This is a genomic window from Arthrobacter silvisoli, assembly GCF_003369445.1.
GTDB lineage: Bacteria > Actinomycetota > Actinomycetes > Actinomycetales > Micrococcaceae > Arthrobacter > Arthrobacter silvisoli.
Genome location: NZ_QRCU01000073.1, coordinates 1 through 50,612, shown reverse-complemented (window position 1 = coordinate 50,612; position 50,612 = coordinate 1). Strand labels below are relative to the sequence as shown.

Annotated in this window: 43 protein-coding genes, 1 tRNA gene and 1 pseudogene; 24 read left to right on the top strand and 21 right to left on the bottom strand. The window is 66.2% G+C overall.

The features are described 5' to 3' along the window. Positions 1 to 344: 344 nt before the first annotated feature. Both DWV11_RS16495 and DWV11_RS16490 read left to right on the top strand, forming a co-directional pair. The gene (locus DWV11_RS16495) at positions 345 to 1,109 is read left to right on the top strand and encodes an NUDIX hydrolase (protein ID WP_115790006.1); all 765 of its coding nucleotides are present in this window, start codon (positions 345 to 347) and stop codon (positions 1,107 to 1,109) included. 46 nt (positions 1,110 to 1,155) lie between these two features. After that, positions 1,156 to 1,416 carry a DUF4235 domain-containing protein gene (locus DWV11_RS16490; protein ID WP_115790005.1) on the top strand — a complete coding sequence of 87 codons (261 nt, stop codon included), beginning with the start codon at positions 1,156 to 1,158 and terminating at the stop codon, positions 1,414 to 1,416. Between the two features lie 15 nt (positions 1,417 to 1,431). On the opposite strand, the pseudogene mnhG reads toward DWV11_RS16490, so the two are convergent. From mnhG to DWV11_RS16460, 6 genes and pseudogenes are all read right to left on the bottom strand, one after another. Next, positions 1,432 to 1,812, bottom strand: a pseudogene (mnhG, locus tag DWV11_RS16485) (monovalent cation/H(+) antiporter subunit G); the annotation flags it as partial. Beyond that, positions 1,802 to 2,080, bottom strand: coding sequence for an MrpF/PhaF family protein (locus tag DWV11_RS16480; RefSeq protein ID WP_115790003.1), 279 nt, complete (start codon positions 2,078 to 2,080; stop codon positions 1,802 to 1,804). The pseudogene mnhG and the gene DWV11_RS16480, both read right to left, overlap by 11 nt. Further along, on the bottom strand, positions 2,077 to 2,652 hold the full coding sequence (locus DWV11_RS16475; RefSeq protein WP_115790002.1) for a Na+/H+ antiporter subunit E: 576 nt from the start codon (positions 2,650 to 2,652) through the stop codon (positions 2,077 to 2,079). Before DWV11_RS16475 ends, DWV11_RS16480 begins: the two co-directional genes overlap by 4 nt. Beyond that, positions 2,649 to 4,244 (bottom strand): Na+/H+ antiporter subunit D, encoded by a 1,596-nt coding sequence (locus DWV11_RS16470; protein ID WP_115790001.1) that lies wholly within the window; start codon positions 4,242 to 4,244, stop codon positions 2,649 to 2,651. Before DWV11_RS16470 ends, DWV11_RS16475 begins: the two co-directional genes overlap by 4 nt. Next, positions 4,241 to 4,762 carry a Na(+)/H(+) antiporter subunit C gene (locus DWV11_RS16465; protein WP_115790000.1) on the bottom strand — a complete coding sequence of 174 codons (522 nt, stop codon included), beginning with the start codon at positions 4,760 to 4,762 and terminating at the stop codon, positions 4,241 to 4,243. The genes DWV11_RS16470 and DWV11_RS16465 overlap by 4 nt, the downstream gene beginning before the upstream one ends. After that, the gene (locus DWV11_RS16460; protein WP_115789999.1) at positions 4,759 to 7,815 is read right to left on the bottom strand and encodes a Na+/H+ antiporter subunit A; all 3,057 of its coding nucleotides are present in this window, start codon (positions 7,813 to 7,815) and stop codon (positions 4,759 to 4,761) included. The genes DWV11_RS16465 and DWV11_RS16460 overlap by 4 nt, the downstream gene beginning before the upstream one ends. Before the next feature lie 137 nt (positions 7,816 to 7,952). Between DWV11_RS16460 and DWV11_RS16455 the strand changes: the two genes are divergently transcribed. From DWV11_RS16455 to DWV11_RS16430, 6 genes are all read left to right on the top strand, one after another. Then, complete coding sequence (locus DWV11_RS16455) at positions 7,953 to 9,356, top strand: MFS transporter (RefSeq protein ID WP_115789998.1); 1,404 nt, start codon at positions 7,953 to 7,955, stop codon at positions 9,354 to 9,356. A gap of 396 nt (positions 9,357 to 9,752) precedes the next feature. After that, entirely contained in the window at positions 9,753 to 10,919 is a 1,167-nt protein-coding gene (locus DWV11_RS16450) for an ROK family transcriptional regulator (protein WP_115789997.1), read from the top strand. A 77-nt stretch (positions 10,920 to 10,996) separates the two neighbouring features. After that, positions 10,997 to 12,511: a glycoside hydrolase family 3 protein gene (locus DWV11_RS16445; RefSeq protein ID WP_115789996.1), complete on the top strand. Its 1,515-nt coding sequence runs from the start codon at positions 10,997 to 10,999 to the stop codon at positions 12,509 to 12,511. Between the two features lie 46 nt (positions 12,512 to 12,557). Beyond that, positions 12,558 to 13,346: a glucosamine-6-phosphate deaminase gene (locus DWV11_RS16440; protein ID WP_115789995.1), complete on the top strand. Its 789-nt coding sequence runs from the start codon at positions 12,558 to 12,560 to the stop codon at positions 13,344 to 13,346. Positions 13,347 to 13,432: 86 nt separating this feature from the next. Further along, positions 13,433 to 13,915 (top strand): cation:proton antiporter regulatory subunit, encoded by a 483-nt coding sequence (locus DWV11_RS16435; RefSeq protein WP_115789994.1) that lies wholly within the window; start codon positions 13,433 to 13,435, stop codon positions 13,913 to 13,915. Positions 13,916 to 13,920: 5 nt separating this feature from the next. Beyond that, positions 13,921 to 15,108, top strand: a complete 1,188-nt coding sequence (locus DWV11_RS16430; protein WP_115789993.1) for a cation:proton antiporter — start codon at positions 13,921 to 13,923, stop codon at positions 15,106 to 15,108. A 174-nt stretch (positions 15,109 to 15,282) separates the two neighbouring features. On the opposite strand, the gene DWV11_RS16425 is transcribed toward DWV11_RS16430, so the two are convergent. Together DWV11_RS16425 and dcd are read right to left on the bottom strand one after the other, a co-directional pair. Then, entirely contained in the window at positions 15,283 to 16,164 is an 882-nt protein-coding gene (locus DWV11_RS16425; RefSeq protein WP_210725773.1) for a homocysteine S-methyltransferase family protein, read from the bottom strand. Positions 16,165 to 16,175: 11 nt separating this feature from the next. After that, positions 16,176 to 16,751, bottom strand: coding sequence for a dCTP deaminase (dcd, locus tag DWV11_RS16420; RefSeq protein WP_115789992.1), 576 nt, complete (start codon positions 16,749 to 16,751; stop codon positions 16,176 to 16,178). Between the two features lie 118 nt (positions 16,752 to 16,869). Between dcd and DWV11_RS16415 the strand changes: the two genes are divergently transcribed. Beyond that, a complete protein-coding gene (locus tag DWV11_RS16415) occupies positions 16,870 to 18,660 on the top strand; it encodes a CAP domain-containing protein (RefSeq protein WP_245953738.1) in 1,791 nt (596 codons plus the stop codon). Between the two features lie 84 nt (positions 18,661 to 18,744). Here the strand turns inward: DWV11_RS16415 and DWV11_RS16410 are convergent, their stop codons facing one another. Further along, the gene (locus DWV11_RS16410) at positions 18,745 to 19,188 is read right to left on the bottom strand and encodes an SRPBCC family protein (protein WP_115789991.1); all 444 of its coding nucleotides are present in this window, start codon (positions 19,186 to 19,188) and stop codon (positions 18,745 to 18,747) included. A gap of 188 nt (positions 19,189 to 19,376) precedes the next feature. Between DWV11_RS16410 and DWV11_RS16405 the strand changes: the two genes are divergently transcribed. Further along, positions 19,377 to 20,879, top strand: coding sequence for a M15 family metallopeptidase (locus tag DWV11_RS16405; RefSeq protein ID WP_115789990.1), 1,503 nt, complete (start codon positions 19,377 to 19,379; stop codon positions 20,877 to 20,879). 136 nt (positions 20,880 to 21,015) lie between these two features. Next, positions 21,016 to 21,089 (top strand) — tRNA-Gly (locus tag DWV11_RS16400). A 216-nt stretch (positions 21,090 to 21,305) separates the two neighbouring features. Here the strand turns inward: DWV11_RS16400 and DWV11_RS16395 are convergent. Beyond that, complete coding sequence (locus tag DWV11_RS16395) at positions 21,306 to 22,700, bottom strand: MFS transporter (RefSeq protein WP_115789989.1); 1,395 nt, start codon at positions 22,698 to 22,700, stop codon at positions 21,306 to 21,308. 180 nt (positions 22,701 to 22,880) lie between these two features. On the opposite strand from DWV11_RS16395, the gene DWV11_RS16390 reads away from it, so the two are divergent. The 5 genes from DWV11_RS16390 to DWV11_RS16370 all read left to right on the top strand — a co-directional run bounded on the left by DWV11_RS16390 (position 22,881) and on the right by DWV11_RS16370 (position 26,280). Further along, complete coding sequence (locus DWV11_RS16390) at positions 22,881 to 23,735, top strand: LysR substrate-binding domain-containing protein (RefSeq protein WP_115790007.1); 855 nt, start codon at positions 22,881 to 22,883, stop codon at positions 23,733 to 23,735. Positions 23,736 to 23,992: 257 nt separating this feature from the next. Then, entirely contained in the window at positions 23,993 to 24,292 is a 300-nt protein-coding gene (locus tag DWV11_RS16385) for a putative antibiotic biosynthesis monooxygenase (RefSeq protein ID WP_115789988.1), read from the top strand. Between the two features lie 107 nt (positions 24,293 to 24,399). Further along, positions 24,400 to 24,711 carry a putative antibiotic biosynthesis monooxygenase gene (locus DWV11_RS16380; protein ID WP_115789987.1) on the top strand — a complete coding sequence of 104 codons (312 nt, stop codon included), beginning with the start codon at positions 24,400 to 24,402 and terminating at the stop codon, positions 24,709 to 24,711. Positions 24,712 to 24,759: 48 nt separating this feature from the next. Beyond that, positions 24,760 to 25,188, top strand: a complete 429-nt coding sequence (gene panD / locus DWV11_RS16375; protein WP_210725772.1) for an aspartate 1-decarboxylase — start codon at positions 24,760 to 24,762, stop codon at positions 25,186 to 25,188. Between the two features lie 156 nt (positions 25,189 to 25,344). Further along, on the top strand, positions 25,345 to 26,280 hold the full coding sequence (locus tag DWV11_RS16370) for an AEC family transporter (protein ID WP_115789985.1): 936 nt from the start codon (positions 25,345 to 25,347) through the stop codon (positions 26,278 to 26,280). A gap of 47 nt (positions 26,281 to 26,327) precedes the next feature. On the opposite strand, the gene DWV11_RS16365 is transcribed toward DWV11_RS16370, so the two are convergent. From DWV11_RS16365 to DWV11_RS16355, 3 genes are all read right to left on the bottom strand, one after another. Then, positions 26,328 to 28,967: a trehalase-like domain-containing protein gene (locus tag DWV11_RS16365; protein WP_115789984.1), complete on the bottom strand. Its 2,640-nt coding sequence runs from the start codon at positions 28,965 to 28,967 to the stop codon at positions 26,328 to 26,330. A 147-nt stretch (positions 28,968 to 29,114) separates the two neighbouring features. After that, positions 29,115 to 31,118, bottom strand: coding sequence for an MSCRAMM family protein (locus DWV11_RS16360; protein ID WP_115789983.1), 2,004 nt, complete (start codon positions 31,116 to 31,118; stop codon positions 29,115 to 29,117). 156 nt (positions 31,119 to 31,274) lie between these two features. Further along, entirely contained in the window at positions 31,275 to 32,264 is a 990-nt protein-coding gene (locus tag DWV11_RS16355) for an LLM class flavin-dependent oxidoreductase (protein WP_115789982.1), read from the bottom strand. A gap of 193 nt (positions 32,265 to 32,457) precedes the next feature. On the opposite strand from DWV11_RS16355, the gene DWV11_RS16350 reads away from it, so the two are divergent. Next, a complete protein-coding gene (locus DWV11_RS16350; RefSeq protein ID WP_115789981.1) occupies positions 32,458 to 32,895 on the top strand; it encodes a hypothetical protein in 438 nt (145 codons plus the stop codon). Between the two features lie 76 nt (positions 32,896 to 32,971). Here the strand turns inward: DWV11_RS16350 and DWV11_RS16345 are convergent, their stop codons facing one another. After that, complete coding sequence (locus DWV11_RS16345; RefSeq protein WP_115789980.1) at positions 32,972 to 34,162, bottom strand: GGDEF domain-containing protein; 1,191 nt, start codon at positions 34,160 to 34,162, stop codon at positions 32,972 to 32,974. A gap of 208 nt (positions 34,163 to 34,370) precedes the next feature. On the opposite strand from DWV11_RS16345, the gene DWV11_RS16340 reads away from it, so the two are divergent. Next, complete coding sequence (locus DWV11_RS16340) at positions 34,371 to 36,422, top strand: glycosyltransferase family 2 protein (RefSeq protein ID WP_168404736.1); 2,052 nt, start codon at positions 34,371 to 34,373, stop codon at positions 36,420 to 36,422. A gap of 46 nt (positions 36,423 to 36,468) precedes the next feature. Here DWV11_RS16340 and DWV11_RS16335 read toward each other — a convergent pair whose 3' ends face one another. Both DWV11_RS16335 and DWV11_RS16330 read right to left on the bottom strand, forming a co-directional pair. Continuing rightward, positions 36,469 to 36,771: a hypothetical protein gene (locus DWV11_RS16335; protein WP_115789978.1), complete on the bottom strand. Its 303-nt coding sequence runs from the start codon at positions 36,769 to 36,771 to the stop codon at positions 36,469 to 36,471. An 83-nt stretch (positions 36,772 to 36,854) separates the two neighbouring features. Next, positions 36,855 to 39,041 (bottom strand): PxKF domain-containing protein, encoded by a 2,187-nt coding sequence (locus tag DWV11_RS16330; RefSeq protein WP_115789977.1) that lies wholly within the window; start codon positions 39,039 to 39,041, stop codon positions 36,855 to 36,857. Positions 39,042 to 39,450: 409 nt separating this feature from the next. Here DWV11_RS16330 and DWV11_RS16325 point away from each other — a divergent pair, with 409 nt between their 5' ends. Further along, the gene (locus tag DWV11_RS16325; RefSeq protein WP_115789976.1) at positions 39,451 to 40,449 is read left to right on the top strand and encodes an ABC transporter substrate-binding protein; all 999 of its coding nucleotides are present in this window, start codon (positions 39,451 to 39,453) and stop codon (positions 40,447 to 40,449) included. Between the two features lie 589 nt (positions 40,450 to 41,038). Here the strand turns inward: DWV11_RS16325 and DWV11_RS20170 are convergent. After that, positions 41,039 to 41,263: a hypothetical protein gene (locus tag DWV11_RS20170; protein WP_168404734.1), complete on the bottom strand. Its 225-nt coding sequence runs from the start codon at positions 41,261 to 41,263 to the stop codon at positions 41,039 to 41,041. Positions 41,264 to 41,276: 13 nt separating this feature from the next. On the opposite strand from DWV11_RS20170, the gene DWV11_RS16320 reads away from it, so the two are divergent. The 5 genes from DWV11_RS16320 to DWV11_RS16300 all read left to right on the top strand — a co-directional run bounded on the left by DWV11_RS16320 (position 41,277) and on the right by DWV11_RS16300 (position 46,779). Further along, the gene (locus DWV11_RS16320) at positions 41,277 to 41,705 is read left to right on the top strand and encodes a hypothetical protein (RefSeq protein ID WP_245953736.1); all 429 of its coding nucleotides are present in this window, start codon (positions 41,277 to 41,279) and stop codon (positions 41,703 to 41,705) included. A gap of 494 nt (positions 41,706 to 42,199) precedes the next feature. After that, complete coding sequence (locus tag DWV11_RS16315) at positions 42,200 to 44,260, top strand: KAP family P-loop NTPase fold protein (RefSeq protein WP_115789975.1); 2,061 nt, start codon at positions 42,200 to 42,202, stop codon at positions 44,258 to 44,260. Continuing rightward, positions 44,257 to 44,463, top strand: coding sequence for a hypothetical protein (locus DWV11_RS16310; RefSeq protein ID WP_245953734.1), 207 nt, complete (start codon positions 44,257 to 44,259; stop codon positions 44,461 to 44,463). Before DWV11_RS16315 ends, DWV11_RS16310 begins: the two co-directional genes overlap by 4 nt. Before the next feature lie 646 nt (positions 44,464 to 45,109). Continuing rightward, a complete protein-coding gene (locus DWV11_RS16305; protein WP_115789974.1) occupies positions 45,110 to 46,225 on the top strand; it encodes a helix-turn-helix domain-containing protein in 1,116 nt (371 codons plus the stop codon). Further along, positions 46,222 to 46,779, top strand: a complete 558-nt coding sequence (locus DWV11_RS16300; protein WP_136017927.1) for a hypothetical protein — start codon at positions 46,222 to 46,224, stop codon at positions 46,777 to 46,779. Before DWV11_RS16305 ends, DWV11_RS16300 begins: the two co-directional genes overlap by 4 nt. A 753-nt stretch (positions 46,780 to 47,532) precedes the next feature. Here DWV11_RS16300 and DWV11_RS19950 read toward each other — a convergent pair. The 4 genes from DWV11_RS19950 to DWV11_RS16280 all read right to left on the bottom strand — a co-directional run bounded on the left by DWV11_RS19950 (position 47,533) and on the right by DWV11_RS16280 (position 50,486). Then, positions 47,533 to 47,790 carry a hypothetical protein gene (locus tag DWV11_RS19950; protein WP_136017926.1) on the bottom strand — a complete coding sequence of 86 codons (258 nt, stop codon included), beginning with the start codon at positions 47,788 to 47,790 and terminating at the stop codon, positions 47,533 to 47,535. Positions 47,791 to 47,862: 72 nt separating this feature from the next. Next, the gene (locus tag DWV11_RS16290) at positions 47,863 to 48,576 is read right to left on the bottom strand and encodes a hypothetical protein (RefSeq protein ID WP_136017925.1); all 714 of its coding nucleotides are present in this window, start codon (positions 48,574 to 48,576) and stop codon (positions 47,863 to 47,865) included. A 902-nt stretch (positions 48,577 to 49,478) separates the two neighbouring features. Then, complete coding sequence (locus tag DWV11_RS20675; RefSeq protein WP_115789970.1) at positions 49,479 to 49,700, bottom strand: DUF2188 domain-containing protein; 222 nt, start codon at positions 49,698 to 49,700, stop codon at positions 49,479 to 49,481. A 159-nt stretch (positions 49,701 to 49,859) separates the two neighbouring features. Beyond that, the gene (locus DWV11_RS16280; RefSeq protein WP_115789969.1) at positions 49,860 to 50,486 is read right to left on the bottom strand and encodes a hypothetical protein; all 627 of its coding nucleotides are present in this window, start codon (positions 50,484 to 50,486) and stop codon (positions 49,860 to 49,862) included. Positions 50,487 to 50,612 lie beyond the last annotated feature (126 nt).

Below are 50,612 nucleotides of genomic sequence, written 5' to 3'. Positions count from 1 at the left end.
GGGCGGGCAGGGGCGGGGCGGGGCGGGCCGGCGCGGGCTGGGGCCGGGGGCGGCGTCGGATTCCGCGGCATCATCCGCACGCCTCGGCCGCGCGGTCCCGAGAATTCGCAGCGACATCCACTGTGCCCCCGGAATGATCGCGCGGAATCCGGCACCGCAGCGCCCATACGTGGCGGCGAGAGTCGGACTGGACCATGCTGTGCACACTCTGCTGGACCACCCCGGGGTTGCTGCTGGATCACCCCGGGCTCCGCCGGAGCATGTCCCGCCTCGGCGCGGGTACGGTGGAGTGACTGCGGGTGTGATCCAGCAGAATCGTCGCGCGGAGGAGCAAAGGAGCGTTCATGGCGGAAAACGGCGGGACCGGAGAGCCCCCGGTCCCCGGCAACGGGCACGGCGCCGCTGCCGCCCCGGTCCCCGGCACTGTGCCCCAAGCTGTTCCGGCGGCGGGGCCCGAGGTCCGGCTGGCCGCCAGCGTGATCCTGCTGCGGGACGGCGCCGACGGCCCGGAAGTCTTCGTCCAGCACCGGGTGTCCACCATGGACTTCGCGGCCGGAATGGTGGTGTTCCCCGGCGGCCGGGTGGACGCCGTCGACGGCAGCGACTGGGATTTCGCGGACGACCTCGCCCAGCAGCATGCGCAGGCGTGGCGCCGGTGCAGCATCGCGGCCAATGACGCCGGCACAGCCCGGCACAACGCGGGCCGGGTCCTTGCTGCGGCCCTGCGCGAAGTCGAGGAAGAGGCGGGCCTGGTGCTCGACGCCGGGCTGCTGCGGCCGTGGGCCAACTGGGTCACCCCGGAGGATCAACCCAAGCGCTTCGACACCTATTTCTACCTGGCCGCGCCCGTACCGCAGGATGAGGCCCGGCATCAGACCACCGAGGCGTGGCAGTCACTGTGGATGCCGGTGCGCGGGATCCTCGAGGGAGAGGCCGCCGGCGCCCTCAAGCTCATGCCGCCCACCCTGGTCCTGCTGGAGGAACTGCACCGGCTCGGCAGCATGGAGGCCGGCCTCGCCGTCGAGCGGGACATCGTTCCGGTCCGCCCCGGACCGGGCGCCCTCAAGGCCTTCTTCAAGCGCCGCCGCCAATCTCCTGCGGCCGAATAGGGTTAGGCTGGGGCTGGTCCTGTTTCCTCCCGCAAGGAGCTCCGGAATGAACATCTTCTTCAAACTGCTTGGCGCCGGCATCGGCATGGGCGCAGGATTCGTAGCCACCAAGCTGGTCAACGGTGTCTGGGAAAAGACCACCGGAAACAAACCGCCCAAGGGTCATGACGACATGGAAACCAGCCTGCGCTCAGCCCTTGCTTTCGCCTTGGTCTCCTCGTCCGTCACCGCGATCATCCAGGTTCTGACCAGCCGTGCCACGCAGCGCGCCATCACCCGTTTCGCCAAGACCCAGGACATTGTCTAGCTCCACGGCGGAACCGGGTTCGCCCGGGTCATTTGCTGAGCGCCGCACCACGGCCTCGAGCTCGTCCACGCTGAGCAGTTCCGGATGCAGGTGCTTGGTGCGGTAACCGGCGCGGCCCACCATGTGCGCGGACACGGGCACGGTGAGCAGTTGGAAGATCCAGGCCACCACCAGCACCGGCCACACCCACCATTGGCGCATCTGCAGGCCGATCGCCACGAGCAGCAGGAACAGGCCCAGCACCTGGGGCTTGGTGGCGGCGTGCATGCGGCTCATCAGGTCAGGGAAGCGCAGAAGGCCGATCGTCGCGGTGAGCGACATCAGCGCCCCAAGCACCAGGAACACAGCCGTCAGGGCATCGATCACGGCGTCCACGCCGCCCGCATCAGGAGTCATTGGCCTGCCCCCTCCGGTCGGCCACGAAGCGGGCCACGGTCACCGAGCCGATGAAGCCGATCAGCGTCAGCGCCACCAGCAGGAACAGGTTGTTCAGGTGCCGGTTGACGGCCATGTCGATGGCGAGCGCGGCGCCCACGATCCCCAGCAGCACGTCCGAGGCCAGTACCCGGTCCAGCAGTGACGGTCCGACGGCGATCCGCACGATCGCCCCCGCGGCGGCCACGGTGAGGACCACCGCCGTCACGATCAACACAACATCCTTCACGGCGTCTCTCCCTTCGTGGCTGCGCGTGGCGGCGCGGTTTCGGCCTCAAGCGCCGCCAGCTCGGCCTTGGTGCCCATGATCCTGATCAGCCCGGCCTCGGTGTCCTGGACCTCCTTGCGGAGTCCGGCGGCGTCCGCCTCATCACGGATGTCCAGGCCGTGGATGTAGAGCGTGGATGTCGAACGGTCAACCTCCACCACCAGGGAGCCCGGGATCAGGGACAGCACGTGCCCGGTGGCGGTCACCATGAGGTCCGAATGGCTCCTGAGCGGCACCTCGACGACGGCGTTGACCACCTTCGGTCCTTTGACCACCGCCAGGAAGATGACCTGGAAGCTCGCTGCCACCACTTTGGCGAGGAACACCAGGGCGAAGGGGACGGCGCGCAGCACGTTGAACCGGCCGCTCAGTTCCACGGGGGGCAGGTAGAAGATCCTGGCAACCACCAGGGCGATCAGGGCCCCGAACAGGAGGTTGCCGGGGCTGAAGTCCCGCCACAGCGCACCCCAGACGATGACAAGCCAGATCAGCAGGGGCAGCTCGGTACGCAGGGAGATCGGTTTGCGGCTCATTTCGCGCCTCCCTGCAGGCTCGGGCCGGAATCAGTGCCCGGCGCGGCCTTGCCCGGCACGATGGCGTCCCCGCCCAGCACGGACTGGATGTAGGCGGTGCGGTCGAGCATCTGTTCCGCCGAGTTCCCGGCGAGCTGGAACAGCGGCCCGGCGAACACCGTGAGCGCGACGCCGAATACCACCAGGGCTGCCGTCGAACCCACCATCGTGCGGGGAAGCAGGCCCACTGCGGCGGTGTCCTTCAGCACGGGATCCGGGTACTCGGCGTCGTCCGGTTTGCGCCAGAAGGCGCGGTTCCAGACGCGGGCGATCGCCAGCAGGGTGAGCAGGCTGGTCAGTACGCCGCCCGCCACGAGGGTGATGGCCAAGGGCGTGCCCAGTTCCATGCCGGCCTGCATGAGCCCCACTTTGCCCAGGAACCCGGAGAACGGCGGGATGCCGGCCAGATTCATGGCCGGGACGAAGAAGAGCAGGGCCAGCATCGGGGACAGTTTGGCCAGGCCGCCCAGCCGGTCCATGGAGGAGCTGCCGCCGCGCCGTTCGATCAGGCCCGTGACCAGGAAGAGGCTGGTCTGCACGGTGATGTGGTGGGCCACGTAGAAGACGGCAGCGGCCAGCCCGGTCACGGAGGACATGGCCAGGCCGAACACCATGTAGCCGATGTGGCTGACCAAGGTGAAGGACAGCAGACGTTTGATGTCGCTCTGGGCCAGGGCACCCAGGATGCCCACCACCATGGTCAGCAGGGCCACCACCATCAGCGGGGTGTTGAGGGTGTCGCCCGGGAACAGCAGCGTCTCCGTGCGCACCATCGCGTAAACGCCCACCTTGGTGAGCAGGCCGGCGAACACGGCCGTGACAGGTGCCGGGGCCGTGGGGTAGGAGTCCGGCAGCCAGAAGGACAGCGGGAACACGGCGGCCTTGATGCCGAAAGCCACCAGCAGCATCACGTGCAGCAGGTTCCTTGTGGCGGGATCCAGTTCGGCGAGCTTCACGGCGAGGTCGGCCATGGTGATGGTCCCGGTGGCGCCGTAGATCATGGCGATCGCGATCAGGAACAGCACCGACGACACCACGGACACCACCACGTAGGTCACCCCGGCCCGGATCCGCGGGCCTGTGCCGCCCAGGGTCATCAGCACGTAGCTTGCCGTCAGCAGGATCTCGAAGCCCACGTAGAGGTTGAAGAGGTCGCCGGTGAGGAAGGCGTTGGACACCCCTGCCACCAGGATCAGGTACGTGGGGTGGAAGATCGAAACGGGGGCTTCCTGGTCGCCGTCGGCCATGCCCTGCCCGGTGGCGTAGACGAGCACGGCGAGGCTGACCACGGAGGACACCACCAGCATCAGCGAGGAGAACTGGTCCACGACCATCACCACGCCGAACGGCGGCAGCCAGCCGCCCAGGGTCACGGAGGAGGTTCCCGTGGTCCAGACGGCGGCCAGGAGCCAGCATTCCAGCAGCAGCGTCAGGGCGAGCAGGCCGATGCTGACCATGCGCTGGGCCACCGGATTGCGGTTGAGCGCGAAGGTGAGGGCGGCGCCGAGGATGGGAAGGACGACGGCGAGCGGCGCCAGGCTTGCTGCGTTCATCGCGGTCCTCCTCCTTCGTCGTCGTTCAGTGGCGTGCTTCCCGCCAGTCCGGGATGGTCAGCCGCTTCCGGATGGTCGGGCGTGTGGCCGGCGGCGATCGCGGCGAGCGGGAACTCGGAGGTTTCCTGGGGCACTTCGGCGTCGTCCTCGGCGTCGAAGCTCGGGGTCTTGGCCACGCGGCGGTCCTCGGCGTCGTCCTGGATGTCGTCTTGGCGGGCGAGGGCCCACGTGCGGTAGATGATGCCGAGCATGAACGCGGTGACGGCGAAGGAAATCACGATCGACGTCAGGATCAGGGCCTGCGGCAGCGGGTCGTTGTAATCCCCGGAGTCGGTGCCCTTGCTGAAGAACGGCGCCAGGCCCGCGTAGCCGCCCGTGGCCAGGATCAGCAGGTTGGTGGCGTTGGCCAGCAGGACCAGCCCGAGCAGCACCCGGGTGAGGCTGCGTTCCAGGATCAAGTAGATCCCGCAGGCATACAGCACCCCCATGACCAGCAAAAGGGTCAGATTGACGCTCATGCGTTGTCCCTTTCGCTTCCGGCCGCCAGGACTGCTTCTTGTGCTTCTTCTTGTGCGGCAGCTTCTTGTGCTTCTACTTGTGCTGCTGCTTGTGCGGCACCGGCCGGGGCGGCCGCTTCTTCGAAGTGTTCGTCGATCTCGGCCCCCAGGCTGCGCAGCACGTCCAGGGCCAGGCCGACCACCACGAGGTACACTCCGATGTCGAAGAGCGTGGACGTGACGAATTTGATGTCCCCGAAGACCGGGAGCCAGAACCCGATGATGGCGCTTTGGAAGACCTGCCCGCCGAGGAACAGCGGCACCAATCCGGTCAGTGCGGCCAGGGCAAGGCCCGTGCCAAGCAGCATGCCGGCGCTGATCGGCGCGGCCTCGCGCAGTTCGAAGCGCCCGCCGGCGAGGTAGCGGACCGTCAGGGCGAGCCCGGCCATCAGGCCGCCCGCGAAGCCGCCTCCGGGAAGGTTGTGCCCGGCGAGCAGCAGGTACACCGAGAAGATGATCATCGAGTGGAAGATCAGCCGGGTGACCACTTCGAAGATGATCGAACGCCGCTCGGGAGCCAGCGTGCGGCCGGCCACCAGCCAGGGGTCCCCGGCCTTGCCGGCGAAGCGGCGGGCCACATGCAGGGAGGCGTGCTCCCTGGAGTCATTCCCGACGGCGGTGCGGCGCCCCACGGTGCCTTCCGGCATGGCGGCCGCCCGGTTGATCCGTTCGCCGCGGCTGCGGATGAAGATCAGGCTGGCCACGCCGGTGGCGGCCACGGCCAGCACCGAGATCTCGCCGAAGGTGTCCCAGGCCCGGATGTCCACGAGGGTCACGTTGACCACGTTGAGCCCGCCGCCGCCTTCATAGGCCAACTGGGGGAAGGCCAGGGACACGGGGTCCGCGACCCTGGCGCCCATGGCGTAGATGGCCACGAAGATCATGGTCACGCCGAACGCGGCGCCGATGATGATGCGGACCACACGGAGCCTGCCGCCCGTACGGTCGCGCAGCGCGGCGGGCAGGCTGCGCATGGCCAGGACGAAGGCCACCAGGATGATGGTTTCCACCAGCATCTGGGTCAGGGCGAGGTCCGGGGCGCCCTGCAGCGCGAACATCAGGGCGATGCCGTAGCCGGTCACCGAGACCATCAGGACCGCGAGGAACCGCTTGTTGGCACGCACCGCGGCCAGGGCTCCGGCGATGATGCCCGCCGCGGCGACCAACTGCAGCGGCGAATTCGGGTCCACGATGTAGAGCCCGCCGGGGAGGGGCTTATTGGAGACCAGCAGCACGCTCAGCGGCACCGCGAACGCGACGGTGAGGATCACCGCCAGGTAGAAGTAGAGGGAACCGCGCTGGGTGCGGCCGGTGACCCATACCGCGACGTCGTCCAGGGCGCCGATGGTGCGCTGGTAGGCGCGGTCGCCGTCCACCCAGTCCGGGACCCGGCTTTGGGCCCGGGCGACGGCGTTGCGCCAGTAAAACATGGCGAGGCCGGCCGCGAAGGTGACGGCGGTCAGGCCCAGCGCGGGCGTGAGGCCGTGCCACAGCGCAAGGTGCCCCGCGCCGGCGTCGTGCCCTGGCCCAGCGAAAAGCGCAGCGTACGGCTGGATCCAATTGTCCGCCGGGGCCGGCCACAGGCCATAGGCGACGCTGAGCAGGCTCAGGATGGCCGGCGCGGCCAGGAAGGACAGCCGGATGGCTTTGAACGGGGTCCGTTCCACGCCGGGCTTGCTGGCGAAGGCACCCCACATGAACCGGGCGCTGTACGCGAAGGTCAGCACGGACCCGAGCACCAGGCCGATCAACAGCACCATGCCCCAGGCCCCCGATGCGGGGTCGCCGCTGTAATGCACGAAGGACTCGAACACGGATTCCTTCGCCACGAATCCAGCCAGCGGGGGCACTCCCGCCATGGACGCCGCGGCCAGGCCGGCGACCACCGCGAGGGCGCGCGAGGACTTGTAGACGCCCGAGAGCTGGCGGATGTCGCGGGTTCCGGACTGGTGGTCGATGATGCCCACCACCAGGAACAGGGCCGCCTTGAACAGACCGTGGGCCAGCAGCAAGGCGAGGCCGGCCAGCGCGGCGTCGGGGCGGCCAAGGCCCACCACCATGGTGAGAAAGCCGAGCTGGCTGACGGTGCCATAGGCCAGGATGAGCTTGATATCCGTCTGCCGCAGCGCCCGGTACCCGCCCAGCAGCATGGTGCCCAGGCCCAGGCCGAGCACCAGGGGCAGCCAGGCCGGGCTTTCGCTGAAGCCGGGCGCCATGCGGGCCACGATGTAGATGCCGGCCTTCACCATGGCGGCGGCGTGCAGGTACGCGCTCACCGGGGTGGGGGCGGCCATGGCCCCGGGGAGCCAGAAGTGGAAGGGAAGCAGCGCGGACTTCGTGACGGCGCCGGCCAGGATCAGGACGACCGCGGCAGTCACCGCGCCCTGGGCGGGCCCGGCGAAGAGTTCTTCCGTGCCTGCGAGGATCGCGGACATGCGGTAGGTCTCCGCGGACTGGCCGAGGATGATGAGGCCGATGAGCATCGCCAGGCCGCCGGCGGTGGTGACGACGAGGGCTTGGAGGGCCGAGCGGCGCGCAGAGAGGCGGGTCCGGGCGTAGCCGATCAGCAGGTAGGACAGGACGGTGGTGAGCTCCCAGAAGATGAACATCATCAGGAGGTCGTCCGCGGTGACCAGGCCGAACATGGCGCCGGCGAAGGCCAGGAGCTGGGCGCCGAAGCCGCCGAGGTAATCGTCCTTGTCCTTGAAGTACCGGGCGCAGTAGACCAGCACGAGGGTGCCGACGCCGAGGACCAGCAGGGACATCACCCAGGACAGCACATCCATGCGGAAAGCGAATTCGAGCTTGAGCTCGGGAATCCACGGGAGGCTTTCCTCAATGAAGCCGCCGGTGGGGCTGCCGCCCGGGTAGACCAGCCCGTACTGCGCTACCAGCCACACCAGGGACCCCGCGGGAACCGCCGCCAGCACGTAGAAGGCGCTCCGCCCGATTTTCCGGAAGATCCAAGGCGCCACAGCAGCCGCTGCAAAGGTCACGGCAAGGACTGTGATCACTGTTATCTCCGCTAAATCAGGATGAAAGTTGTCAAAGAGTTGGAGCCGGCGGTCATACTTTGGGTTCGGTTCCAACAGTTTATCAATCGGGTGTGACAACCAGGTTTCCCGTACCCGCTGCCGATAGCATTCACACCATGGACACCACAGCGGTTCCCGACACTCCCCGCCCGGCCTCGGAACTGGCCGCAGGCACCACCGCCTCCACCAAGGGCCGCATCCTCGCCTGGGCCTCCTGGGACTGGGGATCGGCTGCCTTCAACGCCGTCATGACCACCTTCGTCTTCACCGTCTACCTCACGTCCAAGGCCTTTGGCGGCGAGGACGCGGCATCGGCGGCCCTGGGTGCCGCACTGGCCATCGCGGGCGCGGCGATCGCGCTGCTCGCTCCGGTCACGGGCCAGCGTTCCGACGCCGGCGGGCGGCGCAAGCTGTGGCTGGGCGTCAATACCGCGCTCGTCGCGGTGCTGACCGGGCTGTGCTTCTTCGTCTTCCCGCGCCCGGAATTCCTACTGCTTGGCGTCACCCTGATCGCGCTCGGCAATGTGTTCTTCGAGTTCGCCGGGGTCAACTACAACGCGATGCTCGCGCAGATCTCGACACCGGCCAACATCGGGAAGGTGAGCGGCTTCGGCTGGGGCATGGGGTACCTGGGCGGGATCGTAGCCCTGCTGGCCGTGCTGCAGTTGTTCGTCCAACCGTCCTTCGACTGGTTCGGCGCGCAGACCGCCGACGGGCTGAACATCCGGCTGGTGGCCGTGTTCTCGGCGCTGTGGTTCTTCATCTTTGCGCTGCCCGTGCTGTTCGCCGTCCCCGAACTGCCCGCCCGGCCTGCCCAGGCGCGGCTCGGATTCCTGGCGTCCTACCGGCTGCTGTTCCGCAGGATCGGGGCCATCTACAAGACCAGCCCGCACACCATCTACTTCCTCCTCGCCAGCGCCATCTTCCGCGACGGCCTGGCCGCCGTCTTCACCTTCGGCGGGGTTATCGCCGCGGGCACCTTCGGCTTCGAACTCAAGGACGTCATCTTCTTCGCCATCTTCGGCAACATCGTGGCGGCCGTGGGCGCGATCATCGGCGGGCTCCTGGACGACCGGATCGGGCCCAAGGCCGTCATCATCATTTCGCTGATCGGGCTGCTGCTTGCCGGCACCGTGATCCTGGTCCTCGGCAATGGCAGGTACACCTTCTTTGGCGCTGCATGGAGCGGGGGCAGCACCTTCTGGACGTTCGGCCTCTTGCTGTGCCTGTTCGTGGGCCCGGCCCAGGCGTCATCCCGCGCCTATCTTGCCCGGCTGGCACCCGACGGGGAATCCGGCGAACTCTTCGGCCTGTACGCCACCACGGGGCGCGCGGTCAGCTTCCTTGCGCCCGCCCTGTTCACGCTCTGCATTACCGTCGCCACCCCGCTCGTGGCGGCCGGCGAAGCGCAGCGCTGGGGAATCCTCGGGATCATGGTGGTGCTGCTGGCGGGGCTCCTTGTGATCCTCCCGGTGAAGGCACCGGAGGACATGGCCATCGCCGTCGTACCTGAGCGGTGAGTGCCCGGACCGAGTGCCGGGTGCGCGAGTTCGTGCTGCAAAGCCAGGCGGCACCAGGCTGAAGGGTCGGAACCACGGGAGCGGCCGACGGCGGTTGCGCACCTCCGGCCGGGCAGCCTCCGCCGGTCCCGACGCTTCCGCCTCCGGAAACGTTGTTTGCCCGCTCAAATTTGAGCGGGCACTCCACATTTGAACGGGCGGAACCACGGGAGCGGCCGACGGCGGTTACGCACCTCCGCCGGGCAGCGTCGCCGAAGCAGCCCCGCGCCGCGCACCATGCCCCGGACCGCCGTCGCGCCCGCACCCCCGCCCACAACCGGCCCGGCACCCACGAACGACCCCGAACCACTCCCACACCTCTTGACCTTTGATTGTTAGTAGAGTTAACTAACTTCCATGCCAAGCGTACGAGACCGGGGTCACAGCAAACGGACCGGCGCCGCCACCCTCCCCTCGGACGGGCGCGCGAACAACCTCTCGCTCGTCCGCCGCACCCTCCACGCCGACGGCGCCATGAGCCGTGCCGAGCTCTCCCGCACCTTGGGACTGACCCGCGTGACCGTCTCGGATTTGGTCTCGGACCTCCTGGACCGCGGCCATGTAGTCGAGCTCGGCCAGTCCGGCGAGGTCCGCCCCGGCAAACCCGCCATCCTCGTGGACATCAACCGCCAGGGCCTGCAGGTCATCGGCGTGGACCTCTCCGGTGAAACCGCCCTCCGCGCCGCCGTCCTCGACCTGGACGGCAACATCCTCGAGAGGCTGGAACGGCCGGTCGGCAACGCCACCGGGCAAGCCGCCACCGGGCAGGCCGTCGTCGAACAGGTCCTGGAACTCGTCGCCGAAACCGCGGCCCGCGCCACCGCGCCGCTCCTGGGCATCGGCGTCGGGACCCCCGGCATCGTCAGCGGCGACGGCGTCGTCCTCACCGCCCCCAACCTCGGCTGGAGCGAGGTGCCTGTGCGGGAGCTGCTGGAGCAGCACACCGGCCTGCCCACCCTGGTTTCCAACGACGCCGACGCCGCGGTCCACGCGGACCACACCTTCGGCGGCGGCTGCGACGACGAAATCCTCATCAAGATCGGCCGCGGTGTAGGCTCCGGCGTCATTGTCGGGGGACGGCGTGCCCGCGGCGCCCATTCGGCGGCCGGCGAAATCGGCCACGTGACGGTCGGAACGGACCCCGGAACGCTCTGCGTCTGCGGCCGCACCGGCTGCCTCGAAACCTGGATGTCGGTCCCCAGCCTGGAACGCGCCCTGGCCGTAGCAGCGGCGGGCGACGATCCGAAGGCCGCCACCGCCGTCGTTTACCAGGAAGCGGGCGAACGGCTCGCCATCGCCCTCGCCCCCGTGGTGGGCGTCCTCGATCTGGCGGAAGTGGTCCTCAGCGGACCCCGCCACCTGCTGGGAGGTCCGCTGCTCGATGCCGTGCAGCGGACCCTGCTTGCCCGGCTGCTGCACCAGGACCCCCAGCCGGTCACCGTCCGGCTGGCCGAGGACCCACAGGACATCGTCCTGCGCGGCGCCGCGGTGATGGTCCTGTGGAACCAATTGGGAGTGGCGTGAACCCCGCCCCCGTACCCACCGGGCCCCGGCCCGGCACCCACCAAACTGCCCCGCACAATGCCGTCAGGAGCCACGCCATGGGCACTTCGAAGTCAGCCATCCTCGCCGCACCCGAACAAAGCACCGGGGCCGAACAGATCCGCCGCCTCGCCGCCGGCACCCTCATGCCCGGGTTCTCCGGGATCGCCGTGCCCGTCTGGATCCTGGACGCGTACGACGCCGGGCTGGCGGCCGTGTGCCTGTACGGCACCAATGTCGCGTCCCCCGTGCAGCTGCGCGACCTGTGCGCCGGCCTGCGGGCCCACTCCCCCAACACGCTGATCGCCGTCGACGAGGAAGGCGGGGATGTCACCCGGCTGCACTACCTCACCGGCTCCCCGCAGCCCGGAAACGCCGTGCTCGGGCGCCTGGACGACGTCACGCTGACCGCCACGAGCGCCGCGACCATCGGCCAGGAACTCGCCAGCCTGGGCATCAACCTGAACCTGGCACCGGACGCGGATGTGAACTCGGAGGCGGACAACCCTGTGATCGGCGTCCGCAGCTTCGGCGCCGAACCGGACCTGGTCGCACGGCACACGGCGGCCTGGATCCGCGGCCTCGAGGATTCCGGCGTGGCCTCCTGCGCCAAGCATTTCCCCGGCCACGGGAGCACCACGAGCGACTCCCACCTCGAACTTCCCCGGGTCTTGGCCGATGCCGCCACCTTGGAAGCCCGCGAGCTCGTGCCGTTCCGTGCGCTGGTCGAGGCCCGCGGCGCCACGGTGATGACGAGCCACATCCTGGTCGAGGCCTTGGACCCCGAGAACCCCGCCACTTTCTCTCCCCGGATCCTGCAGGGGCTGCTGCGCGAAGAACTCGGCTTCGAAGGCGTCATCCTTACCGACGCGCTCGACATGGCCGGCGCCTCCGCGGAGACCGGCGTGCCTGAAGCGGCCGTGCGGGCCCTGTTGGCCGGCGCCGACCTGCTTTGCCTCGGCTCGGACACGGGCCCGGACCTCTACGAACAGACGCTCGCCGCCATCACCGCCGCCGTGGCCGAAGGCCGCCTGGACCCTGCCCGCCTGGCCGACGCCGCAGCCCGCGTCGCCGGACTGTCGGCACGCTTCCCCGCCGCGGGCGCCGCCGAAATCCACCAGGCCACGCCCCGCGGGGTCTCCAGTAAGCCCGGCCGGCCTGCCTTGGATTCCACGGAGGGCGAAGGAACGCTCGACGCCGCGCGCATCCGCGAGGCCTTCGAAGTCTCCGCCGCCGCCGAGAACTGGCTGGCCCGCGAGGAACCCGTGGCGATCGTGCAGGTGGACACCGGCGCGAACTTCGCCGTCGGGCAGGTGCCGTGGGGACCCGCCGCGGCGACGGACGCCGTCGTGGGCGAAGGCGAGGTTCCGGACGGCGCGAAGGTCGCCGTCGTCGGACGCGGTCTCGACGGCGACCACCCGCTCTGGACCGTTTTCTCCCGCTTGCGCGCGGAAGGCCACGCCGTGATCGCCGTCGAGTGCGGCTGGCCGCGCGGCGGCGCGGACATCGTCACGTACGGCGCATCCCTCGGGGTGTCCCAGGCGCTCTGCGGCCTGCTGCTGGGCAGCAACTAGCCCTCCCTGGACCATCGATCTCAGAGACCGAAACAAGGAACCATTAATGGAAATCATCGTTGCCCCCACCCCCGAATCCGCGGCGTCCGCTGCTGCGCAGGCCGTCCTGGCCGGACTGCCTGCCGGCAAGGCCCCCGTGCTGGGCCTTGCCACGGGTTCTTCCCCGCTTGGACTGTACGCCGAGCTCGCGGCCGCGGTGGCCGACGGCCGGGCGGACTTCTCGGCGGCCAAGGGCTTCGCGCTGGACGAGTATGTCGGCCTGCCCGCCACCCACCCCGAGTCCTACCGCCAAGTGCTGGTCCGCGAGGTCTGCGAGGTGATCGGCTTGCCCGTTGACGGGCTCAACGTGCCGGACGGCACCGGGGCCACCCTGGCCGAACTCGAAGCGGGGGCCGCCGCGTACGACGCCGCAATCGCCGCCGCAGGGGGCATCGACGTGCAGATCCTGGGCATCGGCGCCAACGGCCACGTGGGCTTCAACGAACCGGCGTCCTCGCTGTCTTCCCGCACCCGGGTGAAGCGCCTGGCCGCCCGTACCCGCCGCGACAACGCCCGCTTCTTCGCCTCCGAGGCCGAGGTCCCCACGCACTGCATCACCCAGGGCCTGGGCACCGTGATGGACGCCCGCCGCCTGGTGCTGATCGCCACCGGTGAGGCGAAGGCCAATGCGGTGGCGGCCGCCGTCGAGGGTCCGCTCTCGGCGTCCTGCCCGGCGTCGATCCTGCAATGGCATCCGAACGCGATTGTCGTGCTGGACGAGGCGGCGGCCGCGGCGTTGCAGAACCGTGAATACTACGACGACGCCGCCCGCGGCCTGCCGCTGAACGCCGTGTAGCGTTGCAGCTCCCTCCCTTCGGGGAGCCCGGGCGGGTGCCGTGCGGTGCCGTTCCGCAGCCCTCGCAAGAGGACTAGGGTGGATCCATGAACGTGGATGAGACTGAACTCCCCGGCCTGGGTGTCCGCAAGGACTTCATCACGGCTTCCGGACGCCGGATCGGCGTCGTGGAGTTGCGTGAAGGCGAAACCGAGCTGTTTGTTTCGACCTGGGACGACCCTGACACCTGCCAGGCCTCCATCCCACTGACCGCCGATGAAGCGGCCGCCCTGGGCAATCTCCTGGGCGGCCAGCACATTGCCATGCGCCTCGCCGAAGCCCACAAGGAAATTCCCGGCATCGTCACGCGCCAGTTCTCCATTACTGCCGACTCCCCTTTCCAGAACCAGCCCATGGGCAAGGCCCAGATCCGCACCCGCAGTGGTGTGTCGATCGTGGCGATCATGCGCGAAGGCGAGGTCGTTCCCTCGCCCGCACCCGACGTCGTACTTCACACGGGTGATCTTCTGGTAGCTGTCGGTACGCAGGAAGGCCTGGACTCCGCGGCTGCCATCTTGCGCAACGGCTGACGGCCATGGACCCGTTGGCCCTGACCCTGATCGAACTTGGTGCTGTAGTCTTCTGCCTCGGTCTCCTCGCGCGGCTCGCAGGCCGCATCGGAATGTCCCCCATTCCCCTGTACCTCATCGGCGGCCTCGGCTTCGGAGCCGGCGGGATCGTCAAGCTGGACGGTATGCACGAATTCGCGCATCTTTCCGGCGAGATCGGCGTGATCCTGCTGCTCCTCATGCTCGGCCTGGAATACACGGCTTCCGAACTGGTGACCGGGCTTCGGCGGTCCTGGCAGGCCGGCGTCGTGGACCTTGTGCTGAACTTCGTGCCAGGCGCCGCGGTGGCGCTGTTGCTGGGCTGGGGCATGGTGGGCGCGATCGTGATGGGCGGCGTCACCTACATTTCCTCCTCCGGCATCGCGGCGAAGGTCATCACCGACCTTGGCAGGATCGGTAACCGCGAAACGCCCGTGGTGCTGGCCATCCTGGTGTTCGAAGACCTCACCATGGCCATCTACTTGCCGATCCTCACCGCCATCCTGGCCGGCGTCGGCTTCCTTGGGGGCCTCCAGACCGTGGGCATCGCCCTGGCCGTGGTGACCGTGGTGCTGCTCGTGGCGCTCAAGCACGGGCACCGGGTGTCCCAGGCCGTGCACAGCGAGAACTCCGAGGTCTTCCTGCTCAACGTCCTGGGCCTTGCCCTGCTGGTGGCCGGCCTGGCTTCCGCATTGCAGGTGTCCGCGGCCGTGGGCGCGTTCATGCTGGGCATCGCGATTTCCGGGGCCACCGCGCATAACGCCACCCGGATCCTGGAACCGCTGCGGGACCTGTTCGCCGCGATCTTCTTCGTGGCGTTCGGCCTCAACACGGACCCCAGCACCATTCCGCCGGTGCTGCTCTTCGCCCTGCTGCTGGCACTGTTGACGGCCGGCACCAAGATGCTCACCGGCATCTGGGCGGCGAAACGGGCCGGGATCGCAATGCCCGGCCGTTTCCGTGCCGGGGCTGCATTGATTGCCCGCGGCGAGTTCTCGATCGTCATCGCGGGCCTGGCGGTGACCTCGGGCGCGGTGCCGCGTGAACTGGCTGCCTTGGCCACGGCCTACGTGCTGCTGATGGCGGTCATCGGCCCGCTGGCGGCCCGCTTCGTGGAGCCCGTGGTGAAGGCGGTTCGGAAGCCCAGGCGGCCGGCGCTGGCGGAAGCACGCTGAGCCTAGGCCCGGCAGGCCACTCGGGCGGCCTGGCCACTCGGGGGGCCGGGCGTCGAAATCGCGGGAATGGTGCCAGCTCGCTGGAACGAACCAGCGATTTCGCAGCGTTCCCGCGAGCTGGGCGGGAAGGGAGGCGGCAGGCGGGAAGGCAGCTACGGGGACCCGCCGAAAGGCTCAGCTCAGACGGCTGATGGCCGCGATGTGCTCCGGGCCGATGCCGCAGCAGCCGCCGATGATGCCCGCGCCCTGCTCCCGCCAGGCCGCGGCCCACTCGAGGTAGCCGGCCGGGTCCAGGTCTTCGCGCAGTTCGTCGAGCCCGTCGTTGGCGGTGGCGTCCTCCGGCTGCGGCGGGAAGGCGTTCGCGTAGACGCCCAGCTCCAGCTCTGCGCCCAGGCGCTCGACGGCGGTCTGCGCGGCGGCGAGGGCAGCCCCCATCACCTCGGGGCGGCTGCAGTTGAACAGCAGCGCTTCCGCACCCAGCCCGACGGCGGCCTCCGCGGCGTCCCCGACCGTCTCGCCGGAGCGCAGCACGGCGGGGCCGTCCACATGTTCGTCCCGAAGGGTGAGGGAGAGCCAGAAGGGCTTGCCGTCGTCGGGCAGGCCCGCGCGGATGGCCCGCGCTTCGGCGATGGAACTCTGGGTCTCGGCCAGCCACAGGTCCACATGCGGAGCCAGTCCGTCCACCAGGGGTGCCAGCACCGACGGTGCGCGGCCGGCGTCGAACAGGTCGGGGCGGTAGGAGCCGAACAGCGGCGGCAACGAACCTGCCACGCGGACGCTGTGCCCGGAAGAGTCCGCGGCCGCCCGGGCGAGGCGGCCGGCACGTGAGGCCAGGGCGCGGGCGTCCGCGGCGAAGCGCTCCTCGCCGATGTGGAAAGGCACCAGGGCGTAGCTGTTGCTGGTGATGATGCGTGCGCCGCCGGCAATGAAGTCTTCGTGGACGGCTTGGACGTGCTCCGGCGCTTCCATGAGCGCAAGCGCGGACCATTCAGGCTGCCGGAAGGGTGCGCCGCGGCGTGCGAGTTCGCGGCCCATGCCGCCGTCGAGGATGGTCAAGGAACGCAAACTCAGATGTCCGTCCGGTGGAAGTTCAGGAAGCTGCGGCTGGCGGTCGGTCCGCGCTGGCCCTGGTAGCGGTTGCCGTATTCGCCCGAACCATAGGGGTGTTCGGCTGCGGAGCTGAGGCGGAAGAAGCAGAGCTGGCCGATCTTCATGCCGGGCCAGAGCTTGATGGGCAGGGTGGCGACATTGGACAGCTCAAGGGTGACGTGGCCTGAGAATCCGGGGTCGATGAAACCCGCGGTGGAGTGGGTCAGCAGGCCGAGGCGGCCCAGGGAGGACTTGCCTTCGAGGCGGGCGGCGATGTCATCGGGCAGGCTCACGGTCTCGAAGGTGGAGCCGAGCACGAATTCGCCGGGGTGCAGGATGAACGGTTCGTCGCCCTCCACCTCCACCAGGCGGGTCAGCTCCGGCTGCTCTTCGGCGGGGTCGATGTGGGCGTATTTGTGGTTGTCGAACAGCCGGAAGAAGCGGTCGATCCGCACGTCCACGGATGACGGTTGGACCATGGCCGGGTCGTACGGCTCCAGGACGATGCGTCGGGAATCGATTTCGGCACGAATGTCACGGTCAGAGATCAGCACAGCATCAAAAATACAGTAGGTTCCGGGCAGGCATGGCGTCCGCGGAAGTCTGCGACTATAGTCCGAGGACCATATTCCGCCGCTGCCTGCTGGGTGGCACGACGCGAGCTGGTGAATAGTGAATCGAATTGCGGCAGCTGGGGCCGCCCTTCTGGCATGCCTGATCGCCACCACCGTCCTGGCCGGCTCGTCTCCGGCCGGGTTCCTGCAGGGCCCGACGACGGCGGCAACCGCGACGTCCTCGCCCTCGCCATCCGAGGGTGCAGACTCCGCCGCGCCCCTGGATCCTGCCGCACCTTCAGGCTCGGCGGCGACTGCCGAACCGTCCGCTACCTCCGCGGCGACGCCCTCGGCCACCCCGGCTCCCGGGGCGTCATCGAGCCCGTCGCCAACACCCACGTCACCCGCGGCTCCCCCGGTTCCGGGCCAGCCGGCACCCACCTCCCCGGCAGGCACACCGCCGGAAGTTCCCAGCATCCCGCCCCTGTGGGGACCGGACCCCCTCCCCGCCGCGAAGACCACCGCCCCCAAGGCGGCGGCACCCAGGGACTCCGCGGCCAAGACCGCGTCCGAGGCGGGCCCCACGGAAGCCTTCACCGCCGTCCGCGCCTCGGAGGTGACCCGGCTCGCCCCGCAGGCCCTGGTGAAGGACGACAACTCCGCCGCCGTGCTTGCGGTCTTCAACGCCATCAACAGCTATCGGGCATCCCTGAAACTGAACCCGGTGAAGTACCACCCCACCGTGGCCTCGTTGTCCCAGGACTGGTCGGACAACATCGCCACGCGCGAGGTAATCGAGCACCGTGCGAACTTCTGGTTGGACCCCCGTGCCCTTAATCCGGACCGCGGCGCCGGCGAGGTGATCGCGGTGCGCTGGGACCGCGACGCCGCGAAACTGGTCGACTGGTGGAAGAGCTCCCCCGCCCACGATGCCATGCTGCGGGACCCGCGTTTCAATGTGATCGGCGTCGGGATCACCTTCACGGACGGAAACTGGCAGACCACCCCGAACCGCTACACCATGTGGGGCGTGGTGAACCTCTTCGGCTACAGCACCCTCCCGGCCGGAACGGTGAACAGCCCCGGCGCCGCCGTCACGCCGCCCACACCGCCGGCGACAGATGTGTGCACGCCCCTTGTGAAGCAGCAGCCGCCCACCTGGGACCTCACGAACGCGGCGATCCGCGGACCGGGCGACCTGGTATCGGTGGATCCCTACGGCAACCTGCGGGACTACCCGGCGCTCGGCAACGGATCCTTCGGCCCCGTGCGCGCCGTGGGCAAGGGCTTCACCGGCGCCAAGGAACTCTTCGTGACGGACTGGGACCGGGACGGCGTGTTCGACGTGCTCGCCCAGCAGCTCGACGGCCGGCTCCTGCTCTACCCCGGGCTGCTTGACGGCGGCTTCGCGGCCCCCGTGCAGCTGGGCGGCAGCGGCTGGCAGACCATGACCGTGGCAGTGGGCACCTGGTGCGGCAACAACCGGATGCCGCAGATCCTGGCCACGAATTCGAAAGGCCAGCTCTACCTCTACCAGAACCGCGGGCTCGCAGCCGTGGGCATCGCGAGCAGCCTGGGCGTGACCGTTCCGGGGCTGCGGCTGGCCATGGTCGACTACGATGCCGACGGCCTGCAGGACCTGCTCGCGGTGGAAAGCACCGGCAACCTGCGCCTCTACCGCGGCAGCGGCGCCCCGGCCCCGAAGACCGAGACCCGGCCCGTGGTCGGCACCGGCTGGACGGACTACAGCGGGCTGCGTTCCCTGCGGAATGTCACCGGCCTGAACACCACCGGCATCGCAGGGCTGACCGCAGACGGGAAAATCGAGTACTGGGACCTCAGCAGCGGAAAGTTCGCCGGGGTCACCACGGTCGCCAGCGGCTGGGGCGGCGTCAAACTGGCACAGTAGCCCACGCCGGCGTCAAACCGGCACAGTAGCCCACGCCGGCGTCAAGCCGGCGTCAAGCCGGCGCAGCAGCGGCGGAGAACCGTCCTACGCCGCGTTCTCCTCCTCGAGCACCAGCTTCAGCTTGTCCAGTTGGAGCACCTCGGCCTCCATGGTCTTCTGGATCATCCCGCCCATCAGCTTCTGCATGCCCTTCGGGTGGAACTCCAGTGCGAAGCGCAGCCGCGTATTGGGCCCCTCAGTGCTCAGGTAGTAGCCGCCGAGGGGCCGGGCGGGGCCGGCAATGACTTCAAAGCGCACCTCTGCACCAGGCCTGGCTTCGACGATCTGGAAGTCGGCGGCAAGGGGCCGCCCTCCGGGGCCGAGCAGGGTCTGCTGGTACACGGCGCCCTTCGAACCGGCCTTTCCGGAGCGAAGGGAAATGCTGCGGATGCCGTCGCGCCACAGCGGGTTGTTCAGCCCGTCCACGAGGAAAAGGTACACACTCATGGCGTCACGGCCGATCAGTACTTCGTGCTCTGCGAATGCCATGGGATCCCCTTTCAACGTGCGACAAAACGATGTAGCCCGGTTCCCCATGACGCATAGCTAACCGTTTCAGGATATGCAGGGGCCGCTGTGCCGGGACACCGTTGCAGCGAGCCTTAACCGAATCTTTATTCCGCTCGCGCCAAGATTGCGGTACAGTTCCTGCGCCGCAAAACAGAAGGGGACTGTTCGTGCCTGCCTTGAATGACTCCCACCCATTCCGGGCCCGACGACGCCGGGCCCGGGTCCGCTTGCCGCTTGCCTTTTCGCTGTGCGCGGCGCTGTTGCTGGGCACCCCGGCGCTGGCGCCCGCGGCCCCGGTTCACACCGTCGTCGGGCCCGCCGCCCTGGCAGCGGGCCCGGTACCTGCAACCGTCAATCCGCTGCCGAGCCTGGCGCCGGTGTTCGCCGCCGGCAGCACCGCGGTCCTGGTCAACAAATCCCACCCCCTCAACCCGCTGCGCTACGCTCCCAGCGACCTTGTCAACGTCAGGGGCAGCGGCTACTACCTGCGCGCGGAGGCGGCAGGGGCCCTCAATTCGCTCTTCAACGCCGCATCCAGCGCCGGGCAGGGGCTGACCGTGGTGAGCGGCTACCGCTCCTACGACACCCAGGCCGCCCTGTACGACTACTACGTCCGGACGTACGGGCAGGCCTACGCGGACACCATCTCGGCCAAACCCGGATACAGCGAACACCAGACCGGCTTGGCTGTGGACATCGGCAACGCGGGCGGCTCCTGCGGCCTGTCGACCTGTTTCGGCGACACCCCGGCCGGGCGCTGGGTGGCGGCAAACGCGTACCGCTACGGCTTCATCGTGCGCTACCCCAACGGTTATTCGAGCACGACGGGCTACAGCTACGAACCCTGGCACCTGCGCTACATCGGGCCCACGATCGCCGCGGATATGCGCGCCCGCAGCTTCCCCACCCTCGAGCACTACTTCGCCGGCAACCCGGCATCCGGGGCCAGCATCAAGAGCGGCTCGGACCTCCTGGCCGTGGACTCCGCCGGGCACCTGCTGCTCTACACGGCACCGCAGTCCGGGAGCTACCGTTACCGGACGACTATCGGCGGCGGCTGGTCGAACCTCAAGCAGGGCTTCGTGGTGGACTGGAATGCGGACGGCGTGTACGACATCCTCGCGCAATGGAAGAACGGCGTGCTCGCGTTGTACCGCGGGCGGGCCGGCGGCGGCTTCGACGGTTTGCGGAGCGTGGGCTGGGGCTGGGCGGACATGACCATCACCGTGGGCAAGCTGTCGCGGAGCGCGATGTACCCGGGTGTGCTCGGCTACCGGCCCGACGGCGTGCTGCGCTACTACGCCAACAGCACCGGCGGCGCGCTTGGCGGCTTTGTGTCGATGGGCCCGGGGTGGGCCGGCCGCGGCATCACCCTGGCCGACTGGAACAACGACGGCAACAACGATGTGCTCGCCCAGCTGCCCGGCGGTGCCCTGCTGTATTACAGGGGAAACGGCGCCGGCGGCATCGCCTACCCCTCAACGATCGGCGGCGGCTGGCAGGTAATGACCTCGGTGGCGCCCGCCTACGGCTACGCGGGGCTGGGGACGCGCGGCCTCCTCGCCCGCAGAACGGACGGCACGCTCAATTACTACGGCTTCCGCAGCGGCAGTTGGATTCCGCCGAGGCCCGCCGGGAGCGGCTGGGGCCCGATGAAGCTCTTCAGATAAGCCCGGATTCCCGCCGCGGGTGGGGCTCCGTTTCGGGCACCGTTTCGGGCCTGCGGCGGGTCTGTCCGGGAACGCCTGTGATCTGCGCTAAGCTGGGATCTGCTCCGGCTGAGTCGTCGACAAAGTGCCGGGCAATGCGGGCGTAGCTCAATGGTAGAGCGCTAGCTTCCCAAGCTTGATACGCGGGTTCGATTCCCGTCGCCCGCTCCATTTCACACAGGAACACCCCGGCCCATCGGACCGGGGTGTTCTTCGTTTCCGGGGTGTTCCTCGTTTCCAGGCGGCTGCGGCCCGAACGCTCCCGCCCGCTTGCTTCCCGGAAGCCGGGCGTGTCACGACAGACACGCCGGTTTTCGGGCCAAGAACGGGGTGCGGGAACAAGGAACCGGGAAGGAGCGTCGCGGGGGCGCAAGACCGGGCTGGCAGCTACGCCGCCCGGGGCACGATCCGCACGATGCTGCGCCGGTTCTTCAGGTCCACCTTGAGCTGCAGCGCCGACTTCCGGGCGAGCACGACGGCGACCGTCGCCGCCGCGAGAGCTGGCACCCCGCCTGCCACCAGGATGGCCAGGTGCGGGTTGAAGTGTTCGGCCAACCAGCCCATCATGGGCCCGCCGATCGCCTGGCCACCGATCAGCACCACGAGGTACAGACTCATGACCCGGCCGCGGATGGCCATGTTGGCGCTGGTCTGCACCAGCTGGTTTGCTGCGGTGAGGAACATCAGGCACCAGAATCCCGAGAGGACCATGGCCGCTCCGAACAAGGCCATCGACGGCGCCAGCGCACCCAGGCACAGCATGAGCCCGTACATTCCCGCGCACAGCACCACCGAGCGCAGGCGCAACCGCCGGCGTCGGGCTGAAGCGATCGCGCCGGCCAATGCACCGAGCGCCACTAAGGCGTTGAGCAGGCCGTAGCCGCCGGCACCGGCGTCGTACACGTGATCCGCGAAGGCGGCCAGCAGCACGGGCAGGCTCATTCCGAACACGGCCACGAAGCCGGCCATGAGCCACGGCCAGTAGATGGTGGGCTTGCGCAGCGCGTACCGGAGACCCTCGGCGAGCATGCCCTTGCGCCGGGGCGCCGGCGTGCTGACGTGGAGCTCGCTCTTGCGCAGGAGCAGCAGGGTGGTGATGGTGGAGCAGCAGGCCAGGGCGTTGCCGGCGAAGGCCCAGCCGGGCCCGACGGCGTTCAGCAGCACGCCGGCCAGGGCCGGGCCGATCAGCCCGCCCAACTGGAAGGTGGTGGAGTTGACGCTGATCGCATTGCGCAGGTAGGTGGGCCCGACGAGTTCATTGACGAAGACCTGGCGGGCGGGCTGGTCGAGCACGGTGACCAGGCCCAGGATGAACGCGATGACATAGACGTGCCACACCTGGACCGCGCCGCTGAGCGAGAGGACCGCGAGGCTCGCGGCGAGGGCGGCGGCCACGCTTTGGCAGAGCATGAGGATGCGGCGTTTGGCGAAGCGGTCCGCGATCATGCCGCCCCACGGGCCGAGCACCAGGGAGGGCAAGAATTGCAGCGCCACGGTGATGCCGACGGCGGTCACCGAGCCGGAGAGCTGCAGCACCATCCAATCCTGGGCGATCCGCTGCATCCACAGTGCGATGACCGCCACGAAATGGCCGATCGCGAAGACCCTGAAGTTGTGGATCCGCAGGGAGATGAAGGTGTGGCGCCAGGGCAGGCGTTCGCTCACGACGGCGATCGGCTGGGTGACGGTGTCCGGGCTGCGGGCGGCGCTGCGGGCCGCGGAACTCGCGGATTCGATGGCGGAATGGCTGACGGTTGCTTCGGAGGGTGGAGGGGGTGCCAAGGGAGTGTCCTCATCAAACGTTTGGTTCAGGCAGGATTCGGTTCAGGTGGTTTCACTGGGATGCCTTTAACGCTAGGGTTGGCCCCGATAATCATGGAAGCGTATTGGCCTTATAACTCTCATTGCATTCCGCAATAGGGCGGGCCTGGCCCGTTGAGGAGTCCCTTGTCCGAGGCAATACTGTTCGATCCGGTGCAGTTGCGTTCTTTCCTTGCCGTGGCGGAGACCCTGAGCTTCACCAAGGCCGCCGAGCGCCTGGGCCTGGCCCAGCCCACCATCAGCCAGCACGTCCGGAAGCTGGAAGCCGCAGCCAAGCGTTCGCTCGTGGCGCGGGACACCCGGGATGTCCGGCTGACGGACAACGGGGACGCGATGGCTGGCTTCGCGCGCAGCATCCTGGCAGCCCATGACGACGCCGCGCGCTACTTTTCGGGATCGGCGATGCGCGGCCGGCTGCGCTTCGGCACGGCGGACGACCTCGCCATCACGGGCCTGCCGCGGATTCTCCGCGAGTTCCGGCAACTGTATCCGCAGGTGAACCTGGAGCTCACGGTCAGCCAGAGCGACCAGCTGTACCGGCGGCTCAACGCAGGCCAGCTGGACTTGGTGTTCGTGAAGTGGGTGGGCGAGGCCAAGGACGGCACGGTGGTCCGGAAGGACAGCTTCGACTGGGTGGGCCTGGAGCAAACGGTGCTCGATCCGGGAAGTCCGGTCCCGCTCATCTGCTACCCCGCGCCAAGCATCAGCCGGAAGCTCGCCATCGACGCCCTCGAGGCCCGGGGCCGCACCTGGCGGGTGACATGCTCCACCAAGCAGATCGCGGGAGTCCTCGCGGCGGTACGGGCTGGCATCGGCGTCGCCGTCATGCCGTCGTCGCTGGTTCCGGAGGACCTGAAGGTCATCACGAACCGCTTCGACCTCCCGCCGGTGGGCGACGTGGACTTCACCCTGATCCGCAATCCCCTGGCCAACGCCGAGGCGGTCGATGCGCTGACGCAGGCGATCATCGGCAGGACGCTGCGGAAGCAGGCGTAGGGGTTCGGGCGTCACGGGCCCGGCCGTCATGCCACGCAGGTCTTGCGCACACGCTTGGGCCGGCCGCCGCGGATTTCCAGGGCACGGATTTCCAGGGCACAGCGCCCGTGGTTGGCCTGAAAACGTGTGTGGCGTGACGTCGCCGGACAGCACCCACCCCCAGCGTGCTCCGCGTCATTGGCACCGGGAAGAAACTGCGGGCAGCGCGTGTTGATTTGCGTGTATTCCCTGCGTATATCTGCCCTTATGGAGTACCAATGAGCCCCTCCTCAGCCCAGCAAGCGGCAGCCCAGAACGGCCCGGCGGCTGCCCCGCCACCTTTGCCCTCCATCCACGTTCGTGCCTTCATCACCTGGCTGGCGATCTTCCCGCTGGTCAGCCTCGGAATGCTGACCATCGGCCCGTTGATGGAAAGCTGGCACCCCGTGCTCCGGGCGTTCATTCTGACGCTCCTGGTGGTTCCGGCCGCCGTGTACCTCGTGGTGCCCAGGCTGTTCGCCGCATACGGCGTGCTCGCGAAGCGCCGGGCGCAGCTCGCAGCCCGGAAACAGTCGTAGGGCCGGGCAGTGAGGCATCACCGTGCGCCGCATCACAGGCAGGCCTGGGAAGAAACTGCGGGGCGTTCCGGTTCCATTGGACAAGTCCCCGTCTATCTGGAGAGTTGATGAGCCTCACCCAAACCCGGCAAGCTCCCGTCCAGGGCGAGCTGCTCCGCGCCGAACTGCCGTCCGCCCCGCCCGCACCCTCAGTTCACACCCGGGCGCTTATTACCTGGCTGGCGATCTTCCCTTTGGTCAGTGCGGGAATGCTGGCCCTTGGCCCGTTGATGGAGAACTGGCATCCTGTGTTCCGCGCGCTCCTGCTGACCCTGCTTGTGGTTCCAGCCGCGGTGTACGTCGTCGTGCCGAAGCTCTTCGCCGCGTACGGCGCGCTTGCGAAGCGCCGGGCGGAGCACGCAGCCCGGAAGCAGGCGTAACCCATGTCACAGGCCACCCGGCAAAGCCCGCGCTAAACTTGAGCCGTTATGAACCGCACAATGTTTAAGTCCAAGATCCACCGCGCCACGGTCACCCATGCTGATCTGCACTACGTCGGTTCCGTCACCGTGGACCTCGATCTCCTGGACGCTGCGGACATCCTCCCCGGCGAGCTCGTGTCGATTGTCGATGTCACCAACGGCGCCCGTCTGGAGACCTACACCATCGCCGGCGAGCGCGGTTCGGGCGTCATCGGCATCAACGGTGCCGCCGCGCACCTGGTGCACGTGGGCGACACGGTCATCCTCATCACCTACGCGGAGATGACCACCGAAGAGGCCCTGGCCTACGAGCCCAAGGTGGTCCATGTGGACCGCAACAACAAGATCCTGCAGCTCGGCAGCGATCCCGCCGAGGGCCACACGCCAGGACTCCTGCGCCCGCCGCACGCCCTGAGCAACGTCCGCCAGCACTGATCGGCGCCACTACCGGCACGCTTCCAGGCGCCCTTCCCTCCAGCCCGTCCACATAACGGGAATCACGCCCGACGGCACCACCGGCGCGAATAAATCTGATTACGCTGGGGTGGTGACCCTCCCCGGCAACCCACCCAGCGCTCCCGGAACCGCGTTGTGATTGACGTACTTTCCGGCTTCTTCGTGGTGTGGGCGATCATCGGGGTGGGCTGGTTCGTCGGCAAGCGCGGGATCCTCGGCCCGAATGCCGGGCACACCCTCAGCCGCCTCGCGTTCTTTGTTGCCAGCCCTGCGCTGCTGTTCGAAACGCTGTCCAAAGCCAGGCTCGAGGATGTGCTTGGCCCGCAACTCGCGGTCGCCGCGATCGGCGGAACGACGGTGGGCATCAGCTATGTGCTGCTCAGTAAGTTCGTGCTCAAGCGGAAGATGCCCGAGGCGATCATCGGCGCCATGAGCGCCAGCCAGGCCAACAGCGCCAACCTCGGAATCCCGATCGCCGTCTATGTGCTGGGCGACGCGAGCTACGTGGCGCCGCTGCTGATCTTCCAGCTGGCCTTCTACAACCCGGTCAACCTGATGATCCTGGACGCCACCCACGGCAGCCGCAGTGCCAAGCAGAACCCGCTGCTGAAGTTCCTGCTGATCATCCTGAAGAACCCGGTGATCGTGGCCTCCGGCCTGGCCTTGCTGTTCTCCGCCCTCCATCTGCAGCTGCCGGACCCTGTCCTGCAGCCGATCCACTTCATCGGCGGCGCGGCGGTCCCGGCCATGCTCATGTCCTTCGGCATGTCGCTGAACGGCAACCGGCCCTTCTCGGCGGCCAGCGGACGCCGCACGGACATCGTCCTTGCGTCCTCGTTCAAGCTCGTCCTGCACCCGGTGCTGGCTTTCCTCGCCGCACACTTCATCCTCGGACTTAGCGGCCACGCGCTGTTCGCAGCGACCATCGCTGGCGCCCTGCCCACCGCGCAGAACGTCTTCGTGGCCGCCAACCGCTACCAGCGGGGCATCACCATCGCGAAGGACACGGTGCTCATCACCACCATCGTCGCGATGCCTGCGATGATCGGCATCGCCGCGTTCCTGCACTAAGCCAAGTTCCTGCGCTGAGCCAGATTCCTGCCCTGAGCCAGCAGCGCCTACTCCTCCTCCACCGTTGCCAGGTAACGGTCCAGCAGCTGCGCGCAGCGGATGAAGCCCAGGTGCGAGTATGCCTGCGGATGGTTGCCCAAGTGGGTTTCCGTGCCCGGGTCGTACTCCTCGGGCAGCAGTCCGGTCGGACCGAACAGCGCGACGAGTTGGTTGAACAGCTCCAGCGCATCGTCCATCCGGCCCACGGCAAGGTACGCCTCGATCAGCCAAGTGGTGCAGATGTGGAACCCGCCCTCCAAACCCGGCAGGCCGTCGTCGTACCGGTACCGGAAGACGGTCGGCCCCACCCGCAGTTCGCGTTCGACGGCGGCGACGGTATCCAGGAAGCGCTGGTCGCGGACATCCAACAGGCCGGACAGGCCGATGTGCAGCACCGCGGCGTCCAGGTCCGGGCTGTCGTACGCCACGGTGTAGGAGCGTGCCGCATCGTCCCAGCCTTCGCGGAGCACTTCCTCCCGGATGGTGTTGGCCGCCTCTTCCCACCCGGCGCCGACTGGCCTGCGGAAACGGACGGCGGTATGCATCGCCCGGTCCAGCGTCACCCAGCACATCACCTTGGTGTAGGTGTGGTGGCGCGGGGCACGGCGGGCTTCCCAAATGCCATGGTCCGGCTCATGCCAGCGCGCCAGCACGGCCGACGCCATCTGCTCCATGAGCCGCCAATGCTCGTCCGGCAGGGTCCCCCGGCGTTTGCCGAGGCCGTGGATGAGCTCCGCGATCGGGCCGAACACGTCCAGCTGCACTTGGTGGTCCGCCGCGTTCCCGATCCGCACGGGCCGCGAACCCGCGTACCCGGGCAAGGTCTCGATGATGGCCTCGGTGGACAGCGGTGCTCCGGTCACGGAGTACAGGGGGTGCAGCCATTCGGGCCCTGGCGCGTTCTCCAGGATGCGGCCCAGCCAGCGCAGGAAACCGTCGGCCTCCGCCGTGGAACCGAGGTCCACCAAGGCGTTCACCGTCATGGATCCGTCCCTCAGCCAGCAATAGCGGTAGTCCCAGTTGCGGGTTCCGCCGATTCCTTCCGGCAGGGAGGTGGTGGGGGCGGCGAGTACCGCCCCGGTGGGCTCGTGCACCAGGGATTTCAGCACCAGCGCGGAGCGCCGCACCAGCGAGGGTTTCATGCCGGGCAGCTCCAGTTCGCGGACCCACTGCCGGGATTCCTGCGCGACGGCGGCCCGCCGCCCGGGCTCTCCGGCGGGGTCCGCCGTCGTCGGCTCTGTGTCCCCGCACCTCAGGTTCAGGACGACGGGACCGTAGGCGAGGCTGACCTCGGCGGTGGCGGTGGCGTGCCTGCCGTCGCTGGTGACGGTGAAGGCGACGCCGGGCGCGACGAGGACGATGGGGTCTGAGGTTCCCACGACGTGCAGCTCATCGCCGCGGACCTCCATGCTGAAGGGGGCGTTCGCGTAGTCCGGGCGCGGCGCGAACACAATGCGGGCGCTGCCTGTCCCGGTCAGCACCCGGACGAGGCTGGTGATGCCCTCGGGCGCGGGTTCGAGGTAGTCCGTGACCATGACGTCGGCCCAGCGGGTCTCCACGATCATGGTGTTGTCCACATAGCGCTGCCCCAGCGCCTGGGCGGCCTTGACCGGTTCTACGCTGAAGTGACCGGCGGGATCGCCGCCCAGGATGTGCGCGAACAAGGAGCCGGAATCGGGAAGGGGGTGGCTCATCCAGCAGATCTTGCCTTCAGGAGTGAGCAGGGCCGTCGAGGCCCCGTTGCCGATCATCGAATGCCGTTCCAGGCCCACTGCGTCTTCGCCGAACAGCCAGGCGCGGCGCAGTTCGAACAGGATGGCCAGGACCTTCGCGAAAGATTCGGGGTCCGGCAGGCGGTGGGCTGCCGCAGTGTCGCCGGGTCCCACGCGCAGGCCGAGGTCCGGGCCGCGGAGCGTCGCCAGCGCAAGTTCGTCGCTGTCGGCGTCGCCGGCGAACAGTGCGGCACTGGCCCCGAGCTTTTGCCGCAGTTGTTCCAGGGCGGCGTCCTTGGAAGGCTCAACCACCGAAAGGTCCAGCACCGAGCCGTCCACGATGAAGTGCAGGCCCAGTTCCTGGGCGATCTCCCGGGCCCGCCGGGTCACCCTGGCCACCACGTCCGGGGTCGCCATGCGGGTACGGATCCCGACGGCGGCCGGCTTGCGTTCGATGCTGATGCCCTTCTCGAAGCCGAGGGATTCGTGGAGGGCCGTGGCGGTTTGCTGCAGGAGGTCTTCGGTGGCCATGGACACGCCGTAGGCGTACGCCATGTCGAATTCGACGCCGTGCGAGCCCACCAGGTGGACTTCCGCGGGGAGCCGGGAGACGGCGGCCAGGTCCCTCAGGGAGCGGCCGGATACGACGGCGGCGTGGGTGTTGGGCAGGGCGGCGAGCGCCCGGAGCGCGACGGCGGCGCTGCCCAGCGGAAGGGTTTCGGTGGAGACGCCCTCGGCCACGCACAGGGTCCCGCCGTAGTTGCAGGCCACGAGCAGTCCCGGCGTGCGGGCCAGGAGCCGCAGTTCGGCGAGCAGTTGCGGGGTGATGCCGTCGTCGGCCCCGCCAGACTGGACGAACGCCCGTAGCAGGCCCAGCGGGAGCGAGTTGGTCAGCAGTGCCGAATCGGCCACGGACTGGTTGAGCGGGGTGGGCATGGGCGGCATCCTTCCGGGTGGATCCGTCCAGTGTCCGCCCGCCCCGTTTCGCCTGCGTGGCCCCGGTGTTGCCGGGGCGTAACGGCTGCGGGGGCCGTGGCCGGGGATCCGGGAACGAACTGTTCCCGGACCACCGGCTGTTGACGCCTAGCGGTGTGCCCGGAACCGGGCGGTCAGGAAGATCGCGACGCCGGCAGCGCCGAGCACTCCAAGGGCCAGGCCCAGCGGGGCGAGGTTCGCCGGCGCGCTGGCTTCGGCGAGGTCACCTGCGGCGGCCGGCGTGCCCGTTGTGGCCGGGCTACCGGTGTCTGCCGCCTCGCCCGTCGGGGCCAGGTCGCCAACCTTGGCCTCGTCACCAGCCTTAACCGGAGCAGCGCCGGTGGCGGAGGCTCGCTGCACGCCGGCGGTGTTCGCGGCGGCCTGCGCGGTGGTTGCCGTTCCTGCAGGCTCCACGGTGGTGGCCGCAGCGGCAACTCCGGCAGGTTCCTGCGACGGTTCCGCGTCCGCAGGTTTCTGCGCCGACGTGGCGGAACCCGCTGGCTTCTGCGGCGGCACGGTATCAGTGGGCTTCCGCGGCGGGGCAGGCTTCTTCACCACGTCGCTGTCGATGCCGGTCACTGTCTGGCCGGCCTCGACGGTCACCGTGGCCGCGCTGGCGAGGGTCTTACCGCCGTACCAAGAGGTCATGCTGCCGTCGTCCGTGGACGCCCGGAATTCGACCGTGTAGGAACCGGCGGGCAGACCAAGGACCTCGTAACTGCCGTCCTCGGCCGGGAGGGCATCGCCCGCCTCGTTGCCGGCTTCGTTCAGGACCCTGACAGTCGTCCGGTCAGGAGGGAACGGGGACTTGACCTGCCCCGCAATCACGGCTTCCGGAACCGCCGTGAAATTGATCCCCGAGGTTGTCTGTCCTTCGGTCACGTTCAGGACAGTGGTGGTGCGGATGTCGCCGCCGTACCATTCATTGGCGTAGCCGCCGATCTCCCCGAAAAGCCGTACCTTCACCTGACCGGTGGGCAGACCGCTCACGGTGTAGCTGCCGTCCGGGTTAACCATGGTGTAGCCGAGGGGCGGGCCATATCGCGGGTGATTGGAAAGCGGATAGACCTGCACCATTAGGGGTGCTTCCCCGTCGTAGCCTGCCACGGTGCCGCTGAGGCTCGCCGCGGCTGGCAAAGTGAAGTCGATACCTGTGACTGCGGCACTGGCGGCGACCTCGATCGGGGTGGCCGTGGCCTGATCCGTGCCCCCGTACCAAACAGGATCGCTACCGATCGGGCTCGGGTGAATGGACACCTTGTAGAGCCCAGCGGCAAGGCTGGACACCGTATAGGTGCCGTCGGCTGCGGCGTTCGTTTCAGTTACCGGCATGCCGGACAGGTCTCTGACCTCCACCAAGGTTCCTTCGACTCCGCCGCCGCCGAGCCGGACCACGGTTCCGGAGATGCTGCCCGCACCGGGGTCGACGGTGATCGTGACATCCTCGCCGGTAATCGCGGCTCCCTCGGCCACCACAATGGCCGGTGCGGTCTCCGGGCTCAGGCTGTTGCCGTTCCACACCGATGCTGCGCTGCCCATGAAGTTAAGTTTGTAGGAACCCGGAGCGAGGTTTTCCAGGATGTACTGGCCGTCCGGGTCGGTCGCCGTCGCCGTAACGGGGAAGTCATAGGAACCGTCCAGGAAGGCAGACACCACTACCTGTTCCGGTTCCGCGCCGTCGGCGAAGCTCACCGAGCCGGCAATGGACCCCGCCAGCGCAAGGGTGGCATCCGCGCCCGTCACCGACTGGCCCTCGGCCAGTTCGATCCACGACGCGGTCTCTTCGGTGGACGCGCCGCCGTTCCACCCGACCGTGGTTGCCGGGTGGGCGAACACGATCTTGTACCGCCCCGGCCAAATTTCCGCGAAGGTGTAGGCGCCGGTGGCGTCGGGCGTGATTTCCGCATCCGGCATGGTGTAGCCCTCGGGCGTCTCCACCAGGAGCAGGACCACCGCCTGGGTGACGTCCGCCCCCGCGGGGACGGTCACGGTGCCGGAGATGCTGGCCGTGCCCGCGGCGTGGGCCGGCACAACGCCGGCGAAAACCATGCCGGTCAGCAGGGTCAATAAGAGAACAAGGCGCAGCCGCGCCTTGGAGATGGCGCGCGCCATGTAGCCCCCAATTATTCACGAAAAGATGCGAAGGATCGGCGCCGTAGCGCCGAGTGATGAGGAGAACTCTATGGCCCCGCGAAGCCTGTGCTCAAGCCGGGAGCTGTAAAGGTCCGCCGCACTCTTTCGGTACCCCGCGAACCCGCCGGCCGGGTCCTAAGCCCGCACCAGTCCCACGGCCTGCGCGGTGAGTTCCACGGAGCGCAGGCGACTCTCGGTGCCGGTGCTTTGGTGGGCCACGATGAGTTCGTCCGCGTCCGCGTGCTTGGCGAATTCGTCCAGGTAGTCGCGGACGATCTCCGGGGTTCCGACTGCCGAGTACTGCATCATCTGGGCCACGTGCTGGCCCTGGGCAGAGTCGAGGATGAGGTCGGCCTCATCGTCCGTGAAAGTGCGGCCGTTGCCGAAGAAAGTGGAGATGCGCGCCCGCTTCACGTCCAGGTGCAGCTGCTGCGCCTCGGCCACCGAATCCGCGGCCACCACGTTCACGCCGGCGATCACGTACGGATCCGCGAGCTGTTCCGAGGGCTTGAACTCGCGGCGGTAGAGCGCGACGGCGTCCTGCAGCGCTGCGGGCGCGAAGTGCGAGGCGAAGGCGTACGGGAGCCCCAGCTGGGCAGCCAGCCGCGCTCCGAAGAGCGAGGACCCGAGGATGTAGAGCGGCACGTTCGTGCCGTGTCCCGGCGTCGCCTCCACGCCCTGGATCCGGCTGGGCCCGCTCAAGTAGCCCTGCAGTTCCAGGACGTCCTGCGGGAAGGTGTCGGCCGCCGTCGGGTCCCTGCGCAGGGCGCGCATGGTGTTCTGGTCGCTGCCGGGCGCGCGGCCGAGGCCGAGGTCGATCCGGCCCGGGTGCAGGGTCTCGAGGGTGCCGAACTGTTCGGCGATGGTCAGCGGCGAGTGGTTGGGCAGCATGATGCCGCCGGCGCCCAGCCGGATGCTTTGCGTGTGCGCGGCGATGTGCGCGATCAGCACGCTCGTGGCCGAGGAAGCGATGGAGGCCATGTTGTGGTGTTCGGCGTACCAGATCCGGCGGTAGCCGAGCCGCTCGGCCAGCTGCGCCATGGCGACGCTGCCCGCGAAGCTCTCCGCCGCCGTCTGGCCTTTGCCGATGATTGCCAGGTCGAGGATGGAGAGGGGAACAGTCACGTCGGTGCCGGCCTTTCGGGATACGGTTCAGGCAGCCGCGTATCCGGCCGCATTTGGGACAACGACGGCGGGTGGCCGGGAAATTCCTCACAACAAGGGTGCGGCGGGTCACCTCTGTTGTTCCTGCCAGCCCGCAGGGGCTTGAACCGCTGTCCTCGGCGGCGCATCCTGAATCCGACGGAGGAGAGCACACATGGAACCTCACACCCACGATGAAGGAACTGCCGGCGTACTTGCGGCCCTTGCGTTCATTGACAATGTCGGCTTCCACGGCATCGCCACGAACCTGACAGGGCCGGCACCGAAGATCGACCGCAACTGGGCCGCGCTGATCAAGAATGCGCGCATCGCCGTCGCCGCCACAACGTGGCCGGATGGCCTCGATCCCCAAGTCCAGGCGTTCCTCGGGGCTTCCGCGAAGCTCGTCGCAGCGCTGGAGCTGCGGGACACCGAAGCCACGAAGGGCCCTGCGGGGGAGCTGCACATCAGCTACCACGCCCTCAGCGACGCCGGCTGGCAGCACCTTGCGGAGGCCGCCGGGCTCGCGGCGGAGGGGCACAAGGGGCACGAGGGGCACGAGGGGCACGGCCACGCACACGAGGAGCACGGCCACGCGCATCATCATCACTAAAGCGGTTCGTGGCCGGTGGAGCCTGCCGTCGGGAAATGCTTGCACTTGTCACCGGGCGGCGGCCGTCAATTCCGGGCTATCTTGACCCACGCACCGGCTTGGTAGCGCGGAAATCCACTGCTTTCGCCGGGTTCGCGGTTACGGCGCGGTTCCGGCCCCGGGTTTTTGCCTGATAGAGAGCAGCGTCGGCTGCTTCGATCATGTGGTCCAGGTCGGCGCCGGCGTCGGCGCTGGCGGCGACACCGTAACTCACGGTGGGGAAGGTGACACCGGGCGGCGCCGGGGCGGCTGCCAGGACGCGGCTGATTTCGGCCGCGATGATCTGACCGGTTTCCTGTTCCGCTCCCGAGAGCAGGATGATGAACTCCTCGCCGCCGTAGCGGCCGACGAGGTCGGTGGTGCGGACCGTGCTCATGCAGGCTGCGGAGAAGGCCTTGATCGCGGCGTCCCCTGCGGTGTGGCCGTGGGTGTCGTTGAGTTTCTTGAAGTGGTCGAGGTCGGCCATGATCAGCGTCGAGGTGGAGCCGCGGGTGTCCAGGCGGCGAACCTCGCGGGACCCAAGCTCCATGAAGGCCCTGCGGTTGAGCAGACCCGTCAGGCTGTCCCGGTTCGCCTGTTCGCTGAGCGCGTTGATGAGCTGTTCGTTGCTCAGTGCCGTCATGCTGTACGACACCGTCACCAAGAGCAGCATGGTGAGAACACTGGTCACCGAGGAGCTGAAGAAGGTGCGGAATTCCGGGCCGTCCGGTCCCTCCAGCAGGTAGACGACCCACCGGACCAGGAAGTACGCGGACAGGGTCCCGGCCCCCAGGGACAGGGAACGGTTGATCCAGGACCCGATGGGCTTGACCAGCCAAAGCTCCCGGGTCGCCAGGCCCATCCCGAGCGCCATCATCGCAAGGTACACCGCTCCGCCGGACCATTCGTTGGACGCAGGATTCTCCAGGACCGAGGCCACGGCCGTGAGCACGGGGGCGGCCAGGAGCTGCCACCGGCGGACGGGCAGGACACGCAGGGAACGCGAGCCAGCCCAGACACAGAACGCCCCCGCCACCACCAAGGCGTTGCCCAGCGGGTCGGCCCAGAGCTGTTGCGGGGTTCCGGTAAGAAGGAATGCCACGTTCCCGGTGAGCAGGCAGCCCAGGGAAATGCACCACCAGCCGCTGTACGCGGAGCGGGTCTGCCGGAAGGTGCTGAAAAACAGGAGGCACAACAACAGCGCCACCACGCTCAGCGCAAACTCCAGACTCAGCGTATCGAGCAGCATCCTTCACATCTCCCTCAGCCGTCACACCAGTTTAAGCCCGCCCCGGCCTAAGAGATGCATGCAGCCTCCCCGAGGCCGGTCCTTGGATCACGTTTGCTCCCCAACGGTCTCTCCTCAGCCGTCAATGGAGCTTGCGCCTGCCAGTGTGGCAGAGTCGGTTTCAACTGAAAATCCACATCTGCATTGGCAGGTCCAGCTGGGGGATCACATGCATTACATCGACGAGCGCCAGCACATTGACGAGCGCCGGCACGTCGGCGGCGAAATCGGCCCGCGGGCCAGCGGAGAACGTCGGAGGCGTGCCGCGTCTTTCCGTGACACTCCCCAAGAGGTCAAGGCCTTCACAGCGGCGGGTATCGCCGCGTGGGCGGCGCAGCTGGAGCCTCCTGCTCCGGAGGCTCCGCGGTCCAAATGGATGGCCAGGGTGGGCGGCATCGCCGCGATCGTGGCGCTGGTGCTGTACCTGACGTGGCGGATCGCGTTCACCATGCCGCCCGCGGGCATGGACCACGCCATCGCGTGGGTCCTGGTGTCCTTCGAAGCCCTCCCGCTGGCGGGCCTGGTCCTCAAATCCATCACCTTGTGGAACATCGACTGCCACGCACCCGATCCCGTGACCGAGCCCCCGCACGGGATGCGGGTCGCCGTGCTGATCCCCACTTACAACGAACCGGTGGAGGTCCTCGCCCCCACGGTCGCCGCGGCCTGCGCCCTGCAGCCAGCCCATGAAACCTGGGTGCTGGACGACGGAAACCGGCCCTGGGTCGCCGAGATGTGCGCCTCCCTCGGCGCCCGGGTGGTTACCCGGGCCAAGCATGACCACGCCAAGGCCGGGAACATGAACCACGCCCTGGACCTCATGGCCGCCGAGGAAGCCGCGGGCAAGGACGCGGTCGACATCATTGCCGTGCTCGACTGCGACCACGTGCCGCTGCCGACGTTCCTGACGTCCACCCTGGGCTGGTTCGCCGACGAAGAAATCGCCCTCATCCAAGGCCCGCAGGCGTTCTACAACTCCGGGGCCTTCGACGACGACGGCATCTCCGGGGAGCAGGGATTGTTCTTCAACGTCCTGATGCCCTCCCGCAACGTGCCCGGCGCGGGTCCGTTCTGGTGCGGGTCCACGTCGCTGCTCAGGGTCAAGGCCCTGCGCGAGGTGGGCGGAGTGGCAACGGAAACCATCACCGAGGACATGCACACCACCCTCAAGCTCATCCACAAGGGCTGGAAGACGGCGTACCACCACCAGACCCTGGCCGTGGGCCTGGCCCCGGCAACGGCAGACCAGTACCTCCTGCAGCGCCGCCGCTGGGGCATGGGCGCCATGCAGATCCTCACCCACGAACGCCTGTGGGCCGCCAAGGCCTGGATGACGTGGCGGAACTTCCATGAGTACCTCAACGGCACCCTGTGGTGGCTCGAAGGCATCGCTACCCTGGTGGCGTTCTTCATCCCGATGGCAGTCATGATCTCCGGTGCCCAGACCTCCACGGCCGGGCCGTTGGCGTTCACCCTGGCCTTTGCCGCAATGTTCTGGGTCCGTTTGTGGGGTGCCAAGAGGCTCATGCGCCACCAGATCCATTGGCCGACGGCGTTTGCCCTGCGAATCTTCCGGGTCCCGGTGGGCTTGGCGTGCTTCTGGTGGCTGGTGTCCCGCAAGAGCCTGGAGTTCGAGGTCACACCCAAGGGCGCCGCTGAACTGCGCCTGCGCGGCAGGGCTCCGCGGATCCTGATTGTGCTGATCATCATCGTGGGCGCAATCATCCTGTACGCCACCGCCGGTGTTCTCGGCTGGGTACCGTGGCGGACCAGTCCGGGCTCCACGGTCGCCGCCGGCGTCTGGCTGGTCCTGGCCGGGGTGGTCCTGGTCCTGGGAACCCTGCGGATCCGGGCCGCCGAATTCGCCACCTCGCGAAGGAGCGCCCACCGGGTCCGCATCGACGTCCCGGTCACTATCGCCGGGGTCCCCGGCCGGCTCCTCGACATCTCAATGGGCGGCGCCGCCGTCCAGGTCGAGGCCGACGCGCTCCCCGAGGCCGGGTCCGTCCCCCTGGCACTGCCAGGCGCCGACCCGGTCCCCCTGGACATCGTCAAGGTCTGGAAGAGTTCCAAGACCACGTACACAGCATCCCTGCGCGTCCATAACAAGGACTGGAACGCCTACCGCAGGCTCGCCCTCTGGCTGTTCCATACCCCCGACAACGTCCTGCCCGGATTCCCCGCTGGCGTCCCCGCCATCGCAACCCGGGAAAGGGGCTAAGTCCGGCGGGCCATACCCTGCGAAGAAGTACCCGGCGAAGAGCGTGTCAAAGCATTTTAGCGCGCAAGGATCCCCGATGGTCCGCCGCAACCCCGGCCAGCGCAGCGGCCAGCACGTGCTTCTTGCCGGGGCCAATCTCCACGCCCCAATCGCGGGCGATGGTGCCCACCGTCCAGGCGACCACTTCCGCCAGGGACAGCTCCCTGAGCAGCAGGGACATCGCCCGGTCCGCTTCGGCGTCGTACCCATCCTCGGGGAACCAATCCCCGCCCGACCCGAGTCCGGCGACATCGCTTTCAACGAAAGCGCGCCGGACGGCCTGCCGCAGCAGTTCGTGGTCCTCTTTCATGTGGTCCTCCGTTCGTCATTGATTCCCTGAAACACACACGAAGGCCCGGGGTCATGCCCCAGGCCTTCGTGCGAGCTGAGCTCCTACTTCATCTTGAAGTTTGCGTAGATGCTGGAGCCGTCGGCTGTCCTCATGGTCAGTTTGTAGCAGGATCCCGGGGTGGCCGGGGTCTTCCAGTTGTAGATGAACTGACCGCTGACGGAGTCGTAACGGAGCGAGGTGTTGCCCGTGGACGTCAGCTCGATGTCGTCAACCGCGGTCAAGGTGCAGGTGATCTTCGTGGCGCTCATCGTCACCACGCCCGGATCGGTCAGCTCGGTGCTGCCTGCGAACACTTCGAACTTCGCCGGGACGGTGCTGCCGCCCTTGACGGTGTTCAGCACGCCGTTCATGTCGATCGGCTGGTAGAAGCCCTTGAGCGTCCAGGCCATCACCGTGTACGTCTGCTGGGCGGTGGAGGTGCGGCCCGCGTTGTCGGTGGCCGTTGCTGTCAGCGTGTGCGTGCCCACCAGGTTGGAGTAACCGGTGACGACGCAGCCGGCCGGGCCGGAGACATCGTCCGACGCCGTGCACGTGGGTGCCGCAGCCACGGAACCGAAGTATGCGTTGCCCACCACCGAGTCGAAGGACGCTGTGGGGTCCGTCTTGTCGATCTTGAAGCTGCGGCTGTCCGCGCCTGCGGCGGTCACGTTGCCGGCCTCGTCGGAGAAGGCCGGGCTGGCGATCGCGACGTCGGATCCCTCGCCGGAGGAGGTGGCCGTCTGGGTGGCCGACGCCGGACCGGAGGTCGCGTCCGTTCCCGTGAAGGTGGCGGTGACATCCGAGGTGTACCAGCCGTTGGCGCCCAGGGTGCCGCTCGCGCTGGTATATTCCACGGACGGTGCCGTCTTGTCGATCTTGAAGCTGTGGCTGGCCGCACCGGCTGCCGTCACGTTGCCCGCGTTGTCTTCGAACGCCGGGCTCTGCACCACAACAGCGGAACCTTCGCCGCTGCTCGCGGCCGTCTGCGTGGCCGACGCCGGGCCGGACGTGGCGTCCGTTCCCGTGAAGGTGGCCGTGACGTCCGAGGTGTACCAACCGTTGTTGCCTGCCGTGCCGCTGGCGCCGGTGTACTCAACGCCGGGTGCGGTCTTGTCGATCTTGAAGCTGTGGCTGACCGCGCCTGCCGCCGCCTCGTTGCCCGCGTTGTCCGAGAACGCCGGGCTCTGCACGACGACGGCGGAACCTTCGCCGCTGCTGGTGGCGGTCTGCGTCGCGGAGGCCGGGCCCGACGTCGCGTCCGTTCCCGTGAAGGTTGCGGTGACGTCGGAGGTGTACCAGCCGTTGTTGCCTGCGGTGCCGCTGGCGCTGGTGTACTCGACGCCGGGCGCCGTGGCGTCCTTCTTGATGGACACGGTGACCGGACCGGCGGAGCCGCCCGCGCTGGTGGCGCTGCAGTTGTAGTCCGCGGACACCTGGTCAACGCTGACGAGCTGGTCCGTGCAGCCGGTCAGGGCCAGGGTGCTGGGCGAGTCTCCTTCGGTGACTGTCCAGTCCAGGTACACCTCGCTGCGGTACCAGCCGTTGAGCCCGTCCGGTGCCACGGGGCTGAGGGTGTAACTGATGCCGGGGGCCGTGGCGTCAACGATGTTGTAGGTGACCGAACTGGAGGCGTGGAGGCCGCCGGCGTCCGTGTAGTCGCAGCTTGCCGTCTGGCTTCCGACACCGGTGGCGGCGTCCGGTCCGCTGATCGCGTTGAGCGTGGCGGCGAAGGTGCTCGGGCCGTCTTCGGTGTCCGTGACGTTGCAGACCGCGGCCGGGACGGCGCCCTTGGAGTAGGAGGAGCCCGCCGCTACGCCGGTGATGTTCAGGGTCGGTGCGGTGTTCGACGGGGCCGGGGCTGCGACATTGACCTGGAAGGTGGCCGGGGCGAGGTTGAAGGTTCCGCCCGTGGTGTTGGAGACGACAGTTGCGCTGACGGTTGTCGAACCGGCGGTCAAGGGGGTCACCGTGACCTGCTTGGTGTCACCGCAGGAGGTGAAGGTGACGCTGGACGGGCTGACCGTGGCCACGGAAGGCTGGCTCGAGCCCAGGTTGAGCGTCAGGATCGTCGCCCCCGTCAGGTTGCAACCGCTCTTGCCGTCGCCGCCGGTCGGCTGCACTGCCAACACGGTGACGCCGTTGGCTCCGCCGGCGTTCAGCGGCATGATTTCGGCGACCGAATCAATGGTGCCGTCGAGGTTGTTGTAGATGTTGTCGGCCCGGGCGATTCCGGCCGCGCCCAGGAGCAAGGCTCCCGTGGCCAGTGCAGCCGCCGCTCTCCGAGCTGTTCTTCGTAAGGTTCCCGGCCTTCCGGGCGCGTTTTGACAGGCTGCTACAGGTCCCATTTTGGTGCCTCCCCAGACTTGATGCAGCCCCCGCGGCCGCAGCGTGGTCCCACCGTAGGACCGGGCCTGTAGGGGGCACACGCGTAATCCACACCTGTCTTTCTCCAGCGGGTACTCGTCTTTTTCGGCGTTTATTTCGCCGCACTACTTGGTTCGTTGTGCGGCGGGTGCCGATTATGACCTTCGCGGACCCGCGGTTAAGCCCGGTTTCGCCCTGTATCCAAGCGTTTCAATCGCCTTTGACCGGCCTGTTTTGGCTGCCGGATAGTTGCACCGACAAGCAATCCGTTCAGCAGAAAATCAGAGGTATCCCATGGCTATTTCGGCTTCAAAGACAGGCACGGCGTTCGTGCTGGTGGCAGCGGCGGCACTCGGACTCGCGGCCTGCTCCGATCCGGGCGCCACGGCAGCCCTGGGCTCCCAGGGTGCGGCAGCGCCGTCGTCGTCCGCTGCGACCGTTGGCGGCAAGACCTTCAACCTCAGCCCCCAGCAGGACCGCCTCCCGGTGACCGTTGATGCTGCGGCAGCGGCGCTGGTTCCGGACGCCATTAAGGCGGACGGCAAGCTGACCGTGGTCACCACGGGCGGCACCGCGCCGCTGAGCCTGTTCGCCACGGACAACGAGACGCTCATCGGCAACGAGGTGGACCTGGCGTACGCGGTGGGCGAGACGCTGGGCCTGCAGGTGGAGGTGCTGCCGGTGGCGTGGGCGGACTGGCCGCTGGGCGTGGCGTCCGGCAAGTACGAGGCCGTGCTGTCCAACGTGACTGTCACGGAGGAGCGCAAGGAGAAGTTCGACTTCGCCAGCTACCGCACCGACCTCCTGGGCTTCTACGCGAAGAGCGATTCTTCGATTGGCGAGGTGAAGGAGGCGAAGGATGTGGCGGGCAAGCGGGTGATCGTGGGCTCGCGCACCAACCAGGAGGCGATCCTGGTGCGCTGGGACGAGGAGAACAAGAAGAACGGCCTGAAGCCGGTTGAGTTCCAGTATTACGACGACGACTCGGCCTCCTCGCTGGCGATCCAGTCCGGCCGCGCGGACCTGACCTTCGGCCCGAACGCGGGCGCCGCGTATAAGGCTGCGAAGGACGGCAAGACCAAGCAGGTGGGCACGGTGAACGGTGGCTGGCCGCTGAAGGCCGACATCGCGTTTACGACCAAGAAGGGCAACGGGTTGGCGGTTGCGGCTCAGGCTGCTCTTAACGTGCTCATCAAGAACGGGACGTACGGGAAGATCCTGGACCGCTGGGGCCTGTCTTCGGAGGGTATTGCCAAGTCGGAACTGAACCCGCCGGGGTTGCCTAAGAAGTAGGTCTGTCTCGGTCGCGTGTGGCGACCTACGGCGGCCCCTGGCCGCGGCGAAAGCGGCCCTGGCGGCGCGGGAGGTTTTCCGTGCTGCCGGGGTCGCTTTCGTCTTCGTTATTTCAGTGGCCAACCACGCAACCTGTTGTCGGCAACGACCGATAATCGACCTTCCGTCAAGCTGGCACGGGGTGACAACAACCAAGAGGTGATCGGAGCGTTATGAGGGGGACAGCCCGTTCGGACCCGGCCATTACCTGCTCGGCTCGTCGAAATCCCCTTGGTCTTCATCCTCGACAACAATCTCGACTACCACGAAACCGTACCGTCCGGAGCACTCGATTTCGAAGAATTCCGTGTGATCGTCTGGCATGAATCCGGTTTCATTGGTGATTTTTGCCTCGGCGTCCTGGCCGGCGCGGTTACTACGAGACCGTCCAAGTGGGTTGGCAAGTTCATTGCCTTCACGTTCTTGAACAGAACATCGACCCGCGTCGTGATTTCCTCCGACTTCGTACTTCGCAGGAGTAGCTGCCTATGATTGACCGTGTACACCCAGATCTGGAAGACACGGCCGGGCCGGTCTATCAGTCTCTGCGTCATGGGTTTTTTGTGAACGGATTCGGCACTTCACGCCCGTTCTCAACGAACGTGGTGTCGCCCAACCTGCCAGCTTCATACAACCGTGCCATCTCCCATTTCAATGTATCGGGTTGATCCGGCCGCGCCTGGTAACCCATCCAGCCCGCGGCGTCTGACACGACCTCGCTTGTTTGCCTAACGAAGTCGTTCCAGTCCCAGTCGTCCAGGCCAGTGAGGTACATGGAGGTTAACCTCATGACGCCCGACGGCCGGCCGGTCGCGCATGAGAATGACCCGGGCAACATCGCTTGGCGGCCGCCGTCGCAGGTTGTCGGATGGCGGGTCGCCTGCAGCTGTGATCCCTTCCGGAAGCACGTCATCCTAGATCCTTTGTGGACGCGTGTCTGGGATCCGGTCGATGAGGACCTGGCCGCAGGGCGCGTCTACGCCGGACCGCCGGTCAGCGTCGACGCTGCTGACATGGGCGACCGGAAGGACCTGGAGTCGCTGTTCCTGGATGTGTGGCAACGGCATGTCGCCCCGGATCTGTCGGTGCACACCATCCGAACCCTGAGCCAGAGCCTGAAGGATATCGAATCCAAGCTCGACGGTGCCGTGGCGACCGCCAGGGCCTCGGGCGTCTCCTGGGACAAGATTGGACGAGCGTTGGGGATCAGCCGATAGGGGGCCCAAAACGCTGGGAAAGTATGCCCACTGCCGGGGCCGACTGACCCCATGACCCGACGTGCCGAACTGGCGGTACGACAAACCGCCCCTTTTAACTTTGGGGCATGCCTTCCGGCCCTCGATGCACCATGAGTTTTGCGGCCCATGCCCTGCGATTCCTCCGCCGCCGTGGCCCGTACCATGATCGCCCTGCTCGGGTCCTCAGGGGCCCATACCTTCTTGCAGAAGCATCTCTGCCCGTCTCCGCGTGTCTTGCGAGCCTTTGGATTGAGTCAGGGCCCTTGGGGTACGGCCGCACTGGATGCCCTGTCCTGGTCTTGATCGCACTGAGCCGAGCGTTCGCCGCCTCGCGGTCGGTTCATGCCGTCCAAACTGGCGCCAATTTCCTGGCGACGGTTCGGCTGAGTCGTACGACATTGTCCGTCGAACCCCCTTAGCCGCAGATAGAGTCCCTCTGACAACGTATTCATTGCTTTGGGGAAAGGGTATACATGACTCGCGGAGACAACCCGATTGAGAGCCCGAATGAAGACCTCTTCGGGAGGGCCAGCCTCGCCGAAGAACTACACAATCTCCTGGATCTACTGCCATCTCGTGAAGGCCACGTGGTGGCCCTCACGGGGGCTTGGGGCTCGGGAAAGACATCACTCCTGAACCTAGTCCGGCCGTTGTTCCGTGACGAACGCATCATTCTTGATTTCAACCCATGGATGTTTTCGGGGACAACGCAGCTCGTCGACACCTTCTTTCGCGAGCTCGCGGCACAACTCCGGCTCCGAAGTAACGCCAAGCTCGACAAAGTTATTGATGCAATCGATAACTACAGTTCGCTCCTAACCCCATTCGCTTGGGTTCCAGGCGTCGGCTGGATGTTCACCCAGTGGAAGGCTCTGACGGGGGCTGCCAAGAAGATTCGCGAAAACGCGAAGAAGAGCGTTGTTGAGCAAAAGGCGCAACTAGCAAAGGCTCTCTCTGAGCTTGAGAACCCGCTTCTGGTCTTCATAGACGACATTGATCGACTGTCCCAGGGAGAGATTCAGGACGTCTTCAAGTTGGTGCGACTTACTGCCAACCTTCCAAACATCGTCTACGTCTTGGTATATGACCGGGCGCGGGTAGAAGCTGCACTGACTGGCGCTGGAATTGACGGCCGAGCGTACTTGGAAAAGATTGTTCAGACAACCATAGACCTGCCCGCCATCCCGCAAGGGGCGATCAACCAGGAGCTCGGGCGATCACTTCAGGAGCTGGTGGATGCTGTAGGCGATGTCAAATTGTTTGATGCGAACCGCTGGCCCGATACTTTCGCGGAAATTGTTTTGCCGCTCGTGGGAAACATGCGGGACGTCAAGCGGTACTGCTCATCTGCCCAGTTGGCAGTCGCGACACTGAAGGAAAGAGTTGAACTCGGTGACGTACTTGCTCTAGAGGCAGTTCGCACTTTTAGACCTGATCTTGTTAGTCGAATATCACAAATAAGATCCAGCCTTACCCAAACAGTTTCTCTTTACAACATGGGAAATAGCGAGTCTCCCGTCGCGAAAGGTGAAATAGAAGACCTCATCAATCTATGCGGAGACCAACACGACTTGGGCGAGGCGATCATCAAGCGGTTGTTCCCGGCTGCCCGGCGCTATATAGAAAACAATCACTACGGGTCTGAGTGGCTCGACACTTGGCTTCATCAGCGCCTTGTAGCGCATCCGGACATCCTAGAACTATATCTCGATCGTGTTGGCTCGAAGAAGCTTGCGGCTTTCGGTCACGCACAGACGGCCTTCGACCTCATCACAGACGCGACGAAATTCGAGTCATACCTTCGATCTCTCGATCCACTGGAGCTAGAAGATGTCATATCAGCATTTCGATCATTCAAAGCTTTTCCAGAAGACGGAGCCGTAATTTTCGTAGTTACGATCATGAATATACTCCCGGATATTCCTGAACGGCCGAGAGGTATGTTCGACCTTGGAGCCCGCATCGTTGCTGGCGGCCTCTGCTTTCGCATCCTGTCCGGGCTGGAAACCGAGGAAACCAGAGAAGCTGTGGCAAAAATGGTCATGCCACAACTGACCACCCTTTCATCCAAATTCGAGCTCCTCGAGATTCTTGTTCCCGGGGAAGACGATGAAAAGAAGCTAATCTCGGACGCTCTGGAAAGTCACCTCTTCGAAAGCCTTGCCGACCAAGTAGAAATGTCCACATCGGCTGAGCTGGCGCATGAAGACCAGCTTCTACGGCTTCTTTACTTACCGAAACGGCTTGGTCGCGAGCCTATCTCCCTCTCCTCTAGGAAGGAAACCTCTTTTACGGTTGCAATGATCAGGAAGGCTTGCTCTGAGTCCATCGGACAATCAATGGGAAATAGAGCCATTAGGCGGACGCTGCGGCTTAACTGGGAGACCCTCGTTGAGCTCTACGGCACCGAGGAGGCTCTACTAGACGCGCTTGTGTCGATAGACGCCACAGAGGTGCCAGCAGACGACGTTCAATACGTCTCCCTTGCCTTTGAGTATGCTCAGGGCAACCGGCCGAAGGACGACGAGTGGTGACCCGGCCGCTGCACACCGTCGGCACCCTGAGCCGGAGCCTGAAGGATCTCGAAGCCCACCTCGACGACACTGTCGCGTCCGCCAGGGCGTCGGGCGTCTCCTGGGACAAGATCGGCAGGGCCGTCGGAATCACCCGACAAGGAGCACAGAGGCGCTGGGAGGCGCTGTCCGCGGGCGCCTATCCCGACTCGGCCCGCGAGTAAGCGTGCCCCAGTCTGGGTTAGCTCAGCCCAAATCCGAAAATGATTCCGGTTTGCAGAGCCCGCCCTCCATGGGGGATTTCACGCGTTCCACCTACTGCCGGCAATACATGCGATGGAGCCGTAGGTAGCGGGATATTGGTCTGAATCGTTAGGAAGCGTGAAGTACACGCCGTGCTCCAGGATCATTGCGCCACTGGTCCAGCGGGCCCTGGACTGCGCGGCGCTGACACTGCCCAACCTCAACGCTTTGGCACCGCGGATGCTCGGCATCGACGAACACACATCGCCCCGGATCAGACCCTCCACACCATCCGCACCCTAGACCAGGACTTAACGGAGCTCGAAACCCAGCTCGACGCAGCCGTGGCCAGCGCGCGCCGCCGGAGTCTCCTGGGACAAGATCGGCAGGGCCGGCGGGATCACCCGCCAGGAAGCCCAGAAGCGTTGGGAAGCGCCCACTCCCCCGGACCATGCCGATTTGCGACGGACATTCTCCTCGGATAGTTCGGATCACCCCGCGACTGAGGAAATGGCCGACTTATCGCTGGGTTCAAGTCGGTGCGCCGGATCCCGAGGAGCCGGTGAAAGCGTGCGATCAGGCCTTGCCCGGCTTGGGAAAATCCCAACTACTGTCTAAGCTTAACCCATGGAATCTGTGGGGGATCGAGTTCGAGCGCAGATTGAATCGCTCGGCATGAAGCAAGTTGACGTTGCCAAATCTGCAGGCATGACCCCAGATGCCCTGAGCAGGGCACTGCGGGACGAGCGACAATTCAAACTGGTGGAATTGGCCAGCATTGCCGATTTCGTTCACGCTTCGGTCCATTGGCTCATTACTGGAGATCGGGATCCGTACGAGCTGAAGCTCAGCGCCCGGCACGATTACGATCGCAACGCGCAGGCGGACGTACCACACGACTGGAACCACGCTGCACGGATCGCTGGGGATGTCGCTTTGGCATATGCGCAAGTAGGCTTGGGTCCCCGCGAGACCCAGACGTCTTTGCCGTCCTATTCATCAGCCAAAATGGCCGCAAGGCACATCGCGGCACTGCTGTCCGACGTTCGCGGCGACCAGAGGCGCCCATATATCGAAGATTTTCCTGGCGCCGTTGAGGCAGCTTTGGGGATCGACGTGTTTATCGTCGATGGTGAACCAATGTTCAAAGCCTATTCCGCCGCGTCCGATGGACTAACGTTCATCGTTGCTCATACAGGAGGTTCATGGTTCCGGATTAACTGGAACCTTGCCCATGAACTGGGGCATATAGTCCGCGGCGATCTTGCGTATAGCGATGAAGAACGATACATACGGGCGGACGAGGCTTGGGCGAATGCCTTTGCGGCGGAGCTTCTGGCCCCTGAAGAAACCATCAGAGGGTTCGACTGGGGAGGTGCAAGCGAAACCGACCTAGCCCACATGGTGCTGGGAATGGGCGTCTCCACAGAGACTGTTCGCAATCGCCTGACAAGCCTGAAAATCCAGCCTCGAAGCGGTGCTCTCGTGGCAGCCGTAGAGAAAACAACCCACGAGCTCGCTCGTCAAGTACTCGATTCCGATCGGCTCCTGCAGCAAACGAATCGATATCAAAAGCCGCGGTTTCCTCGTCGCATCGTTGAGGCGCACACTAGGGCGGTTCAGGACGGTAAGACAGACGGCCAGGTCCTCGCGTGGATGCTCGGTGCGGCCGTGGAAGATGTAAATCCGGGCTGGAATAGCGTCCACACCGTGAGTGGTGCCGCCCTGGCTGCAGCCCTGTGAGCGGTGAAATCCGTTTTGTCTTTCCAGACACGTGCCTGCTAATGAACTTTGCGGCGGTCGATCGATTGGACATCGTGAAGAATACTCTTGATGGGCGTGGCGAGTGGGGAGAAACGGTATGCGATGAGGTCGCCCGCTGGGGGCAAGATCCGAACTTTGGACCCCTCGCGCAGGTCGCCTCATTCATGCCGCCGGCGATCATCCCGACATACGACGAAATGCTTCATGCCCAGCGAATTAGGCTGGGTTTCGCCCAACCAGGCGACGGGCCTCGCAAGCACCTGGGTGAAGCGGAGACCCTAGCCCTCATCGAGTCCCAGTTTGACGCCACAAGAACGATCGTTTTCACCGAAGACAAGCCCACCGCCGTTCAATGCACCAGACGAGGTGTCGCCACCGCCGGGACACGAGCCCTTCTCGAGGCGGCAGCACATAAGGGTTTGCTGACGTGGGCAGAAGCTGACAGCGTCGCGTTGGCGATCAAAGCGGCAAAGAGGCCGGTTCTGGGTTATCCGCCACCCATCCGGCAGCCAATTCCACGTCTCGGGAACTGATCCTGATGGCAGGATGGCCGCGGAGTAGTTCGATACAGACGACAAAACAGGGACCATTTGTGCACGGCTGGAGTGGTGCGGCGTGAACGGGAGGATGCCTCGGGTCATTTGGGAGAGTCTCGACGGTGAGACTCAGTTCGCCACAGAGTTGACACTGACTGGGCTCCGGAGGCTGTGCTCCGTTCCTACAGCACCCGACCTGCCTCCATGGGGTGGCTCCGATTTGAACTATGCGCTTCATGTCGGGTTGTACTCCTACGCGTCTGGTCTGGAACGTTTATGCAGGCTGGCTATCGCCTGCAACGGATATGCGACTAATGGCAAGTTCCCCAGCCTCCGCGAATACTCGCACAAGATCGGGATCCTGCTGGACGCAGTTGACGCGTTACCGTTACCTCCATCGAGCCCGGGCTCCTCGGAGCGGGAGGCGAAGTACCTCGTCCGGCCGGCGGACAGCCTCGACCCCGAGCTTATGGGCGCGGTCGAGCGGTTGCCAGCGGAGCAGGACGGTACGAGCATCTGGATGTTTTGTGGAACGACAACGCTGAGGTCAACACCTATAAGGAATGGTCCGCCCTTGCGGCGAGAGCTTCGGTCTCCAAGGAAGTGCGGGATCTAATCTCACTCAAGGAAGCGATGGCATATGCGATCGAGTCGGAACTAGCCGAAGACGGGCTTGAATCAAGCGCAAGGACTGTAATGGAAGACCTGGAGCTACCCCTGTGTGTGCCTTCGGTCGGCGTGGTGCTCAGCCTATTCAGGAAGGTCCGCTGGGTCTAAACAAGTCTTGATGTTGCCAGCTACTACACCCATCAGGATCTCCCGATCCTCGGTGAAATCGTCTCTCCAACCTTCATCCATGCGCCAGAGGACTTTTTCAACGACAACATAGCCAGATTTTCCGACCATTCTGTTATCGAAGAGGAGTTGGCGGAGGTTTACGTACGGATTAGAACACGCGAGGCCGAGACGGACGATGACTTCGATGAGATCGGGGTCGAGACGTAACATGTCTCCGAAATCGAACTCGATTTCCAGTGCCTGAAAGGACCGGGCTCGGCTGCAAGGCTCGCAACCGTATCGTCAGGTAGTCTCCGTCTTAAACTCCGGCCAGTCTTCGGCTACTCCCTCCACTGCGGAGGCAACGGCCACGATTGTTTCAGGTGACATCAGCATGGCCTGGCTGGGAAGGTTTTCATGTGAACCAACGTTCATGCCTAGCAATTGCCCCCGTCCATTAGTGACTGGACCGCCGGAATCGCCTTCTTCTCCTTCAGGAATCATGAATCGGAGCGGCCCAGCCTGCATTGTGGTAAAGCCTGGGGTGACGACGAGGCTGGGAAAGGTGCTTACCTTCCGTCCGAGCATGGTGACTGCAGCACCCACTTCGTGGTCGCCAATGTTGGCCGGCAGGTCGAAGTCGCTGTACAGCTCCGCGACTGGGTGGTCGGGAGGGATCGGAAGCAAGATGATGTCCGCAATTCTCCCAGGCCTGTCCTGACGCAGGTGGTATTTGAAAAGCGGAATGCGTCGGGCATCGGAGTCCTCTGTAAAGAGTTCAAACGATGCTATGCGCTTGGGAAGGTTATCTTCCTGATCTACCTCCACCGTGTCAGCAAGATAAATGCTGTCTGGCCACAACGACCATTCGGCCCTTGGCGCGAGTTCCCGGTCGCCGATGTGGGCCGTCGTAACCAGAAAGAGTTCCCCACTTATACGGGCAAGGAATCCACTTCCAGCTGTCCATGCGTCTTTTACGGGCGCCATCAGAGGAACCACCATGCTGTTATTGCTCACAGGGTGAACCGTACACGAAATGTTACAAGCGAAGCGCATTGTGGCAGAGCCATCGACCACCTCAACGGTGCACTACCAGCACCTATCGAGGATTTCCGTCAAATAGTCAGCTGGCCCGCGCAGGTTAGAGCCCAAAGGGCCTAAGCCTAGAGATGCAGTTGGCCCAAGATGAGGCCAAAATCAACGATGGGTCCTCAGGTCAAAGGCTTGCCGCTTCGGCCTTCCGCTCAAATTCTCGTGCACGCTCCAGCCTCGGAAACATCCTAAGGGCTGATGCTCCCCACTCCGACGGATTCGGAGTGTCTCTCAGCGCGTTGACCCAACGTTCTAGTACTTGCACTTCCGCGGCGTATTCTCGTCGCTGACGGAAGATGATTGCGGCCTGCCATGTGTACCACGGAGCCGGAAACGGGCCCTGATCCAATTCGGCGGCATCAATGCATTCGAAGAGAAGCGTGAGCGCTTCCTCCGTACGGCCTTGGCGCTTCAACTCCGTGATGCGCTCCACCCAGTGGGGATAGGGACGGCCTCTTACGGTCGGAAGAGTCGATTTGCTCGCTCTCGATCCACGATCCTGAACGGGATGCTTATGCATCGAACTGCACCAGCCGATGGAGTTCCATGTGATTGCATGCGGCCACGGCGATGTTGTAATCCCTCAGATCCACGGGTGCAGTCTAACGGCCCTCAACGAACGACCTGAACAGGATGGACCCTAGCTCCCAGACGAGAGTTCCATCCTTTACTTTCTCTACCTGCTGAACACCACGGGCCCCACCACCGGCCCAAACCTGCCGAGCGCGTGGCGCCGGCGCCGGCCCGGTACTCCAACAAACCGTGGGCGCCGGTTCCAGTCCCTTTCGACGACCTCCCTCGAGAAGGGCCTTCCTTGGTTTGCCAGATCAGCCGCGAATGTTTCGAGGATCGTTTCCCGGATAGATGGTGTCCTTCGTGCGGACCGCCCCGTCGGTACCATGAACAAAGAGCTCGCCTCCTCCATTGGCTGCGAGGTAGTCCCGTGCGGCGTTCCAAGCCACGCCCTGGGTAAAGTGCCGGGACTTCTCTACGCCGTACACTTTCACGAACCACATTCCCCCGGTCGGTACAACGTGTGCTGTTGCCATTTCCTTGCCCCCTTCATGGTTGTGAAGCTTCACCCTACTGCGTACGGCCCTCGCCCGAAACAGGTAGCCGTGGAGAGCCGTATCTCGACGGTGGGGAACCAAATCCCCCGGTGGAAGAGGTCATTTGGGTGCCGTTTGAACATTTGGCCGAACTTGAGGTTAGGGAGCGCTCCTGAGGACGCTCTGCAGTTCCTCGCATTCCTCCATGGTCGCAAGCAACTCGTAGGCGATTTGTCGCATCGACATCGCGGCGGGGTCGCCTGTCGGCCGATGCCCTTCGGCCAATGGGTCCAGGTGTGAGGTACCCGTCCCGACCCACATTGCCAATCCCTCATTCACAAAACGCGCATAGCCTTCTTCGAGGCCCTTCGGATCCACGTGGGCGCCGCCAGCACGATTGGCCATTTGGCGGATAAGCTCCCACCTGCTGTAGCGACCCCGATTGGGCAGATCCATGATGGGATTTGTCCACCACGACTCGAAGGGTAGGCGGTCCTTGCGGCCCGGGACCTGCCGCAGCGACGCCACATATCGGGCCCGGCCCTCCTCGACGAGCACGGCAACCAAGCCGTCCTGACCCATAGATGCAAAATGGCGGCTGCCGTCTTCGAGTTCGTACTCGAGTTGGATATTCGGGGCGCCCACAAGGACCGTGGTGTTGGCAAGCGAAGTATCGACGAACTTCAGTTTGTCCTTCAAGCCGAGTTGCTGCAGAAGCGAGACACTCGTGGGCTCTTTGCCGGGTGGCTGGTGGTCATACAGCAGTACCCGGACATTCGTTGCCATTGTGAGGCTCTGTTCCACATGGCCCGCGTCAAAGATTTGCGACGCTGACTGTGACAGGTTTGTTTGGCCCCGGTAGGACGGTTATTTCTGGCCCCACTTCCTGACTCGCCGGTGTGGTTGTGACGG

What these genes read in the sequence shown, in the direction of transcription:
- DWV11_RS16495 (WP_115790006.1), top strand. Translation starts at nt 345, where the DNA reads ATGGCGGAAAACGGCGGGACCGGAGAGCCCCCGGTCCCCGGCAACGGG.
- DWV11_RS16490 (WP_115790005.1), top strand. Translation starts at nt 1,156, where the DNA reads ATGAACATCTTCTTCAAACTGCTTGGCGCCGGCATCGGCATGGGCGCA.
- DWV11_RS16475 (WP_115790002.1), bottom strand. Translation starts at nt 2,652, where the DNA reads ATGAGCCGCAAACCGATCTCCCTGCGTACCGAGCTGCCCCTGCTGATC.
- DWV11_RS16470 (WP_115790001.1), bottom strand. Translation starts at nt 4,244, where the DNA reads ATGAACGCAGCAAGCCTGGCGCCGCTCGCCGTCGTCCTTCCCATCCTC.
- DWV11_RS16465 (WP_115790000.1), bottom strand. Translation starts at nt 4,762, where the DNA reads ATGAGCGTCAATCTGACCCTTTTGCTGGTCATGGGGGTGCTGTATGCC.
- DWV11_RS16455 (WP_115789998.1), top strand. Translation starts at nt 7,953, where the DNA reads ATGGACACCACAGCGGTTCCCGACACTCCCCGCCCGGCCTCGGAACTG.
- DWV11_RS16450 (WP_115789997.1), top strand. Translation starts at nt 9,753, where the DNA reads ATGCCAAGCGTACGAGACCGGGGTCACAGCAAACGGACCGGCGCCGCC.
- DWV11_RS16445 (WP_115789996.1), top strand. Translation starts at nt 10,997, where the DNA reads ATGGGCACTTCGAAGTCAGCCATCCTCGCCGCACCCGAACAAAGCACC.
- DWV11_RS16440 (WP_115789995.1), top strand. Translation starts at nt 12,558, where the DNA reads ATGGAAATCATCGTTGCCCCCACCCCCGAATCCGCGGCGTCCGCTGCT.
- DWV11_RS16435 (WP_115789994.1), top strand. Translation starts at nt 13,433, where the DNA reads ATGAACGTGGATGAGACTGAACTCCCCGGCCTGGGTGTCCGCAAGGAC.
- DWV11_RS16430 (WP_115789993.1), top strand. Translation starts at nt 13,921, where the DNA reads ATGGACCCGTTGGCCCTGACCCTGATCGAACTTGGTGCTGTAGTCTTC.
- DWV11_RS16410 (WP_115789991.1), bottom strand. Translation starts at nt 19,188, where the DNA reads ATGGCATTCGCAGAGCACGAAGTACTGATCGGCCGTGACGCCATGAGT.
- DWV11_RS16385 (WP_115789988.1), top strand. Translation starts at nt 23,993, where the DNA reads ATGAGCCCCTCCTCAGCCCAGCAAGCGGCAGCCCAGAACGGCCCGGCG.
- DWV11_RS16380 (WP_115789987.1), top strand. Translation starts at nt 24,400, where the DNA reads ATGAGCCTCACCCAAACCCGGCAAGCTCCCGTCCAGGGCGAGCTGCTC.
- panD (WP_210725772.1), top strand. Translation starts at nt 24,760, where the DNA reads ATGAACCGCACAATGTTTAAGTCCAAGATCCACCGCGCCACGGTCACC.
- DWV11_RS16365 (WP_115789984.1), bottom strand. Translation starts at nt 28,967, where the DNA reads ATGCCCACCCCGCTCAACCAGTCCGTGGCCGATTCGGCACTGCTGACC.
- DWV11_RS16360 (WP_115789983.1), bottom strand. Translation starts at nt 31,118, where the DNA reads ATGGCGCGCGCCATCTCCAAGGCGCGGCTGCGCCTTGTTCTCTTATTG.
- DWV11_RS16350 (WP_115789981.1), top strand. Translation starts at nt 32,458, where the DNA reads ATGGAACCTCACACCCACGATGAAGGAACTGCCGGCGTACTTGCGGCC.
- DWV11_RS16345 (WP_115789980.1), bottom strand. Translation starts at nt 34,162, where the DNA reads ATGCTGCTCGATACGCTGAGTCTGGAGTTTGCGCTGAGCGTGGTGGCG.
- DWV11_RS16340 (WP_168404736.1), top strand. Translation starts at nt 34,371, where the DNA reads ATGCATTACATCGACGAGCGCCAGCACATTGACGAGCGCCGGCACGTC.
- DWV11_RS16335 (WP_115789978.1), bottom strand. Translation starts at nt 36,771, where the DNA reads ATGAAAGAGGACCACGAACTGCTGCGGCAGGCCGTCCGGCGCGCTTTC.
- DWV11_RS16325 (WP_115789976.1), top strand. Translation starts at nt 39,451, where the DNA reads ATGGCTATTTCGGCTTCAAAGACAGGCACGGCGTTCGTGCTGGTGGCA.
- DWV11_RS20170 (WP_168404734.1), bottom strand. Translation starts at nt 41,263, where the DNA reads ATGTACCTCACTGGCCTGGACGACTGGGACTGGAACGACTTCGTTAGG.
- DWV11_RS16320 (WP_245953736.1), top strand. Translation starts at nt 41,277, where the DNA reads ATGACGCCCGACGGCCGGCCGGTCGCGCATGAGAATGACCCGGGCAAC.
- DWV11_RS16315 (WP_115789975.1), top strand. Translation starts at nt 42,200, where the DNA reads ATGACTCGCGGAGACAACCCGATTGAGAGCCCGAATGAAGACCTCTTC.
- DWV11_RS16305 (WP_115789974.1), top strand. Translation starts at nt 45,110, where the DNA reads ATGGAATCTGTGGGGGATCGAGTTCGAGCGCAGATTGAATCGCTCGGC.
- DWV11_RS19950 (WP_136017926.1), bottom strand. Translation starts at nt 47,790, where the DNA reads ATGTTACGTCTCGACCCCGATCTCATCGAAGTCATCGTCCGTCTCGGC.
- DWV11_RS20675 (WP_115789970.1), bottom strand. Translation starts at nt 49,700, where the DNA reads ATGGCAACAGCACACGTTGTACCGACCGGGGGAATGTGGTTCGTGAAA.
- DWV11_RS16280 (WP_115789969.1), bottom strand. Translation starts at nt 50,486, where the DNA reads ATGGCAACGAATGTCCGGGTACTGCTGTATGACCACCAGCCACCCGGC.